Source organism: Nocardiopsis codii, assembly GCF_036327455.1.
GTDB classification, from domain to species: domain Bacteria; phylum Actinomycetota; class Actinomycetes; order Streptosporangiales; family Streptosporangiaceae; genus Nocardiopsis; species Nocardiopsis codii.
Genome location: NZ_JAUZMY010000002.1, coordinates 288,358 through 345,202 on the forward strand (window position 1 = coordinate 288,358; position 56,845 = coordinate 345,202).

Here is a 56,845-nt window from a genome sequence, read left to right on the forward strand (position 1 = left end):
TGGTCAGGGCTCCGTCGAGGGCGTCGCCGCTGCCGTCCCCGATCTTCCCCAGCACTTCGTTGAGCACCGTCCCGACGGAGGGGGCGTCGATGTCCCACGCGCTCACCTGCCATCACCTCCCCCGGCGGCGAAGCGGTCGCCCCGGAAGTTCGCGGGCGGCTCCGCGGTCGCGTCATGGCCGGTATCGGCCAAGTCGCGCTCGGTGCGGACGATGCTCGCCTCCATGCGATTCAGGGCGGGGCGCACCGACTCGATGATCCTGCTCAGACGCGTTCGGAGTTCCCCGGTGCGCTCGCGCATGCGCACGGCCGTTTCCTCGTGCACTGCGGGCGTGCACGGCGGAACCCCAGCGCCCCGCGGCAGGGCGTCCGCGGTCTCCCCCGACCGTTCCGGAGCCTCTACCAGCTCGAACTTCATGCGGCGGCCACCCTGTCTGTCTTCGTGAACACCAGCACCCCCTGTGGTGCTTTGTGCGTATTATGCCGATGCACGACGACAGTGGGTGACCTTCTCCTGGCGGAGGAGGTTGGTGCTGGCACGGAGTTCCCGCTTCCCCTTGACCACAGCCCTCCTCGTCCGGGGACCCATGCCGGAAGGCCGGCCCCGAGACACCGGCGTCCTCCGTGTCACAGCCCCGACCCGCAGCCCGAGTCCACCGAACCGAGCCACCGACCCCCAGGACACCGGGGTACGGGAGCGCCGTTCGAGCCCCCGCGCCGAACACCCCTCCCCTCCCCGGCCCGCACGTTCCTGCCGCACCCCCTCCCGCCGGATCCCACCCCGGCGGTATCGCTAAGGAGAACCGTTGAGCTACGACGTGGTCGCACTGCTGGCGGCGGAACCCGGCATGATCGCGGTCTCCCACTCGCTCCGTGACGCGGGGGCCGACCTCTCGGTGCGCCCCCTGGACGGCGGCGTCATACAGCTGCGGGACGCCGACCGCCGCGTCCTGGCCACTCTCGAACCCGCCCAGCTGGTCGAGTCACGGGACGAGGTCGCCCGGCTCCTCGGCGCGGAAGCAGCCGTCAACCTGCCCGAGACGTGCTGGTGGTCCGAGGTGCGGGCGCGGCCCGACGCGGAGGGCCGCGAGGCCGCGCACCGCATCGCCGACGGCCTCGCCCTCCGTCTGGGCGGCAGCGTGTGGACCTCCGGCCCGGGCGACTTCTCCCTGTGGGAGGAGACCGGGCACCCCGCCGTCGAGGTCGAGGCCGAGGAGGCGTTCATCGTCGCGCAGGACCGCGAGGTCGTGCCCCTGTCCTCGTGGATCACCGACGCGGTGTCGGCCAACGCCCTCCGGGGCACGGTCCTCCAGGTGGTGACCCCGAGGACGTCGCGGCTCACCTACGCGCTGCGCACCCTGCTCACGCAGCCGATGGCCCGGTGGGTGGTGCGCGACGGTGAGGGCGGCCAGTTCGACGGCGTCAGCGGCCTCCCGCTCCGCTGGGACCGGGTGCACGGGTACGTTCCCGCGTCGCACGGGGGGAATACACCCGAACCCGCGCACGGGTTCCTCGACATCTCCCCGCTCGGCGCGCACCTGGTGGTGGACCTGTCGGTCCGGCACGGCGCCTCCTACGCGCCGCCCCTGGGCAGGGCGGTCGAACTGGCCGCCGAGCACCTGGCCGGCCGCCTCCCCGCCGGGTGGGGGCCGCACGAGCCCGCACTCGCCCCCTGGGAGCGCGAACGCCTGGTGCGGCTGGTGCGCCACCGCGCCCCGCGCTCGGCCGTCCTCCAGTTCTCCGGCCCCCGTGACGCGGGCCATCCCTTCACCGGCGGTGTCCGCGTCTCCTGGGCTCCGGACGGGGAGAGGGCCTCCGAGCGGGTCTCCCTGGCGGTCGGCTACGAGGACGAGGGGGCGCTGCCCTTGGAGGCGCTCCCCCGCCTGGTGGAGGCCCTGGCCGCGGAGGGGCTTCTGGACGTGCTCCACGTACGCCGGGCGCGGGGGCGCCGCGACGTCACCTTCGAGCCGCGCTGGCACGGGCTCGCCGCCCCGGTGGGCATGGCCCTCGGGCCGGACGGCGTGCGGCGGGCAGGGGAGGAGCACGCCCTGACCGGTCCCCTGGAGGGCGAGCTCCTGGGCGAGGTCGGAGCCCGTGCGATCTGGTACCCGGCTCCCGGGGACGCGACGCGGCGGCGGAGCTCCGAGGCCATGGCGGCCCAGCTGCGGCACATCGCCGCGGCGCCCCGGGCCTGACCGCCCGGCCTTCCGCCTCCCCCGCGCCCTTGGCACGGCAGCACACGCGGCGCAGGAGCCGAGCCCCGCCCGCCCCACCCCGCGGATGCCCCTGAGCACCCTGAGCACGACAGCACGACGGCGCGGCCACACCACGGGCTCACGGGCCCACTCCACGACAGCGCATCGGACCCCGACCAGCGGGCCCCGGGCAAATTCCCGATCAGGTACAGGCAAAACAAAGAAGGTCACTCTTCGTGACTTCCTCGTTACTATTTGCAAGAATGCGAGCAACCCAGCGACAGCACGGCCCGTCTTGTTCCTGAGAGCACGTCCGCACCACCAAGGAGAATCCTCCGTGAAACCCATCCGTTCGTTCGTCGCGCTGACGATGAGCACGATGCTCCTGGTCCCCGTCGGCATCGCGGTGACGGCGCAGGCCGCGTATGCCGCGCACAAGGGCGTGGTCGACGAGCAACCCGTCCAATGGACGCCGCACGTCCTGGACGGGACGGTCAAGGACATCCTGAGGGTCGGGAACACCGTCGTCGTCGGGGGCGAGTTCACCAAGGTCGCCGGGGTGGGCGGCGACGAGCACGCCCGCACGAACCTCTTCGCCTTCGAGCACGGGACCGGGCGGATCATCCGCGACTTCGCGCCGGACGTCGACGCGGTCGTCACCTCGCTCGCCCCGGGCCCGGACAGGAGCGTGCTCGTCGGCGGACGGTTCACCACCGTCAACGGCAAGGACTCCCGAGGGCTCGCACGGCTGTCTCTGGCCAACGGCAGCGCGGTGCCGGGGTTCACCGCCGTCCTCGACGACGGCGCGACCAACCGCATCGCCACCGACGGCGCCCACCTCTACGTGGGCGGCAACTTCACCGGGGTGAGCAAGACCGCGCGCACGGGCCTGGCCCGCCTCAACACGCGGACCGGCAAGGTCGACGGCAACTTCGCACCGCGCATCTCCGAGCCCCGCCGCGGCACCCTTCGCGTGCAGGAGCTGGCGCTGAGCCCTGACGGCCGACGGCTCGCCATCAACGGCACGTTCACGAAGGTGGACGGCAAGAACCGCTACCAGATCGCCATGATCGACACCGCGGGCGGGTTCGTCACCCCCTGGTCCACGTCCGCCTACGAGGCCCCGTGCGACTACGAGCGGATCCACACGTACATGCGGCAGATGTCGTTCTCGCCCGACGGGTCGTACTTCGCCGTGGTGACGGGGGGCGGACCGGAGGTCAAGCCCGGGTTGTGCAAGTCGACCACCCGGTTCGAGAACACCGACAGGGCGAACTCCCAGCCCACCTGGTCCAACCTGACCGGGGGCGACTCCCTGTACTCGGTGGAGGTCACCGAGTCCGCCGTGTACGTGGGCGGACACCAGCGCTGGATGGACAACGAGCAGGGCGCCCTGAACCCGGGACCGGGGTCGGTGGCGCGCGAGGGCATCGCCGCCGTGGACCCGCGGACCGGCCGCGCGCTGCCGTGGAACCCGGGCCGTGCCCGCGGGCACGGCGCCGAGGCCCTGCACGCCACGTCGGACGGGCTGTACGTGGGCAGCGACACCGATCGCCTCGCCGGCGAGTACCACGCCCGCCTCGGGATGTTCCCGCTGGCCTGAGGTCCGGCGCCCGGGGACGCGGAGCTCGGGGCTCAGGGCTCAGGGCTCAGGGCTCAGGGCTTCGAGGTTCGTCCACCGCCGGCACGAGGCCCCGCCTAACGGCGGGGCCTCTCCCGCGCCGACCACCGCGCGCCTCGGACCGAGGACGGCGGGGAGGCGGGCACGGGATACCCGGTCCGTCTGCGCTCCGGTGGGGCGACCGTCCGGAGCGAGGCCCCGCCGCGCGGTCCGGGCGGGCAGCGCCCTGTCAGGCGTCCTTGGCCGCGGTGGCCGCGTCCTCGTCCCGCTTCGCTTCCCCGTCGCCGCTCCCGGCGGCCTCCGCGGCCTCGGAGCCGGCGGGGGCCGCGGTGTCGGTGCCGGCCGCGGGGGCCTCGTCGGCGGGCCTCTCGTCGCCCGCGGGGTCGGCCGCCTCCTGGAGGTCGTCCTCGCGGGACGCGCCGCCCGTCAGGCGGTCGCCCACGTTGGCGCCCCGGCGGCGCTCCAACCGCTCCACGGTCTGGGTGGACAGCTGGTCGCGCAGTCGGGACAGCAGAACGTACGACGCGAGGCCGCTGACCAGCCAGGCCAGGATGAGCGCGACCCACGCTCGGGCGCCGAATAGGTAGACCACTCCGAAGGCCGCCAGGAAGAGTCCCACCCGGGCGGCCGTATAGGTCAGCCAGCTACGCATCAAAAAGCCTCACAACAGACGATTACCTGGACTAGATTGGTCGCTACGCCCATCAGCACACGAGACAACCGGGTCCACGCATGTGGCCCGGCTGGTACCGGGTCCCTGAACAGGATCGAACGGGTGGCGCCCGCATGTCCTCACCACCAGGTTAAGGGCGTGCCGGGCGCAGCGGGCACCGGGGCGGGGTGTCCCCTGTGGCAAAGGCGACAGGGCCACACAAGCCACTGGATTCACATAGTCATGGGATGTTTCCAATCCCGACAGCAGTGCCCGAACATCACGTTCCGGTCACATATCCGGTACTCCTCCCCCCAACTCCGCAATTTCTCCGAAAACTAGGGAGGAAACGGACCAACTCGTGCACACTAGGGGATCAAACGCCCGCCGCCCCCGCAGTCCGAGGCGGGCACGATTGGGGGAATGTGAAGGTGGAACGAGCAAGCGAACGCCTGTTGACCCCCGGGGAAGTGGCCTCACTCTTCCGGGTTGATCCCAAGACCGTCACGCGCTGGGCCGCCTCCGGGCGGATCAGCAGTATTCGCACCCCCGGCGGGCACCGCCGGTTCCGCGAGTCCGAGGTGCGTGCCCTCCTCCTCGGGGAGCCGAGCGAGAGCACCCCCTGAGAGCGAGGTAACACCCCTCACCCCTTCGGCCCCGGACATCAGACTCCGCGGGGTGCCCCTCGCCCCTGGGTCGGTGTCCCGACCGTGAGGAGTCGACAGCAAGAGTAGGCTGGAACCATGGTGTGGCTTGGTGGCCTGATCACGCTCGTATCGATCGTTCTCTGGGTGTACGCGTTCTTCGACGCGCTGACCACCCCTGCCCAAGAGGTCCGGAACCTGCCCAAGGTCCTCTGGATGGTCGTCATCGCGCTGTTCATGCCCGTCGGTTCGATCCTGTGGCTCTTCCTCGGCCGCCCGCGCCAGGCGGCCTCCGCTGATGGAAGCGCGCCCTCCCCGGCCCAGCCCGCGTCGGCCGACGACCTTGACCCGTCCGACTTCGCCAAGCCCTCCGACAGCCCGCACCCGCTCGGACCCGATGACGACCCCGAGTTCCTGCGACGCCTCAAACGGCGCATCGACCCGGAAGAATAGGTTCTCCTCGCCGGCCCGGCCGGAGACGGGGCCCGCCGGCCCCCTCGCCGCCGGACCGCCCGGGTGAACCTCGCCGCCGGACCGTGCGGAACACGGCCGCCCCGCGATCCGGGGCACGACAGGCGTGAAGACGACAGTGGGGCCGTGCTTTCTCACACGGCCCCACCGTCATGTCGGTCCCACATCACCGCGGCGGACGCTCAGGCCCGCGGCCCCGGCCCTGTGCCCCGGTTCAGAGCAGCCCGGCGCCGACCTCCCTCGGAAGCCCGCGCACCGCGTGCACCGGCTCCACCCCGACGGCGAACTCCGGGTCCCAGGTCGCCCCGGTGCCCAGCTCCAGCCCGGGGTTGGCCGTGTTGTACGCCTCCACCAGGTCGACCGTGGTCAGGCGTCCGCGCCCGTCGCGCATCACCGCGTTGCCGTGCTCCACGATGTCGTCGCCGCCCCAGTTGTACAGGATCTCCTCCGCACCGATCCCGTCGTGCAGGTCGAACACGTTGTTCTCCGCGTACACGTGGGACTCGACCCCGACGCCCAGGCTGTACTGGAAGAGGTCGCCGCGCACCGTGTAGTGGTTGTTGTACACGTGGACCTGGCCGTAGCGGACGCGCGGCGCCCTCTGCCCGAGCCCGTCGAAGTGGTTGTGGTGGTAGGTGACCCTGAGGGTGCCCCGGTCCGTGGTCCGGCCGTCGCTGTTGCCGAGCAGCATCGCCTTGTCCCGCTCCACGAAGTCGTTCCAGGAGACGGTCACCAGGTCGGCGGCGCGGACGATGTCCAGCAGCCCGTCGTGCACCTCGTACTTGCGCCCGAAGTACTCGGGCAGTGCCGAACCGGGGTTGTCGCCGTCGTCGAACGTGTTGTGGTCCACCCACACGTTGGTGGCCCCGGAGACCTCCACGTGGTCGTACTCCGAGTTCCAGTTGCCGGACCCGCCGTCGCCCGGGTCCCACCCGGGGAAGCAGTCGTACGTGTCGGAGAGGGTGAGGTTGCGGAGGATGACGTTGTCCACGTCGTGGACGAGGAGGTTCATCCCGGCGAGGCCGGCGTCGTCGTCCGCGCCCAGCACCGTGGTGTTGGAGCCGACCCGGACCCGGATCTGCTCGGCCTGGACGTCCTGCGAGGCGGCACGGGCGTCCTCCAGCGGGCCCGTCGGGTCCTCCCAGCCCCACACCTCGGGGTCGTAGGCGGCCAGGTAGCCCTCCAGGGTGTAGCCGCCGACGGCGTAGTCCTCGCACGCGATGGGGGTGCCGTCCGGCGCCGTGTTGGCGTCGACGGTGCCCTCCACGAGGACGATCTTGGGGGTGTCCCCGGCGACCGCGTCGCGGAACTCCTCCAGGGTGGAGACCCTGAAGACGTTCTCCGGGGCGGCGGTCGAGCCGCCCGTGGTCCCGGCCCCCGCGGAACCCCAGCCGTCGCCGTCGGCCAGGACCGCCCGGCCGAGGTCGGGTGCTGCCGGGCCCGCGTGCGCGGTGGTGGCCGGGGCCGCGGTCAGCGCCACCGCCACGGTCAGGGGGAGTATGAGCCTGCGCATGGTCGTGCTCCTGGTGGGGGGATACCGGGTGCTGGTCCGCACCCGGGTGCAAACGTTTGCATGAACATCTCCCGACTCCCCCGTCCACGTCAACCCTCCCGTCACATGTTCGCCGCGGAAAACCCGGAAAACCCTTCACAGCGCTCCCCGCGATAACGAAAGAGTCAGCATCCCTTTCGCCCTGCCGTGTCACAACCGGTTGCCGTAATCTCAGGACTCAGCAGAGCACAGCGGAACATCCACGAACGGAGGCCCCGGTGGCCGTCACCATCAGGGACGTCGCGCGGGAGAGCGGGGTCCACGTCTCCACCGTGTCGCGGGCCTTCTCCGCCGCCCACATGGTCAACGCGGTCACGCGGACCCGGGTCATGGCGGCTGCGGAACGGCTCGGCTACCGGCCCAACCGCGCCGCACGGGCCCTCTCCACGCAGCGGACCGCGAACCTCGGCGTGATCGTCGCCGACATCGCCAACCCGTTCTTCCCGCCGCTGATCAAGGCGGCGCAGGCCCAGGCCCGCGAACGCGACTACCACGTGTTCGTCGCCGACACCGACGAGCGGGCGCGGGTGGAGGAGGAGCTGATCCGCTCCATGGCCAAGCAGGTGGACGGCGCCCTGCTCGTCGCCTCGCGGCTGAGCGGGCGCGTGATCGCCGAACTCGGCCGGGACGTGCCGTTCGTCGTCGTCAACCGCAGGGTGAAGGGCCTGCCCTGCGTCCTGATGGACGTGGCCTCGGGCACCAGGCAGGCCGTGGACCACCTGGTGGCGCTGGGGCACCGGGACATCGCCGTGCTCACCGGGCCGAGTGCGTCCTGGACCGCCCAGGAGATACGGGGCGCCGCCGAGGAGTCGGCCGCCCGCCACGGTGCGGCCCTGCACCCCGTCGGCCCGAACCCGCCCACCGAGGAGGGCGGGTTCTCCGCCGCCGCCGAGGTGGCGTCCGGCCCGGCGACCGCCGTGCTCGCCTACAACGACCTGGTGGCGCTCGGCCTGATCCGGGGGGCTGAGGCCCTGGGGCTGTCCGTCCCCGGGGACCTCAGCGTGGTCGGCGTGGACAACACCCACATCGCCCGGCACTGCCGCCCGACCCTCACCACCGTGGACATGCCGGTCGTGGCCGCCGGACGCGGGGGCATCGACCTGCTGCTCCACCGGGTCACCACGGGCGAGGACCCCGGGACCGTCACCCTGGACACCCGGCTCGTCGTCCGCGAGTCGACGGCGCCCCCCTCCTCGGGGGCGTCCGCCCGGACCTGACCGCCGCGTCCGGCCGGGCGCCCCTCCGCGCCCCCACGGCCGCGTCCCCGGCCCCCGGGAGCCCGCCCGGGGCTCCGGCCCGGCCCGGCCGCACCACCGCTCCCCGAGGGGCTGCCGGGCGCTGCGGGCGGCCCCGGCGCCGAGCCGGGGGCCGGGGGCCCGACAACGACCGACGGTGAGGTCCCCGCTGTCGCGGGGACCTCACCGTCGGCTCTGTGGAAGGCGGGGGTCAGGCGTAGGAGTGCAGGCCGCTGAACATGTAGTTCACGGCGAAGAAGTTGAACATGACCGTCAGGAAGCCCAGCACGTTGATCCAGGTCGCCTTGGGGCCGCGCCAGCCGCCCGTGGCGCGGGCGTGCAGGTAGGCGGCGTAGATCACCCAGGAGATGAACGACCACACCTCCTTCGGGTCCCAGCCCCAGAAGCGGCCCCAGGCCTCGTCCGCCCAGATCGACCCGGCGATGACGCCGAAGGTCCACAGCGGGAACGCGAACAGGATGAACCGGTGAGAGATGCGGTCCAGCAGCTCCGGGCTGGGCAGGCGGCCCGCGATCCCCGCGACCTGCTGGCCCAGAGCGCGCCTGGCCTCCGCCCGGTGCGACACCAGGTAGGTGATGCCCGCGACACCGGACACCATGAACGCGCCGCCCGCGATGATGGTCGCGGTCACGTGGATGGGCACCCAGTAGGAGTGCAGGGCCGGGATCAGCGGGCCCGGGTCCACGTACAGCCACTTGACGCCGACGCCCAGCAGGATCAGGACCGGGACCAGGACGAAGGCGCCGAGGAACCGGGCCTGGTAGCGGAACGAGGCGTACAGCAGACCGGCCACCGCGACCAGGCACAGCGCCACGATGAACTCGAACATGTTGCCCCACGGCCACCGGCCGGCGGCGAGGCCGCGGGTGACGATCTGGGCGACGCCCATCACGAACCCGAGCGTGGTCACACCCAGGGCCACCCGCCCGAGGTTGCTCTGGGAGGCGTGCGCCTCGCCCTCCGTGGTGCGGACGTTGACGTTGATGTCGAGGTCGTCGACGCCGCCCTCAGCGGCACCGGCGTCCTTCGAGGCGCCCGCCCCGACCGGCATGAGCCTGCCGGCCTTCAGCTTGGTGCGCTCTCCGTAGGCGGCTTCGATGGCGAAGAGGAACAGGGCCGCCGCGTACGTGACGATCATCGCGATGATCAACATGTCGCTGGTCGACGCCATCGTCTCGTCCACCGTTCCGGCGAGTGTGTACGTCACCGGTCACTCCCTCGTTGTCGTCGACTCTGGCGGGTCGGATGGTGTGCTGCTTCGGGGATTTCGGGGGTTGTCGTCCGACTCGTCCTTCCGGAGCCGTCCGGCAAGCTCTGTGGTGAGTTCGTGGAACTCCGCGTTGTTGCCCGCCACCTCGGTCTTGCCGAGGCCGGACAGCTCGACCCGCGTGCGGCCGTCGTCGCCCTTCGTCGCACGCACCCACACGCGGCGGGGGCGGACGAACAGGGTCGTGACCAGTCCCAGGACGGCGAGGCCGGCCGCGACCAGCGCCGGGATCCGGGCGCCGTCGCGGTTGACCTGGAGGCTGATGTACTCGCTGTACCCGCTGAACGTGATCGAACCGGCGCCGTCGGGGAGGTCCCAGCTGTCGCCGATGTCGAGCACCGGGGAGCTTCCGAGCTCCTCCATGCCGCTGGTCTGGAGCTGGTAGACCGACTGGGGGTCCAGCATGCCCAGGTCGCCGCGGTAGCCCTCCAGGGTCACCTGGGGGTTCTCGGCGCCGGGGAAGTCGGAGACGAGGTCTCCCTCGGCGGTCTCCACCGCGCTCGGCAGGAACACCCCGACGAAGCCCAGCTCCTCCGCGCCCGTGTCGGGGACCTTGACGACGCCGTCGGAGGTGAAGGTCGCGGTCTCCCGGTACAGGAACGGGACCGCCTGGTCGAAGACGACGTCGCCGTCGGCGTTGCGGACCTCGAACTCCGGCGCGTACCCGTGGCCCAGCAGGTAGACCTGCACGCCGTCCACGGTGAGCGGGTGGTTGACCTCCAGCGTGTGCCGGGCCTCCTCCGCCTCCGGGGACTCCTTGTACGTCAGCTCCGCGACGTAGGACTCGGCCTGCCCCCGCAGGTCGCCGTCCCCGATGAACGACGCCTCGAAGTCGTCCAGCCGCAGGGTGAAGGGCTCCAGGGCGTCGGTGTCGGTCCAGTGCCCGGGGTAGATGGCGTCGTAGGAGGGCAGGGTGTTCGCGAATCCGTCGCCCTCGACCATGAGCATGTTGCCCCGGTAGCCGAAGAACGATCCGGCGGCCAGCGCCAGCAGCAGCCCCAGCAGCGCGAAGTGGAACAGCACGTTGCCGACCTCGCGCAGGTAGCCGGTCTCGCTGGAGACGGAGTCGCCGTACCGTTCGATCCGGTAGCCCTTGAGGACCTTGCGGGCCTGCTCCAGGACCGTCTCGGTGTCGGCGTCGGTCGTGAACGTCGCCGCGTACGGCATCCGCCCCAGGTTCCGGGGGGTGTGCACGGGCCGGGCGCGCACGGCGCGGGCGTGGATGAGGGCGCGCGGGATGACGCAGCCCGCGAGGGAGACGAAGAGCAGCAGGTAGATCGCCGCGTACCAGGGCGACGAGAACACGTCGAACAGGTAGAACCGGTCCAGCCAGGGGGCCAGGTCGGGGTTCTCCCGGAAGTAGGTGTTGACCTCGTCCACGCTCACGACGTTCTGCGGCAGGATCGAGCCGGGGATGGCGCCGACGGCCAGCAGGAACAGCAGGATCAGGGCGGTGCGCATCGAGGTGAGGATGCGCCACGCCCAGCGCAGCCAGCCGAGCGGTCCCAGGCCCTTGGGCCGGCCGCCCCCGGTGTCCTCGGCCCCGGCGCCGTCGCCCGAGCCGGTTCCGCCGCCGGTGTCGTTGTCGGTCGTGGTCGTCGTACTCATCAGATCACCGTTTGGAAGTCGGCGGCCCAGCCCTGCATGGCGATGGTCAGCTGCGTCCACAGCCCGGTCACCATGGCCAGGCCGACGAGGACGAGCATGGCCCCGCCCACGACGGTGACGGTGCGGGTGCGGCGCTTGAGCCAGCCGAAGGCGCCCAGGGCACGCCGGTAGAGGAGGGAGGCCAGGACGAAGGGCAGTCCCAGGCCCACACAGTAGACCAGGGACAGGAGCATGCCCCGCCCCGCGCCGCCCTCGACGAACGCGAGGGTCTGCACGGCGGCCAGGGTCGGCCCGATGCACGGGGTCCAGCCGAGGCCGAAGAGGACCCCCAGCAGGGGCGCCCCTGCCAGTCCGGCCCGGGGCAGGCGGTGGAAGCGGAACTCGCGTCCGAACCCCGGCATGACGCCCATGAAGGCGAGGCCGAGCACGACGGTGAGGACCCCGAGGGCCCGGGTGATGGGGTCGGTGTAGTCCACGAGGAGGTCGCCGAGCCAGCCGATGAAGCCGCCGACGGCGACGAACACGAGGCTGAACCCGGCGATGAACAGGATGCTGCCGGTGACCATGGTCCACCGGCGCGAGGCGAGTTCGGCGTCGACGTCGGCGAGGGCCGTCGTCGTGGAGCCCCCCTCCGGCCCGGCCGCCCCCGCGGCGGCGCGCTCGCGCACGTCGGCGCCGCTCATCCCGGTCACGTAGGACAGGTAGCCGGGCACGAGCGGCAGCACGCAGGGGGACAGGAAGGACAGGAGCCCGGCGGCGAGTGCCAGCGGGACGGCGGCGAGGAGGGAGCCCGTGAGGACGGTGGTGCCGATCGGGTCCATCAGCGGTCGTCCTCGGCGGAGGGCGCGTCCGAGGGCTGCTCCTCGTCCTCTCCGGAGGGCGCGTCCTCGGCGCCGTCGGAGGCCTCCGCGTCCTCCTGGTCGGCCACCCGGGGGCGTTCCTCCGGGTCACCGAGGTCGAACTCCACCACCACCGGGTTCAGCAGCTCCGTGAGCTGGCCGTAGGTGGTGGGCCCGATGACGCGGGCCGCGATGCGGCCGTCGGGGTCGATGACGAGGGTGCTGGGGATGGCACGCGGGGGGACGGTGTCGCGGAAGGCCTGCGGTACCTCGCCGGGCTGGTCGTACAGGCTCGGGTAGGCGACGCCCTTGTTGGAGAGGTAGGCCTGGGCGGCGGTCTCGTCGTCCTTGATGTTGACGCCGAGGAAGTCCACCCCGAGGTCGCCGTACTCGGCGTGGACCTCGTCCAGCACGGGCTGCTCGGCGCGGCAGGGGCCGCACCAGCTCGCCCAGACGTTGAGGACCACGATGCCGCCCTCGTAGTCGCTGAGGGACACGTCGTCGCCGTCGAGGGTGGTGCCGTCCACCTCCGGGGCGTCCACGCGCTCGGCGGTGTCGAAGGCGGTGGCGCTGCCGTCGCCGGAGATGAACCGGTCGTCCTCACCGCCGGCCTCGATCTCGTTGCCCCCGGCACAGCCGGTGAGGGCGATGGCGGCGGCCAGGGCGGTCGCCGCAAAGCGCGGCACGCTGCGGCGCGACCGCGTACCGGGGCTGGTACTGGGCATCGAGGGGACCTCGCGAACCGGGTGTGAACAGGGCGGACTCCAACAACGACAGATTGTAGTAGATGCCCTGGAACCCGTTCGGCCGCCCCGGCACAAGGGGCCTTCGGTCCGGTGTGCGGGACGGCGCCCGGCGAGGTGGGGGAAGCCCGGTGGGGGCGACGGCCATCAGTCATCGCCCCCGGGGGTTGCCGGTCGACCGGGGACGGCGTTTCACCGCCCCGGTCGGCCTCGGCCCTGGATCAACCAGCCTCGACGAATGCCTCGCGGAGGTAGTCGTGCACGGCCCGTTCGGGAACCCGGTAGGAACGCCCCACGCGGATCGCGGGGAGAACTCCCGAGTGCACCATTCGGTAAACGGTCATCTTGGACACACGCATGATCGTGGCGACTTCCGCCACGGTCAAGAACCTGACCTCTTCGAGAGGCGGTTTGCTACCGTTCATCTTCCGACGCCCTCATTCCCGGACGTGAGCATTGTCTACTCTTCAGCCCGGCGTGATGTACGGCGGTAGGGGCGACCCCGGTATGTGCCCGTCCCAACGCCACGCCAGCGTGTCACGCTGTCACTACTGACACGTCCGTTTTCAGGGTAGAGCCGAGTCCCCCGTCTGCGAAAGGTCGATTGTCCTGTCTTCGGGGATACACGTTGACGGCGGGACGGATGAGGTTTAACGGTGGGTATAAATGGTCGACCCCGGTCAGATCAGACCGGCTCTGGCGAGAACGTACTCGCGCAGAGGGGCATAGTCCTCGGTCAGATATCCGTCGTCCAGAGGCACGGTGACCAGTAGCTTTCCCTCGTGCTCGGCGAGGAAGAGGGCGGGGTCGTTGCAGTCCGCGAACCCCATCGTCGGCACCCCCGCCTCCCCAGCCGCACCCGCGAACCCGTGATCCGCGATGACCAACTGCGGCCATGCCTCACCCCGGTCCTCAAGGTCCCCGAGAATGGCACGCATGGCGAAGGGGTGATGGCTGTGACGCGCGAGGTGCCCGTCCGTAACGATCGCGACCTCGTCCTTCCAGACCACGGTTCGACGGTTGGGCGGCCGTTCCGTGGTCACTTCATACGAATATCCGCCCGCTGCGGTGACGACGGGGCAGCCGCGTGAGGCCAGCGCGTCCTTCCAGACCCGGTACGTCTCCCTGAGCTTGCTGGGGTGCCCGGTGGCGAACATGACCCGCTCCCGCCGCTCGGCGGCCAGCGCCATCCGGTCGCCCAGCGCCTCCAGGGCGTCCACGGTCAGGTCGGGGTCGATGGTGTCGATCCCCCACACGTACTCCTCGTCGCCCACGACCCCGCACCGCTTGCTCATCAGGGAGAGGACCTCGGAGAACGTCCAGTCGTTGGAGAACGTGAGGCCGAACTGGTGGTAGGGGTCCTTCTGTACGAGCCGCCGATAGTGCCGGAGATTGTTCTGACGGGGGGTGTCGACATGCCCGGCGATCCCCGTGCGAACCAGATAGGTGATGAGTTCAGCGCGTGTCGGCGGCGTCACCTGGCGTTCCCCTTCCTCGTCTGCGCAGCGAGCGTGCGCCGCGCCGCGATGCCACCACGACGCCGGCCCCTGTTCGCCCGGTATTCAACCTCTGTCCTACCCGTCTGAGGCGTACAACGCGCAATCCCCATGAATTCACCTCCGTACGCCCGGGCAACTCCGCCGCCCGGGGAACGGACCGGAATCGCGGCGCGCGGCCGGTCACGGGAAGGTCGTGGAAAGGGCGAGGGCGTACCGGAACCGTTCCGCGGGCCCGGAGCCGACCGGCGGGGGAACCGGTCGGAGCGTCTACAGGCTCGGGTCGATGCCGTGGCTGGGGAAGACGGCGGTACGGGTGGCGTGGATCGCGCGGTCCACCGGGTCACCGGGGTCGTACCCGTCCACGAAGGGCGCGAACGCCACCTCGCGCCCGTCGGTCATGTAGAGGGGGGCGAGCTCGCCGGTGCGCTCCCGCACGAAGTCGCGCCAGCCCTGCGGGGTCTCGGTGTCCGGGTCGATCGGGTGTCCGGCGGCCTCGGCCAGCAGGTGGGTCCAGGCGCGCGGGACCACGTGCACCAGCCCGTAGCCCCCGCCGCCGAAGAGCACCCACCGGCCGCCCGCCGTCTTCTGCGCGAGCTTGTGCAGCTCGGCGTAGGCGCGCCGCTGCCCGTCCACGCTGAGGGTGAGGTTGGCGAGCGGGTCCAGGGCGTGGGTGTCGCAGCCCTGCTGGGTCACGAGGATCTCCGGCTGGAACTCGTGCAGCAGGGGCGGGACGACGGCGTCGAAGGCACGGTGCCACCCGGTGTCCCCGGTCCCCGCGGGGAGGGCGACGTTGACCGCGTACCCCTCGGCGGCCGGTCCCCCGGTCTCGGACGCCTGCCCGGTGCCGGGGAACAGGGTCACCGGCGACTCGTGCAGGCTGATGGTGAGCACGCGCGGGTCGTTGTAGAAGGCGTTCTGGACACCGTCCCCGTGGTGGACGTCGACGTCCACGTAGGCGATGCGCTTGGCGCCCTGCTCCAGCAGCCAGGCGATGGCGATCGCGGGGTCGTTGTAGACGCAGAAGCCCCACGCGTTGTTGCGCATGGCGTGGTGCAGCCCGCCCGCGATGTTCGCGGCGTGCGCGGACTCCCCCGTCCACACGGCCTTCGCCGCGGCCACGGAAGCGCCCGTGATGAGGGCGGCGGCGTCGTGCATGTCGGGGAAGACGGGGTTGTCCGAGGTGCCGAGCAGGTGTTCCTCGTCGGGCTCCAGGGTGCGGCCGGCGCGCTTGACCGCCTCGATGTAGGCGGGGTCGTGCACCAGGGACAGGAGTTCGTCCGACGCCGGCTCGACGTCCAGGAGGCCGACCCCCGGCGTGTCCAGCACGCCGAGTTCACGGCTGAGGGCCATGGTCAGCTCGACCCGGATCGGCGCCATCGGGTGCTGCGGCCCGAAGTCGTAGGCGGTCAGTCCGTCATCCCATGCCACCCGAAGCGAGCAGGACGTGCGCCCTCCCATGTGGTGACCCCCGTTTCAGGTGTACGTGCTCCGAAGCACACAGTACGCAAAACCGGGTCCCGAACCGAACCCCGGGGCCCTGGTGACCGGCGGCGGACGGCCGGGCGGACCGCAGGGCCGGTGCCGGGACCCGCAGCCCGAGGAGGGGGCCGGGGGGCGCGGTCCGCGTCCCCGGCCCCCTCCCCTCCCGCCTACTCGGTGATGAAGTAGCAGGACTCGTGCAGGTCACCGGAGTCCAGGTCGATGTTGCCGTGCAGGGGCGCGGCGCTGAAGAGCCCTCCGTTGGAGGTGAGCAGGATCCGGTACTCGCCGGGGTCGAGTTCGACGCGCATGACGTCGCCGTTGTCGAAGCACGAGTTGCCGGTCGGGGGCGAACTGTAGGTCTCGCAGTCGTCGCACGCCTCGGTGATGATCTCGTCGTGCACCCTGTCCGGGCCGACGTAGAGGAACCGCATCTCGTACGGCGTGTTGTTGGTGATCTCCAGGACGGTCTTGTCGCTTCCCGAGCCGCCCGTGGCCTCCGGGGCGAACTCGACCTCGCCGATGCTGGTCAGGGTGTCCATCTCGGCCTCGATGCGACCGGCGCCGATGTGGACGACCATCGTCTCGACCTCGTCCGCCTCGTGCTCGGGGTACTCGTCGCCGAGCAGGGCGACCATGGCCTCGGCGGGCTCGAACCGGCCCGAGTCCACGTGTTCCCAGCCGCAGTTGAACGCCGCGTCCGGGCGCTCCGCGGCCAGGCGCTCGGTGATCTCCGGTGCGCCGTCCCAGGACAGGTCGTGGAACATGTCGATCTGGTCGAAGGCCGCGCACCAGTTCTCGGCGCCGTACTCGCTGGTGCCGGTCTCGTACAGTCCGGCGAGCGCGGCGGGCACGTCGCCCGCGGCCTCGGTGCCCTCGTAGTCCACCGGGATCACGCTGTAGACCCCGTGGGCCTGCCGCATGCTCTCGCTGTAGTCCTCGGTGACCTCGCCGTCGAACCCCTCCTCCGCGGTCGAGGCGAGGTCGGCCGCGTAGGAGAAGTGGATGTCCGCGATCTCACCGTCGGTGTCCTCCCAGCGGGAGGAGGCGTGGCCGAAGTAGGCGGAGTAGGAGTCGAGGGCCTGCTCGAAGTCGCCGGCGGCGACGTCTCCCTGGGCCCGCTCCAGCAGCGCGCACGCCTCGGCCCCCGCGCGGGCGCGGGACATGAGCGACGGGGAGAACGAGAGCTGGAAGAGGTTCTCGACGCTCCCGTAGGCGGCGACGGCCTCCGAGGGGCCGCACTCGCCCCGGGCGTGGGCGGCGTCGGCGACGCGCAGCCGCCACTCCCCCGCCTGCCACACGCCGACGAGGGAGACGACCAGGGCGAGTACGAGGCCGCCCGCGGCGAGGAGTGCCGTCGCGCTCCGGCCGGGCTGCTCGCCCCGGGTGAGCGCGCGCTCGTCGCGGGAGCGCCCGGCGAAGAGGCCGTGCACGGCGGCCGCCGCGAACCAGACGAGGAGGATCGGCGCCCAGAGCAGGAGGTTGTCGGCCGCGCCCAGGACGGCGGCGGTGATCAGGAGGCCGACGGTGATGCCGGCCGCGGCAGCGAAGAACGACCACTGGCGCAGGTAGGCGTACCCGGCACCGAATCCGGAGGCGTTGAGCAGGGAGGTGCGGACCGCGGACGGCGAGGACAGGAGCGGCATCCGGCTCGGCTTGGGGGGCGGCGGGCCGCCGAACCCGCCGGGGGGCATCCCACCGGGCGGCGGGCCTCCGGGAGGCATTCCACCGGGGGGCACCCCGCCCGGGGGCATCCCGCCGGGCGGCGGACCTCCGGGGTACGGCCCGCCCTGGGGAGGCCCGGAAGGCATGCCTCCCGTGTACGGGCCTCCGGCGGGGAAGCCGCCCGACGGGTGTCCGCCGGTGGGGAACCCCTGTCCGCCCGGTGCCTGTCCCTGCGCCGGCAGGAAGGAGGGGGCTCCGGACGGTCCGCCACCGGTGGGGTGTCCGCCCGGGTTCTGACCGCCGGTCGGGTGGTGCGGAGGTCCGCCGGGGGGCGGGCCTTCCGGGGGAGGTCCCCCGCCCGGCGGCTGGGAGGGGTCGAACGGGGGCGGGGGAGATGTCATGGAAGACCCTGGAGGCAGGAGAAAGGGGGATGACTCGCTCAGGCGAGACAGAAAAGGACGTGTGCGACCTCTCCTATGCACAGTACCCACGGACTATGACGTCCGCTTCGTACGGGAAGACCGTTTCCGGCCAACTCCCCGCCCCACGCGGCGGGCCTCCGCCCGAACCGCCCCCCACCGATCCCTCACGGTCCACGGCGGCTCGCGTGGCCCGCGGGCCACGGGAGCGCTCCGCCGCCCCGACCGCACCACCCTCCCCGGAGCCCACCCGACGTGCCGCACACGTCGGGTCTCACGCGCCGGGGCGGACACAGCGGGTCTCACGCCCTGGGCCTCACACGCCCGGCCTCACGCTCCGGGTCTCGCACATCAGGCCTCACACGCCGGGGGACAGGCCCCGCCGGCGGCACTGTCCGTCGCGACGGACGCCCCCGCCCGCGGCGGCCCCCCGCCGCTCCGGAGCGGAGTCGGCGACACCCCGCGCGGCACCCCGCGGGCTGACCGCCACCGCTGCCGGCGTGACCGGCTCCCTGCCCCTGACGGTCGTGTACCTGTGGCCGGTCTCGACACCCGACCCCGCTCCACGTCCACGGTCGCGGGGGGCGCCCGGTCGGCGCGCTAGCTTCCGGAGAGCGCGCTGCTCCGGTCGCGTGCCGCCTCGATGGCTTCCGTGAAGGCGGTCCGGACACCGTGCCGCTCCAGTTCGCGCAGCGCGGCGGCCGTGGTGCCGCCCGGCGAGGTCACCGCCTCGCGCAGTACCACCGGGTGCTCCCCCGAATCGTTGAGCATGGCTGCGGCGCCGGTGATGGTCTGTCCGACGAGCCGCTGCGCCGTGGCGCGCGGCATGCCCATGGCGACTCCGGCCTCGATCATCGTCTCCGCGATGAAGTAGAAGTACGCGGGGCCGCTGCCGGAGATGGCGGTGACGGTGTCCATGTGCTGCTCGCCGACCCGGATCACCTCGCCGACCGTGGCCAGGAGCGCCTCCGCGCGGTCCAGGTGGGCCCCCTCGGTGTGGGCTCCGCCCGCGACGGCGGTCATGCCCTGGCCCATCAGGGCGGGCGTGTTGGGCATCGCCCGGACGACGGGCGTCCCGGGGGGCAGGTGGTCCTCCAGCACGGCGGTGGTGATCCCGGCCGCGACCGAGATGATCAGCCGGTCCGAGTCCAGGTGGGGGGAGAGCGTGTCCAGCAGGGCCACCATGTCCTGGGGCTTGAGCGCGATCAGGAGAGTGTCGGCGCGCTTGGCGGCGTCCGTCGCGGGGACGACCTCGACCCGGTAGCGGCGGCGCAGCTCCTCCGCGTGCTCCTCGCGCGGCTCGGTGACGAGGACGTCCTCCGGCGCGTGGCCCCTGGCCAGCATCCCGGCGAGCAGCGCCTCGCCCATCTTCCCGGCACCGATGATCGCGATCATGAAGAGTCCTCTCTGCGGTTCGCCTCCACGCTAGCCGCCCCCGTGACCCCGGACGGACCGGCCGTCTCAGCCCGTGGACGGCGGCGCGACGGCGGGAGGACCGGCACGGTCCGGCCGCCCGGCCGGACCGTGCCGGTCCTCGACCGGGTCAGCTCTCGCCCGGGTCGACCGTCCCCTTGTCGTCGACCGTCCCGCCGCCGTCCACCGCGAAGCGGCGGGGCGGCGCCGAGGGCCTGCGGCGCAGCAGCGCGAGGCGTTCGCGGCGGTCGCGCGGGCGGCCGGACGCCGAGGACGTCTGGGCGAAGTGCAGGCGCGTGAAGGCCAGGGCCTCCGCCAGCTCGCGCATGCGCGCCTGGCGGTCGGCGGCCTTGCGCGTGCTGACCTCCAGGACCAGCTGCCCCCCGAAGCCGCCCTCGGCGAGGTACTCCAGGAGTTCACCGACCGGCTGGGTGCCGCGCCCGGGGATGAGGTGCTCGTCGAGGTTCTGGCCGCCGAAGCCGTCCGTCACGTGGACGTGCGAGAGGCGGCCGCCCAGCTGCTTGGCCATCTCCATGGCGTCGGAGCCGGACATGGCGGTGTGCGACAGGTCGAGCGTGACGTCGGGGTAGTCGCGGTCGAGCGGGTTCCAGCTCGGCGCGTAGGGCACGACCTCGCGGTCGCGGACCCGGACCGGGTACATGTTCTCCACCGCGAAGACGACGTCGGTCTCGTCCTGCATGCGGGCGATGCCGCTCTCGAACTCGCGGGCGTACTCGCGCTGCCAGCGGAAGGCGGGGTGGACGACGATGGTCCTGGCGCCCAGGGCCTCGGCCATCTCCTTGGAGCGGACGAGTTTGCCCCAGGGCTCCCTGCCCCACACACGCTGGGTGAGGACCAGGCAGGGCGAGTGGACGGCGGTGACGGGTATCTGGTGGTAGTCCGAGAGGCGCCGAAGGAGATCGATGTCCTGGCTGGCCGGATCGGAGGAGACGAGGACCTCGACCCCGTCGTACCCCAGCTTCGCCGCGATCTCGAAGGCGGCCGGGGTCTTCTCCGGGTAGACCGACGCCGACGACAGGACGACGGGTGCGTCTGGGACCTGGATAGGACTCACAGCACCCAGACTATGCGCTATCGCCCCCTTCGTGCGTTCCGCCCGGGTGAACGCGGCGTGCCGTGTCCCCCCGGCCTCCCGAGCACCTCCCGCCGCGGTCCGGTGCGCGCCCTCCCTCGCCGGGGCCCGGCGCAAGGGGACCTCCTGGTCGGGGCCGCCCCCGGACGGTGGCTAGTGTGCGGTGCATGATCCCCAGGGACGCGATCCCCAGCCCCAACATCTGGCGGAACCCGCAGACGTACGAGGTGGAGAACCGGGCGGTGGACCCGGACGGCGTGATCGGCGCGGCCATGGACCGCGTCCGCCCGGTGGACGACGCCCACGTGCTGGACGTCGGCTGCGGCACCGGCTTCCACCTGCCGGGGTTCGCGGCGCGGGCGCGCCGGGTCACCGGCGTGGAACCGCACCCGGGCCTGGCGGAGGCGGCCCGGGCCCGGGTACGGGACCTGGACCACGTCCGGGTCCTGGACGGAACGGCCCAGCGGCTGCCCGTCCCCGACTCCGTCGTCGAGGTGGCGCACGCCCGCTGGGCCTACTTCTTCGGTCCCGGGTGCGAGCCCGGCCTGGCGGAGCTCGACCGCGTGATGCGGCGGGGCGGGGTCGCGTTCGTGATCGACAACGACGCCACGCGCTCCACCTTCGGTTCCTGGTTCCGGCGTTCGCTGCCGTCGTACGACCCGTCCGCCGTGGAACGGTTCTGGTCGGCCCGCGGGTTCACCCGCGAGCCCCTGACGATGCGCTGGTCTTTCACCGACCGCCGCGACTTCGAGGCGGTGGTGCGGATCGAGTTCCCCGCCGCGCTGGCCGCGGAGATCGTGGGGTCCCATCCCGGACTGTCGGTGGACTACGCGGTCAACCTGTGGTGGCGGCGGTACTGAGCACCCGGTGCACGGGCGCGTTCGTGGCTCCGGGTCCGTCGCCCGGGGCTCGCGGGGCGGCCGTCAGCGTCTCTGGCGAGGCCCGACCCTGTGGTCACAGCCGTACCGCACCGGCGAGGTTGTAGTGGTTGACGTCCCGTTCGCGGACGTGGTCCCCGGAGTGCGGGGCGTCGATCATCCGGTCGCCGCCGAGGTAGATCGCGACGTGGTAGGCGTATCCACCATCGCTCCAGTAGAGGATGTCGCCCCGCTTCGCGTCCTCGTAGGAGACCTTGGTCCCCTCCTGGACCTGGTCCTCCGCGATGCGGGGAAGGCTGACCCCCGCCTGCCCGAACGACCACTGGACGAGGCCGGAGCAGTCGAACGCGTCGGGCCCGGTGCCGCCCCAGCCGTAGGGAGTGCCCCTCTGGGACTTGGCGGCGCGGATGGCCTTCTCGATGGTCGACGAGGACAGGGCCTGGTGGATCCGTTCCGGCCCTCCGGGGCTGGCGGCGACCTCCGCGCCTCCGGCCGACTGCGGGGACTGGGCGAGCGCGGGTGCGGCGCCGGACGCCAGGATCGCTGCGGCGACCGCCGCGACGGTGAGCGAGCGAGGTCCGCCACCCCGTGTGGAGTGGGCGGGCGAGGCCTGTCGCCCCGGGTCCGTAGGACGACAGGCCTGGCTTTGCTCGTGCTGTCGGGGTAGTCGCATGACGGTGGCACTCCACTCGTGTGAGTCGACTCGTCGAGGCGCCCACGCCGCTATGACGCGGAACTCTTCGCCTCGTCGCATCACCATTCGTCACACAGTCACCCGAAAATGTCACTCTCCGTAGCTCGATCGATTCCCAAGGACGGCAAAGCCTGCTTTACCTGAGGGGATATACCGGTCATCCGACCAGAATCCGGGCACCCCTCCCGTGGGCCTGCGACCCTCCGCTACAGAGCCGGCGAGGGCACCCCGACCGCGGCCTGGACGAAGTCCGCCGTGGCCTCCATGCCGAGCCGGTTCGGGTGCACCGGAGCCCCGTTCTCCGGGATCAGACCCTCGACCCAGCGGGTGCCGGAGGCCTTGCACACGTCCCGGCCGCGCTCCAGGACGTCCACGAACACCGCGCCGTGCGCCTCCGCCTCCTCCTTGATCACCGTGTTGAGCCTGGTCTGCGCCGCGTCGAGGAACGCGACGTCGCCACGGGCGATGGGCGTGCTCGGCCAGCAGCCCCCGCTCTCGGGCAGGATCTGGAGGTAGCCGACGCTGAGGACCGTCGCGTTGGGGCTGCGGTCCGCGATGTCGGCGTAGACCTGGGAGATCTCGCCCCGGAGCCCGTCGATCCGGACGTCGAGCTCGTCCCCGTAGTGGTTGGAGCAGGGGCTGCCCAGGGGGTTGCCGAGACTCTGCTTCGCGCACTCGATGAAGACCTCGGAGAATCCGAAGTCGTTGCCCGCGATACCGACCGTGACCAGGTCGGTCTCGGGACGCAGCGCGTCGAACTGCGGGAGCGTGTCGTTGAACTGCTGCTCGTAGAAGTGCTCCATCCGCGCGCCGGAACAGCTGGCGTCGGTGAGCTCGGCGACGCCGATCCTCTCGGCGAGCATCTTCGGGTAGTTGTTGGCCGACTGCATACAGCCGAGCAGGGGCACCCGGACGCCGGCCTGCTGCTCGCGGACCAGGGGGCCGGCGACGAACGAGTCGCCGAGCGCCACGTAGTGCTGGAAGGCGGCCGCCTCGACCGCCTCGGCCTCCTCCGCGGCGGCGGACGGCGGCGAGACCAGGGTCATGCCCAGGATGGCGGCGGCCGCGGGGACCAGGGCTCGCCGGAGCCACCGGAATCGGGGGATGGTGGGGTTTGCGTCGTTACGGGGCACGCGGGTGTTCCTCTCCATGGAGCGGGGGGCAGGGAGTAGTCGGACCCTTACAGATTCTTTAACACGACCTACCGGAAGTTACCCATAACTCGTAGGTAACTTTCGTGTGTCGCGAGAAATCCGTTCCGCCCCCGCCGGAGCTGTCCCCGGCAGCCGCTAGCGTGGCGACCATGGCAAAGGCAGCAAAAACCACGTTCCGGTGCGCCGAGTGCGGATGGAGCACCCTCAAGTGGGTGGGCCGCTGCGGCGAGTGCCAGGCCTGGGGCACGGTCGAGGAGGCCGGGGCCCCCGCCGCGGGCTTCGTGGCCGCCGCGCCCGTCACCTCCCGGGCCCGCCCCATCACCGAGATCAGCGTGGAGAGCGCCGAGGCCGTCCCCACCGGCGTCGGTGAACTCGACCGGGTCCTGGGCGGCGGCGCCGTCCCCGGCGGCGTGGTCCTGCTCGCCGGCGAGCCCGGTGTCGGCAAGTCCACCCTGCTCCTGGAGGTCGCGGCGATGCGGGCCGCGGACGGCCCGGTGCTGTACGTCACCGGCGAGGAGTCGGCCGGGCAGGTGCGGTTGCGCGCCGAACGGCTGGGAGCGCTGTCCGACAAGCTCTACCTCGCCGCCGAGACCTCCATCGCGTCCCTCGTCAGCCACGTGGAACAGGTCGGGCCGCGCCTGCTGATCGTGGACTCGGTGCAGACTATGGTCTCCCCCGACGCCTCCGGCGTCCCGGGCGGTGTCACGCAGATCCGCCAGGTGACCGGCGCCCTGATCCAGATCGCCAAGGAGCGCGGGATCGCCACCATCCTGGTCGGCCACGTCACCAAGGACGGGTCCATCGCGGGCCCCCGCATGCTGGAGCACCTGGTCGACGTGGTGCTGCACTTCGAGGGCGAGCGCCACTCCCAGCTGAGGCTGCTGCGCGCGATCAAGAACCGGTACGGCCCCACCGACGAGATCGGCTGCTTCGAGCTGACCGAGAGCGGGATCGTCGGCCTGCCCGACCCCAGCGGGCTGTTCCTCACCGAACGCACCGACCCGGTGCCGGGCACCTGTGTCACGGTCGCCATGGAGGGCAGGCGTCCGCTGATCACGGAGGTCCAGGCACTGGTCGCGCCCACCCCCCTGCCCGCCCCGCGCCGCGCCACGTCGGGCCTGGACACCTCCCGGGTCAACATGATCCTGGCGGTGCTGGAGAAGCGCACGGGTATGCGACTGGCCAACATGGACGTGTACGCGTCGACGGTCGGCGGCGTCAAGCTCACCGAGCCCGCCGTGGACCTGGCGCTGGCCATGGCCGCGGCCAGCTCCAGCAACGACGTCGCCCTGCCCGTCGATTTCATCGCGATCGGCGAGGTCGGTCTGGCCGGTGACGTGCGCACCGTCTCCGGTGTGCGGCGCAGGGTGGCGGAGGCGCAACGGCTCGGATTCACCGAGGCGATCGTGCCCAAGCACTTCGGCGACCCGATCCCGGGCATCCGCGTCCAGGAGGTGGAGGAGCTGAGCGAAGCCCTCCTGCGCGTCTCCAAGCGGTCGCGCCGGCCCCGGCAGGCACGCCTAGAAGTCGTAGACCGGGCCCTTGCCGCCCAGGAGGGCGCAGGAGTTCGCGAACTCCTCCTCGTAGGACTCGGAGCCCTCGGCGACGGCCACGACCGGGTCGTAGATCATCGGGCACGGGCCGTCCTCGCCCTTGGTCTGCGCGATCGACCCGGCCCCGGTGATGGCGGCGCAGGCCCTCTCGGCCTCGGGGTGGTTCCCGCCCGTGGGCCGGCACTCCAGGGTGACCTGCCGGGTCTCCCCCGAGGACAGGCTCCGGATGCTCAGGGTGTGGCTGGTCGCCACGGTGCGCTCCGTCTGGACGGCGTGCGCGGGCGCGGCGAACGCGAGGGACAGGGCGGCGGTGGCCACGAGGGCCAGGGCGGTGCGGTGCACGACTGCTCCCGGTGTGCGAATGATCAGAACACCACGCATCGTAACCATTCGATCACCAGAAGCGGCCGTGTTTGCCAAAACACGAGAGCCTTCTTACCCGACACTCCCAGTTCGCCCCGAAATCGCCGCATCCGGATGCGGGGCGGTCTCCCCGCCCCGCATCCGGGGGTCGAGAGGAGCGTGTCAGGCGAGCAGCGGGAGCAGGGACTCGAGCCAGCGGTCGGCGATCCTGCGGTCGCCGCTGCCGGACGGGTGCACCCCGTCGTAGGTGTCGGCGTCCGCGTCGAACCCCGTCCACTGGTCGACCACGAGGACCGGTGACTCCGCCGTGTCCTGCGCCTCGGCCCACGCGGGGATGGCGGCGTTGAGGTCCTCCACGCCCTGGCCGCACGTGGCGCAGCTGCGGTCGGAGTCCATCGGGATGATCTGGGCGACCAGGATGCGCATGCCGGGGTTCTGCGCCCGCATCTGGCCGACGAGCACGCCGTAGGCGTCCAGGACCGTCTCCGTGGGGACGCCGCTCCACACGTCGTTGGTGCCGAAGTGCATCAGCACCACGTCCGGCTCCGTCCGCGCGAGCCAGTCCACGAGAAGGCCGCGGGCAGCCACGTCGGTGACGAGGAAGCCGCCGTGGCCCTCGTTGTCGCCGTCGTACTCGAAGCCGCAGCCGTCGCCGGGCCGGGTCCCGACGAAGTCGGCGTCCGTGTGGCCCGCCTCCACCAGGTCGGCCCACAGCAGGGCCCTCCAGCATCCGGGCGAGCCCGTGATCGAGTCGCCCAGCGGCATGATCCGCACCGCGTCCCCCTCCGTCCGTGCCGTGTCCGCCGGGGCCGCCCCGGCGTCCGCCGAGGCCGGGGCGAGCGCGCCCGCGACCAGTGCCAGTGTGAGGCCGAGGCCTGCGCAGACGCGCCGGGCGGCCCGGGAGAGTCGTCGGTCCATACGGAAAACTCCTTGCTCTGTGCGGGACCCCGGGGAGAGCACTATGGGAGCGCTCCCAACCGCTCGCAGGGTACCTCCGCCCCGCTCGCACGGGAAGAGGGGTTCGCGGATCCGCCGGCGCGGGCCCCTCCGCCGGTGGACGCGCGCACACCGCCCGACGGCGGGACGCGCGCCCGTGGAACGCCCACGGACCCCTGGCACGGCTCGGGGGCCGGGAGCCGCGTGCTCCCGGCCCCCGAGGGCCCCTGCGTCCTTCTCCCGCGGCGTCGGCCGGGTCAGGCCTTGAGCTGGAACGGCAGCTGGGACTGGTTGCCGGCGTAGTCTCCGTGCAGGTTGGCCCGGTACCAGCCGGCCTGGGCCGTGGAACTGGTCTCGCGGCAGTCCGTGAAGGAGCGGTTCCGCTCCCAGTCGACCGTGAACTCGTGCGGGACGCCGCGGCTGAGCTGGCGCTCCTCGGTCCCGCCGTCCTCCAGGCAGTCCGCGGTGGAGTAGATGCGGTCGTCCCCGGAGTGGATCCGCACCTCCAGGGCGGCGCCGCCCACGTCCACGGTGCAGGTCTGCTCCGCGGTGTTGACCACGGTGATCTTGAACCCCGGGTTGGATCCGGCGCCGTAGACCTCCTGGTCCTTCTCCGCGAAATCGAACGTCACCACGACGTCCTGCGGGCGGCAGAGGTCCTCGGCCCGCTCGGGCGCGGCCACACCGCCGCCCTCGCCGCCGCCCTCACCGCCACCGGAGCCCTCGGACTCCTCGTCGCCGGGAGAGGGCGAGGCGCTCTCCTCCGCCCCCTCGGACTCCTCGGCCGTGGGTTCGCCGCTTTCGGCCGCGGAGGGGTCCTCGGGTGGGACACTGGGAGAAGCCGAGGCGTCGACCCCGGCTTCGGACCGGGTCGGTTCGCCGCTCTCCTCGCCCGAGGGACGGCAGGCGAACGCGATCACCGCGAACACCATCATGAACCCGATCAGGACGAAGGCACGCCGCTTCCAGTAGGTCTCGCGGCTGACGGCTCCTGGATGTCCGGTACTTGACGCCATGGGCCGTAGTATTGCGGTTTTGCGTGCCACCCACCTACTCAACCCGCCGATTCCCTGTTAAAGATGAGCGATAACCCTTACAGCACCGCCGTTCTGGCGTGGTACGAGTCGCACGCGCGCGACCTCCCCTGGCGTGCGCCGGACGCGACCCCCTGGTCCATCCTGGTCAGCGAGATCATGCTCCAGCAGACGCCCGTCGTGCGGGTCCTGCCCGCCTGGCGCGCCTGGATGGAACGCTGGCCCACCCCCGCCCACCTGGCAGGCGAGGCCTCGGGGGAGGCGGTACGCATGTGGAACCGGCTCGGTTACCCGCGCCGCGCGCTGCGCCTGCACGCCTGCGCCGTGGCCATCACCGAGGAGCACGGCGGCCGGGTCCCGGACGACCACGCCACGCTGCTCTCCCTCCCGGGGGTCGGCGCCTACACCGCCGCGGCGGTGGCGAGCTTCGCCTACGGACAGCGGCACGCCATTCTGGACACCAATGTCCGCCGTGTCCTGGCAAGGGCCGAAACCGGAGTCGAGTACCCACCGAAAACCCAGACCAAGGCGGAGACGGCGCTCGCCGAGTCCCTGCTGCCGCCCACCGCCTCGGTCGCGGCGCGCTGGGGAGTGGCCGTGATGGAGCTCGGCGCCCTGGTGTGCACGGCGCGCACGCCCACGTGCGCGTCCTGCCCGATCGCCGGGCAGTGCGCCTGGAAGCTCGCGGGCAAGCCCGCCTACGACGGGCCGCCCCGGCGGGGTCAGACCTACGAGGGCACCGACCGCCAGGTGCGCGGCCGTCTGCTCGCCGTGCTCCGCGACTCCGCGCACCCGGTGGCCAAGGGGTCCCTGGACGCCGTCTGGGACGATCACGTCCAGCGCGAGCGAGCGCTGGACGCCCTCGTGTCCGACGGCCTGGTGGACCCCCTCGACGACGGCCGGTACGCCCTCCCCGCCTGAGTCCGCCCCGCTCCCGGGGACGGTGTCAGTCGGCCATGCGGGCGCTCGTACCGGTGCCCGCGTCGAACTCCGCCTCGGTCCCGTCGAAACCGCCGCTGCACGGGGCGCCGGGCTCCGGGGTGTTCTCGCCCTGGACGTACTCGACCAGGTACTCGACGAGGCGCGGGTCCTCGGCTCCCTCGAGGAGGATCTGGGAACCCCAGGCCGACGCCACCACGGGAGCGGGCAGGCCCTCGACCGGGCTGATCACCAGGTAGTCGCCCGGCGAGTAGAGGCCCGCGAGCGTCTCCACCTGGTCGGCGGGCAGGCCGGGTTCGTAGGCGATCCACACCGCCCCGTGCTCCAGGGAGTGCACGGCGTACTCGGTGCGCAGGGGCTCCGCGTAGACGCCGCAGTTCTGCCAGACCGGGTAGTGCTCCCCGCCCACGGGCGGGAACACGTCGTACTCGACGGTCTCGCCCTCCTCGACGTGGTCGGCGGACAGGTCCGTGTAGTGCTCGACCGCCTCCAGACCGCCTCCGGCGGAGGCGCCGGCCCCTCCGGACGCGCCGCCTCCCGGGGACGCCACCACGTAGAGGACACCGCCGCCGACGACGAGCAGCACGGCCAGCACGACCGCTCCGATGATCAGCGCGAGCCCGGCGCCGCGCTTCGTGCCCGCCTGCTGCGGGGGGTACGGGCCCTGTGGGCCGTACGGTCCGGGCGGGCCGTGGTGCCCCTGCGGACCGTAGGGTCCCGGCGGACCCGGCGGGGGGTATCCGCCACCCGGAGGTACTCCGCCCGGGGGCATCCCCGCGGGGGGAACCGCACCGTACTGGGCAGGCGGCGGACCTGCGGGAGCCCCCTGCGGCGGACCGCCGAAGGAGCCCGGCTGCGGGTGCTGGGGGTGCTGCGCGGACGGGGGCTGCTGCGGCTGCGGGCCGTGGGGCGGCCACGGACCGTGCTGCTGGGGATCTGGATGAGTCACGCTCGCACACTAACGGCCGAACGCCGACGGGGGCACCCCGAAGGGTGCCCCCGTGACGGACGTCGTCCGGCTCAGCGGTGTCAGTCGCTCTTGCCCGCGGCCGACTCCTCGACCTCGGGGGTGTCCGGAACCGCGGCCGGCTTCGGCACACCCTTGAACGTGAACTTGGCGTCCGTGCCCTCGCCCTCGGCGTCGATCACGACGATCTGGCCGGCCTTGAGGTCACCGAACAGGATCTTCTCGGACAGCTGGTCCTCGATCTCCCGCTGGATCGTCCTGCGCAGCGGGCGGGCGCCCAGCACGGGGTCGAAGCCGCGCTCGGACAGGATCTGCTTCGCCTTCGGGCGCAGCTCGATCCCCATGTCCCGCTCCTTGAGGCGACCGTCCAGGCTCGTGATCATGAGGTCCACGATCTGGAAGATCTCCCCCTCCGTCAGCTGGTGGAAGACGATGATGTCGTCCACACGGTTGAGGAACTCGGGGCGGAAGTTGGTCTTGAGCTCCTCGCTGACCTTCGCCTTCATCCGCTCGTAGTTCGTCTGGGCGTTGTCCTCCTTGGCGAAGCCCATGGCCTGGCCCTTGGAGATGTCCCGCGTGCCCAGGTTGGTCGTCATGATGATGACCGTGTTCTTGAAGTCGACGTTGCGACCCTGGGCGTCGGTGAGACGACCCTCCTCCAACACCTGGAGCAGGGAGTTGAAGATGTCGTTGTGGGCCTTCTCGATCTCGTCGAAGAGGACCACGGAGAACGGCTTGCGGCGCACCTTCTCGGTGAGCTGGCCGCCCTCCTCGTAGCCGACGTAGCCGGGAGGCGAGCCGAACAGCCGGGAGACCGTGTGCTTCTCCATGAACTCGGACATGTCCAGCTGGATCAGCGCGTCCTCGTCCCCGAACAGGAACTCGGCCAGGGTCTTGGACAGCTCGGTCTTACCGACACCGGACGGGCCGGCGAAGATGAACGAGCCACCGGGGCGCTTGGGATCCTTCAGACCGGCGCGGGTGCGTCGGATCGCCTGGGAGAGCGCCTTGATGGCGTCCTCCTGGCCGATGACCCGGCGGTGCAGCTCGTCCTCCATGCGCAGCAGCCGGGAGCTCTCCTCCTCGGTGAGCTTGAAGACCGGGATGCCGGTGGACGCGGCCAGGACCTCGGCGATGAGCTCCTCGTCGACCTCGGCCACGACGTCCATGTCGCCGGCCTTCCACTCCTTCTCCCGCTGCGCCTTCTTGTTGAGGAGCTGCTTCTCGTCGTCACGCAGCGACGCGGCCTTCTCGAAGTCCTGCGCGTCGATCGCGGACTCCTTGTCCCGGCGCACGCCCGCGATCTTCTCGTCGAACTCGCGCAGGTCCGGCGGAGCGGTCATCCGGCGGATGCGCATCCGCGAACCGGCCTCGTCGATGAGGTCGATCGCCTTGTCCGGCAGGAACCGGTCGCTGATGTAGCGGTCGGCCAGCTGCGCCGCCGCCACGAGGGCGCTGTCGGTGATGGAGACCCGGTGGTGCGCCTCGTACCGGTCGCGCAGGCCCTTGAGGATCTCGATGGCGTGCGTGATGGTCGGCTCGTCCACCTGGATGGGCTGGAAGCGCCGCTCCAGGGCGGCGTCCTTCTCCAGGTACTTGCGGTACTCGTCCAGGGTGGTGGCGCCGATGGTCTGGAGCTCACCCCGGGCCAGCATGGGCTTGAGGATGGAGGCGGCGTCTATGGCGCCCTCGGCGGCACCCGCTCCGACGAGCGTGTGCAGCTCGTCGATGAAGAGGATGATGTCGCCGCGGGTCCGGATCTCCTTGAGCACCTTCTTGAGGCGCTCCTCGAAGTCACCGCGGTAGCGGCTGCCCGCGACCAGCGCGCCCAGGTCCAGCGTGTACAGCTGCTTGTCCTTGAGCGTCTCGGGGATCTCCCCCTTGACGATCTTCTGCGCCAGCCCCTCGACCACGGCGGTCTTGCCGACGCCGGGCTCACCGATGAGGACCGGGTTGTTCTTGGTCCGCCTCGAGAGCACCTGCATGACGCGCTCGATCTCCTTGTCCCGGCCGATGACCGGGTCGAGCTTGCTCTCCCGGGCGGCCTGGGTCAGGTTGCGACCGAACTGGTCCAGGACCAGCGAGGTGGAGGGGGTGGACTCGGAGGACCCGGCGGTGGCCTGCGGCTCCTTGCCCTGGTAGCCGTGCAGCAGCTGGATGACCTGCTGGCGGACGCGGTTGAGGTCCGCGCCGAGCTTGACCAGGACCTGGGCGGCAACGCCCTCGCCCTCACGGATCAGACCCAGCAGTATGTGCTCGGTACCGATGTAGTTGTGGCCGAGCTGGAGCGCCTCGCGCAGCGACAGCTCAAGGACCTTCTTGGCGCGCGGGGTGAAGGGAATGTGCCCCGACGGCGCCTGCTGGCCCTGGCCGATGATCTCCTCAACCTGCTGCCGAACCGCTTCGAGGCTGATACCGAGGCTCTCCAGAGCCTTGGCGGCGACGCCCTCACCCTCGTGGATGAGGCCGAGCAGGATGTGCTCCGTACCGATGTAGTTGTGGTTGAGCATCCTGGCCTCTTCCTGGGCCAGAACCACCACTCGCCGTGCGCGGTCGGTAAACCTCTCGAACATGTCTCGTCGCTCCTCTACAGAGCGGTCAGGCAGGGACGGTCTCGCCGACCCAACTCTTCCGCATATCGGCCCCACAGGGATAACCGCCCAGGGGAGCACTGTCGCACCCGCCGGTCGACAGGCTGCCGACCGGGCGAACCTCTCCGCATGGCCGACCTCTCAGCCGTCCGTGCCAGAGACTTTCCCCGACGATAGGGCGTTCACCCAACATCCAACTACCAATTGACGCGTCAGATTTCCCTGTACGCCGAAGGCGAACGGCCCGAACACTCCCATCCATCACGAGAGTGCCCGGACCGCACGTGTGTAAGCCGGATAATCGGCTCTCAGCGAACAAGCCGATCCGCGTGTTGTTCTTCCGACCGGATCAGGCGGCCTGGAAAGCGGGAAATGCGCGTCACTCCCGGTCGACCGGGGCGCGGTCGGCGCCCGGTCGGCGGAACGGCCTCGGCCCCGCGGTCGTACGGCCGCGGGGCCGGAAGTCGAGAACCTCTGCGGGGGCGGGCGTGTCGCACCCCTGGCGTCGGAGCGCCCGACGTGTCGCGCGGCGGCGCAGCGGGCCGCACGGTCCGCGCCTCGCGTCCCGGAGTCGACGTGACCCGGGGCGGCGGTGCGCCCGCGTTCCGGTCCGGCGCCGTCGGCGAGGGTTCCGGCGCCCGTCGTATCCCCTTGTCCCCTGCATCCCCGTGGAGCGGGATCCGTGTCACAGGACCCCCCGTGCGCCGGGTCCGCCGGTGTCAGGCGGTGCTGGATGAGGGAGTCGGGTGCGCCTGGTGGGCGCCGGACGTAATTCGATCAAGCCCTGACAACATTTCGGCGAACCGGAGACGGTCGTCCGGCCTAGCCCTTGATGGCCTCATATTCGGCGACGATGGCGGCGGGGATCCGGCCGCGCTCATTGACGGGCTTCCCGGCGGCCTTCGCCCACGCCCGAATCTCGGCGCTGCGCTCACGGCTGGGCGCATTCCGGCTGCCGCGGCGAGCGGTGGCGCGGTTCGCCTTGGACGGAGCCTTGCGGGAGGCGTCGACGAACGGGTTAAGGGCCTCGCGAAGCTTGGCGGCATTACCCGCACTGAGGTCGATTTCGTACGTCGAGCCGTCCAGACCGAACGTCACCGTCTCCTCGGCCTCGCCGCCGTCGAGGTCGTCGACCAGGAAAACCTGGACCTTCTGTGCCATGGAATCAAACCTTTCAGAAGAGCGGTGTCTGCACACCTGAATATAAAGCTATCTCGCGCGAACGCGGAAGACAATTCCCGGCGTGCCAGAAATCATCCGGACCCGACCGTGGTTTCGGGGGTCACCGAAGCAGCGCGGGTGCGGCGAGTTGCCCCACGCACGCGGGGGACGGAGACCCGTCCCCCGGGGTTCGCGCAAGCGGTCAAGTACCGTATCAACGACCGTCGGATTCGGCGCGTTCCCCACCCTGGACAATCGGCGTCTCGTTCGTCGCCTCGGTCTCGCGAACCTCGGCCGCGCCCTTGTCGTCGCTCGCACCCTGAGCCGCCTTGTCATTGCTGACCAGGCTTCCGTCCATCCGCCGCGGCGCCATCTCCTTGCGCAGCAGGTTGATGACGAAGGCACAGAAGACGGTACCGACAACCACCGGGGGGATGAGCGCCGACAATACGTCGATGAGTCCAGGGGGAACCACCGACGACAAAAAGTCACCCATCGAAGCGGTCCACCCTTCCTGGTTGTTACTTATTGCAGCAAATACCCGACTCAGTGTCGGGCCACTCCGGGGGGATGGCGCGCCGGGCAACCTGGCAAACGCATACCCGACATCATAGACATCGTTTGCCCCCGGTTTGACACCGGACGTACCCGAGCAGCCCCCCGCAAACCCCATGGGTGCCAATGTCCGGTCGTAGGTTCGGTGCCCTCGTGTGGCTGCGACCGGAACACGGGGTCTTGCGGGGTCAAATCACGACCCTTCGTCACCGCCCCGCCGAACTCGATGAGGAGGGCGGTCGGCCGGACGCAAGTACACATTACCTGCCCCGTTCCACCTCCATACCACCCGGTGCACATAAGCGCCCCCCACTGTGACCTCCGCAGCCGCCCCTCCGTGGCGCCGTAAGGGGAACTCCGTACCATGCCCACCGAAAATCCTTTAGGCGCGGGCGGTGCGGGCCGCGTCGTCGAGGCGCACAAGCATCCTTGTGTTCCCGAGGGTGTTGGGCTTAACCCGCTCCAAGTCGAGGAATTCGGCAACTCCCTCGTCATAGGAACGCAGTAGTTCCTCGTACACACGCGACGAGACAGGAGTCCCCTGGATCGGGGCAAAGCCGTGTTTGGAGAAGAAACCGGTCTCGAATGTCAGACAGAACACACGGCGCACACCCAACTCACGGGCGGTGTCGAGGAGCTCGGTCACGATTCGGTGTCCCACGCCGAAACCGCGCAGGGAGGGATCGACCGCGACGGTCCGCACTTCCGCCAGGTCCTCCCAGAGCACGTGGAGGGCTCCGCAGCCCACCAGCCGGCGCTCGACCTCCGTCTCGGAGGGGGCGTCACGGGCGGGTTCCGGGCCGGATGGCGGCATGTCCGGAACCACCTCCGCCTCGGCGACCCAGAACTCCTGGACGTCCTCGTAGAGGTTGACGGTGCTCTTGGACAGCACCCGCCGGTCGACGGTGTAGGTGTCGACGAGGCGGCGGATGTCGGCGACGTCGCGCGTTCGGGCGCGGCGCACGTGAACATGGCGAACGGGCATAGCGGGACCAGACTATGCCCACGCGAGTGATGACTCCTACCGCAGGACCACCCCTACCGGAACGCGACGCGCGGGCCGGGACGAGTGACGACCCCTACCGCAGGACACCCCTACCGGAACGCGACGCGCGGGCCGGGACGGGAGACGACCCCTACCGCAGGACACCCCTACCGGAACGCGACGCGCGGGCCGGGACGGGAGACGACTCCCAGCGGGGGATTCGGTGTCCCGACCTACGGCCGGGGCGGTCGCCGCCCCCACCGGGGCGGCACGCCTGCGGGAACGACGAGGTCGGGGGCACTACGGCACCGCCGACCGGAGAGTCGCCCCTCCGGTTCCTGCGGTGCGCGTGCGCCCCCGGGGTCGGTATGACCGTTGCTGCCCCGGCCTCCGCCGGGGGTCGGCTCAGATGAGCTGCCGCCGTGCGGCCCAGACGACCGCCTCTATGGGTGTGTTCACGCCGAGTACGTCGCAGATGTTGCGGATACGCCGGCGCAGGGTCCTCGCGCTGAGTTCCAGATGCCGGGCGGCCACCTCGGTGGTCACGCCGGTGGCGATCTCGGCGAGCAGTTCGAGTTCCTCGTGGCTCAGTTCCACCGGCGCGTACGGGCTGCTGACAGCAGTGTCGCGCGGGCGGGCCTGAAGGGGTACCACGTTCTCCCGGTGCTCCCTCGGCTGGAGAGCGCCATGGTCCTCAACGGTGCGTCGTACGAGTGTGGCCTGTTCCACTCCGTCCTCCCTCATCATCTGAGTGCGGAACATCAACTCGTCACCTGATGGAAGCGAGTGCACCGGACGGGGTTCGATCCCCGTCGGAGCGGACGGAAACGCCGCGGGCCCCGGAATCCCCGACGGACCCCTCTGGCACAGGGGTCGGGGGCGTTCTGGGCGCACGGGTCGCAGCGTGCCTGGTTCGCTGGGGTCTGGGACGGACAGACCACACCGAGGGCGCACATGCGCGCGCGAATTCGGACCGCTCTCGCAGCCCTGTTCCGCGCTCACCGTCGTTCTCGATCCACTTCGGCAAACTCGCGGGCCTGGGCCCGCCCACAGCACGCTAGGCGGCAGAGATGATACCGTCAAGACCCGATAAATCACCATGTGTAGTTAGTCAAGTCCCTTCCGTGACAGAGAAAGGGAAAAGAAAAACCCCCAACTGCATTGACCTGCGTAAACAACCTTCACCAGAGAGTGGCTACAGGGAGCACTCTGCCCCCGGGAAAAACTCTGGCCTATCTCCGCGGACATCACGGTCTGACTGGAGGTTTGCGTTCTATGTCCGAACGGTGAGCCGTGTCCCATGGTCCGCGCCGTGCGGGGTGTAGAGAAAGAGGGCCGACGCACGCTGTGTGCGCCGACCCCCGTCCTGTCTTTCGGACATCCGGTGCGACCCTTATCGGCCATCCCTCTATGGATACGGCGGGAATCCGCGCCCTCCGGCGCCCTGTCACGGGCGCGTCCGGGCGGCCTCCCCCGCGCCGGGCCGGAGGGTCCCGGTCAGTCCCCCGAGGGCTTCACGATCGGGAAGAGCACCGTTTCGCGGATGTTCTTGCCCGTGAAGGCCATGAGCAGGCGGTCGATACCGACTCCCACACCACCGGTCGGCGGCATCCCGTACTCCAGCGCACGCAGGAAGTCCTCGTCCAGCTGCATCGCCTCAAGGTCTCCCTCGGCCGCCATCAGCGACTGCCGGGTGAGCCTCTCGCGCTGCTCGACCGGGTCCACCAGCTCCGAGTAGCCCGTGCCCAGCTCCATGCCGAACCCGATCAGGTCCCACTTCTCTGTGAGCAGCGGGTCCTCCCTGTGCTGGCGGGTGAGCGGGCTGGTCTCCACCGGGAAGTCGCGCACGAACGTCGGCTGGAGGAGCGTGTGCTCGACCAGTTCCTCGAAGACGTGCTCGACGAGCTTGCCCTGGCCCCAGTCCTGGCTGAACTCGACGCCCTTGGCCTCGGCCAGTCGGCGGACCTCCTCCAGGGGGGTGCGCGGGTCGACCTCGGCGCCGAGCGCCTCGGACACGGCCCCGTACAGGGTGATCTGCGGCCACTCCCCGCCGAGGTCGTACGCCTCGCCGTCCCGCTCGACCACGGTCGTGCCGAACACGGCGCGCGCCGCGTCCTGGACGAGTTCGCGGGTGACGTCCGCCATGACGTTGTAGTCGGCGTACGCCTGGTAGAACTCCAGCATCGTGAACTCGGGGTTGTGCGTGGAGTCCGCGCCCTCGTTCCGGAAGTTGCGGTTGACCTCGAAGACCTTCTCCAGGCCGCCCACGACCAGCCGCTTCAGCGACAGCTCGGGCGCGATGCGCAGGTACAGGTCCATGTCGTAGGCGTTGATGTGCGTGGTGAACGGCCGCGCGGTGGCACCGCCGTGCACACGCATCAGCATCGGGGTCTCGACCTCGATGAAGTCGCGCCGGCTCAGGCCCTCCCGGATCGCCCGGATGGCGGCCGAACGGCGGCGCACCATCTGCTGGGACTCGGGGTTGACGATGAGGTCGACGTACCGCTGCCGCACCCGGGCCTCGGGGTCGGTCAGGCCCTTGTGCTTCTCCGGGAGCGGGCGCAGGCACTTGGCGGTCAGCGTCCAGGAGTGCACCAGGATCGAGAGCTCGCCGCGGCGGGAGGTGATGACCTCGCCCTCCACGCCGACATGGTCGCCCAGGTCGACGTCGGCCTTCCAGGCGTCCAGCCGCTCCTGGCCGACCTTGTCCAGGGACAGCATGATCTGGACGTCGCCGGTCTCGTCGCGCAGCGTCGCGAAGCAGAGCTTGCCACCGGTGCGGTAGAGCATCACGCGACCGGCGATGGAGACGTCGACACCCGTGTGGGCGTCGGGCTCCAACCCCTGGTGTTTGTCGCGCACGGCACCGATCGACGTGGAGCGCGGGAAAGTCACGGGGAAGGGGTCGATTCCCTCCTCCCGGAGACGGTCCAGCTTCTGGCGCCGGACCCGCATCTGTTCGGGCAGGTCGTCGTAGGTGTCGTCGTGCGTGTCAGTCACGCGCACGATCCTACCGGCGGTCCGCGCCCCGGCCGACCGTCCGGGCGCCGGCCGGAACGCGGATCCCCGGGCCGGGCCGCGCGGCCGCAGTGGTGGGACCGGGGGGTCCGGATCACTAGGATTGCGCTGCCTTGACCCGCGCACCCCACCCCTGGATCAGGACCTACTGAGAGACCGGACAATGAGCGTTGAGGGAAGCACGAAGGCCGTCGTCACGGCGCTGTGTGCGAATCTGGGAATCGCCGTCACGAAGTTCGTGGCCTACGTACTGACGGGATCGTCCTCCATGCTGGCGGAGTCCATCCACTCCGTGGCCGACTCCAGCAACCAGGCCCTGCTGCTCATCGGCGGCAAGCGGGCACGGCGCGGGGCCACGGAGGAGCACCCCTTCGGGTACGGGCGCGAGCGCTACATCTACGCGTTCGTGGTCGCGATCGTGCTGTTCAGCGTGGGCGGCCTGTTCGCGCTCTACGAGGCCTGGCACAAGATCTCCCACCCGGAGCCCATCACCGAGTGGCAGTGGGTGCCCGTCGCGGTGCTGCTGGTCGCGATCGGGCTGGAGTCGATGGCCATGAGGACCGCCATCAAGGAGTCCAACGCGGTGCGCGGCAAGGCGAGCTGGGTCGAGTTCGTGCGCAGGGCGAAGGCCCCCGAACTGCCCGTGATCCTGCTGGAGGACGCCGGAGCCCTCCTCGGCCTGGTGTTCGCCCTGCTCGGCGTCAGCCTGACCCTGATCACCGGCAACGGCCTCTGGGACGGCCTGGGCACCGCCGCCATCGGCATCCTGCTCGTGGTCATCGCGATCGTGCTCGCCGCCGAGGTGAAGAGCCTGCTGGTCGGGGAGTCCGCCACGCGCGAGAACGTGCTGGCGATCCGGAAGGCCATCGAGTCGGTCGAGGACGTCGACCGACTCATCCACATGCGCACCCTGCACGTGGGCCCCGAGGAGCTGCTGGTGGCCGCCAAGGTCGCGGTGGACGCCGAGGACGACGCGGGCCGGGTGACCCGGGCGATCAACGACGCCGAGGAGCGCATCCGCGCGTCCGTGCCCATCGCCACCCTGATCTACATCGAACCCGACCTGTTCCGCACCGCGCCCGCGTCCCCGGCCTCCCCCGGAGCCGAGTCCTCCGGGTGAGCCGACGGCGGTGCGGCCCCCTGGCCGCACCGCCCGTCCCCGGTCGCACGCGTCCCCGGGCACGGGGCCCGGGGCGCGTCCGGCCGCCCGCGCGCCGCCCCGGATCAGCCCGCGTTGCGCTCGAAGACCAGGCGCAGCCCGATGAGGGTGAGCCACGGCTCGTGGAGGTCCACGGTCTCGCACTCGCCGATGACGGTGGACGCGAGTCCCCCGGTGGCCACGACGGTCACGTCGTCCGGGGAGTCGGTGAGCTCGGAGACCATCCGGTCGACGATCCCGTCCACCTGGCCGGCGAACCCGAACACGATGCCAGAGCGCAGCGCCTCCGTGGTGTTCTTGGCGATGGCGGAGCGCGGCTTGACGATCTCCACCATGTGCAGCTGGGCGCCGCGCCTGGACAGGGCGTCCACGGAGATGTCGATGCCCGGGGCGATCGCGCCGCCCACGTACTCGCCCTTGACGCTCACCGCGTCGAAGGTCGTCGCGGTGCCGAAGTCCACGACCACGGCCGGCCCGCCGTAGAGGTGGTTGGCGGCCAGGGCGTTGATGATCCGGTCGCTGCCCACCTCCTTGGGGTTGTCCATCCGGATCGGCACCCCGGTCTTGACCCCGGGCTCGACGATGACGGCGGCGACGTCGCCGAAGTGGCGCCGGAACATGTCCCGCATCTCGTGTTGGACGGATGGCACCGAGCAGCACAGGGCGATGCCGTCGATGTCCTCCGGCCCGCCGAGGGTGGTCCCGTCGAGGAGCCCGCGCAGCACCACCGACCACTCGTCGGCGGTGCGCCGGGTGTCGGTCCCCACTCTCCAGTGTTCGAGAAGCTCGTCGGATTCGAAGAGACCGAAGACCGTCTCGGAGTTGCCGACGTCGATCGCGAGCAGCATTCTGAGGGCCTCATCCATGGTCGAAGTGGTGTGTTCTCAGAGAATCTTCCACCACACGGGCACCCTCACAACAGGTCGAGAGCGATATCGAGCGCGGGACTGGAATGGGTGAGGGCTCCGACGGCGAGGTAGTCGACCCCGGTGCGGGCCACGTCCCCGGCGACGTCGAGGGTCAGACCGCCGGACGACTCCAGGCGCGCACGGCCTCCCACCTGGGCGACGGCCGCGCGGAGCTGGTCGACGGTGAAGTTGTCGAGGAGGATCTCCTCCGCTCCGGCGGCGATGGCGTCCTCGATCTGGTCGATCCGGTCGACCTCGACCTCCAGGGGCAGGTCGGGGAAGCGGGCGCGGATGGCGCGCACCGCCTCGCCGACGCTTCCGGCGGCGACCACGTGGTTGTCCTTGACCAGGCCGGCGTCGCTGAGGCCGTACCGGTGGTTGACGCCGCCGCCGCAGCGCACCGCGTACTTCTCCAGGGCGCGCATCCCGGGGCGGGTCTTGCGGCTGTCGCGGACGCGGGCCCGCGTACCGGCGAGGGCGTCCACCCATGTGCGCGTCGCGGTCGCGATTCCGGACATGTGCGTGAGGAGGTTGAGCGCGGTCCGTTCCGCCGTGAGCAGGTCGCGCGTGCGGGCGGTGACGGTCATCAGCACGTCTCCCCGCTTGACCGCGTCGCCGTCCCGCGCGGTGCGCGTGACCTCCAGGGCGCCGTCGGCGACGAGCCAGAACACGAGTTCGGCGAGCGGGAGTCCGCTGACGGTGCCGTCGGCGCGGGCCACCACGTGGGCGGTGCGGACCTGGTCGGCGGGGATCGTGGCGACGCTGGTGACGTCGATGCCGGGGCCGGCGGTGAGGTCCTCGGAGAGGGCCCGGCGGACCAGTTCCACGTGGGACTGGTGGGGGGCGGTGTGGGGGAGGGAGAACTCGGCCCTGGACTCCGGGCTGCGAGCGGTGTGCGCGGACCCGGGGGCGTCGCCCCGGTCCGCGGGGAGGACCGCGAGGGGGAAGGCGATGGCGTCGAGCTCGGCCACGAGCGCGGGCGGCAGGGAGGGCTGCCATTCCTCGGTGGTGGTCACGGCGGTGTCCCCTTCCAGTCGGACGACGAGGGGCCGGATCCTGAGCCCGGGTCTGGACTCGGGATGGTCGGCGCGCTGGTGAGAGCCTCTGCTCTCGGTTCTGTAGAGGGCTGCGGCGGCCACGAGGCGGGCCGTGGTGAGCAGGTTCGTGGCCTCCCAGGCGGCCACGCCGGGGGTGACGGGGGCGTCCGGGCGGGCGAGGGCGTCGAGTTCGGCGACCAGGTCGGTGAGGCCCGCACCGGTGCGGAGCACCCCGGCGTACCGCGACATGAGCGTGCGGACCCGGGCCGCGGTGGAGGGGTCGACGAGCGGGGTCGCGGCGCCGACGGTCACACCCTCGGCGGGTGCGGGCGCGGGCTCCTGCGCCAGGCGGGCGGCGATCCGGTCGGCGTAGACCAGGCCCTCCAGCAGGGAGTTGGACGCGAGCCGGTTGGCGCCGTGGACGCCGGTGCGGGCGACCTCGCCGACCGCCCAGAGGCCGGGGACGCCGGTACGGCCGTCGGTGTCGACCTCCGCGCCTCCGGACGCGTAGTGGGCGGCCGGGGCGACGGGGACGGGCCGGGTCAGCGGGTCGATGCCGTTCTCGCGGCAGGAGGCCAGGATGGTGGGGAACCGCTTCTCCCAGGTGGCCGCACCGAAGTGGCGGGTCTCCAGGTACACGTGGTCCACGCCCTGCTCGGCCATCGTGCGGGCGATGGTGCGGGCGACCACGTCGCGGGGGGCGAGGTCGGCGAGCTCGTGCACGCCCTCCATGATGCGTGCGCCGTCGGCGTCCACCAGGTAGGCGCCCTCGCCGCGCAGGGCCTCGGACACGAGGGGCTGGCGACCGCGCGACTCGGCCCCGAGCCAGAGCACGGTGGGGTGGAACTGGATGAACTCCAGGTCGCGCATCCGGGCCCCGGCCCTGGCGGCGAGGGCGAGGCCGTCCCCGGTGGAGACGGGCGGGTTGGTGGTGGCAGCGAAGATCTGCCCGATCCCGCCGGTGGCCAGGACCACCGCCGGGGCGACGACCGCGCCGACCCCGTCGCGCGCGCCCTCGCCCATGACGTGCAGGGTCGCGCCGCTGACCGCACCGGTGACGGGGTCGTGGAGGGTGTCGAGGGCGAGGGCGTGCTCGACGACCTCGATCCGCTCCTCGGCGAGGACGGCGGCGACGAGCGCGCGCTGGATCTCGGCGCCCGTGGCGTCGCCGCCCGCATGCGCGATCCGGTCCGCGCGGTGACCGCCCTCGCGGGTGAGGGCGAGGGCTCCGTCCTCGGAGCGGTCGAACTCGGCGCCGAGGCCGATGAGCCAGCGGAGGGCGTCGGGGCCCTCGGTGGCCAGGACGTGGACGGCGTGGGGGTCGGACAGGCCGCCCCCCGCCAGGTGGGTGTCGACCATGTGCGCGACGGGGTCGTCGCCGGGCGCGACGGCCGCGGCGATCCCGCCCTGGGCGTAGGCGGTGGAGCCGGTGGACAGCCGGTCCTTGGTGACGAGCACGACCCGGCCGCGCTCGCTCCTCTGGACGTAGCGCAGCGCGGTGCTCAGCCCCGCGATGCCCGAACCGACGACCGCGACGTCCGCCGCGACGGTCCACCCGGGCTCCGGTGCGTCGATCCTGGTCTGTGCGGGTCTACTCATCTGGGGTCTCTTTCGCGAGGGGCCGCCCCCGCGGGGCGGTGGTGAACCGGCACGCGGGCCGGTGACGCGGTCACAGGGGGACCGACACGTTGTCGATGAGCCGGGTGGCGCCCACGCGGGCGGCGACGGCCAGGACCGCGTCCCCCCGGTGGCCGGACGCGACCTCGTCGAAGGTGCGGGCGTCGACCAGGGCCAGGTAGTCGAGGTCGACGGGGGGTGTCGCGCCGGCCGCCTCGTCCAGGACGGCGCGGGCGGCGGCGCGGACGGCGTCCGGCCCGCCGGAGGCGGCGGCCCGGCCGGCGCGCAGGGCGCGCGACAGCGCCAGCGCGCTGCGCCGCTCGGCGTCGGACAGGTAGACGTTGCGGCTGGAGGAGGCGAGCCCGTCGGGGTCGCGGAGGATGGGGGCCCCGACGATCTCCACGGGCATGTCGAGGTCGGCGACCATGCGCCGGACCAGGGCGATCTGCTGGGCGTCCTTTTCCCCGAAGACCGCCGTGCCGGGGCGGACGAGGTTGAGGAGCTTGGCGACGACGGTGAGCACCCCGGTGAAGTGCCCGGGGCGGGAGGCGCCCTCCAGGCGTTCGCCCATGGGGCCGGCGTCGACCGTGACCATCTGCGCTGTCGGGTACATGGTCTCGACGGCGGGGGCGAAGACGACGTCCACACCCTCCTCGGCGCAGACCGCGGTGTCGGCGGCCAGGTCGCGCGGGTAGCGGTCGAAGTCCTCGTCGGGCCCGAACTGGAGGGGGTTCACGAAGACGCTGACGACGACCGTGTCGGCGCGCTCCCCCGCCAACCGCATGAGGGTGCGGTGACCGCCGTGGAGGGCGCCCATGGTGGGGACGAGGGCGACGCGCCCGGCACCGGTGAGGGCGCGGCGCAACTCCTCGGGCGTGCGCGCGACGAGGGGGCCGCCGGTGGTCGCGGACTGCGGTGTGGGTTCGGTCATCGGTTGTTTCCCGTGGTGGAGTTCTGCGGCACGCGCGACGCGGCGGCCGGACGCGCACCGGGCGCGGCGTGGGGGCGGGTCGTCAGCGGCGGAGGACGTCGAGCAGGCGCACGGCGTCCTCGGGCTTGAGCATCCCGGCGTTGATGGCGCGGTCGGCGGTCAGCCTGGCCAGTTCGACGTAGCTGGCGACGCTCTCGGGGGCGTTCTCGCGCAGCTGCTCGATGTGCCCGGCGACGGTTCCGGCGTCGCCGCGCAGGACGGGGCCGCTGAGGCCGTGGATGCCCAGCCGGAGGGCGTTGTCGAGGGCGGCGCTGAGCATGGGGGCGAGCATGCGGCCGGGCTCGGGGACCCCGGCGGCGGAGAGCAGGGAGGCGCTGTCCGCGACGAGGGTGACGAGGTGGTTCGCGCCCCCGGCGAGGGCCGCGTGGTAGAGGGTGCGCTTCTCCTCCTCGATCCACACGGGTTCGGCGCCCATCTCGACGACGAGCGCCTCGGCGATGGGGCGCAGCTGCTCCGGTGCGGTGACGCCGAACGCGCAGTTGGCGAGGCGGTCGATGTCCTCGTCGCGGCCGGTGAAGGTCATCGCCGGGTGGATGGCGAGCGGGAGGGCGCCGACCAGGGTGGCCGGGGCGAGGACGCCGTAGCCGTGCGCTCCGCTGGCGTGGACGAGGAGCTTTCCGCGCAGGTCGGCGCCGGTGGAGGCGAGCCCCTCGGTGATGTCGGGCAGTGCGTCGTCGGGGACGGTCAGCAGGAGGAGGTCGCTGGCCTCGGCGACCTGTGCCGGTTCGAGGACGCGTGCGGTGGGCAGGCGTTCGGCGACGCGCTCCCGGGAGGCCTCGGAGACCGCGGAGGCCGCGACGACCTTGTGCCCGGCGCGGCCGAGGGCCTGGCCGAGGACGGAGCCGACCCGGCCGGGACCGATGACGCCGACCCGCAGTCGGGCGGGGCGCCCCTGCGTCGTCTCCATGTGCGTGCCCCCTCGTGGTGCGGTGCGTCCGGCTCTCGCGCACCGTGACGCCTGTGCACACGATAGCCCTCCCGCACCGGTGACCTGCCGCCCCGCCCCCGGACACGGGCGTGGGGACGGCCACGTCGTGTCCGTCCCCACGCGTCACGTTCCCCGTCTGCCGCCCGGGGCCGGATCAGTTCTGGATGATCACCCCGGAGTTGTAGCAGGAGCCGACGGACTTGCCGAAAACGGCGTTGGAGTTGCCGCAGCCGGTGTTCTCGTTCTCCAGCTCGTGGATGTGGGAGATGTTGCCGCTGAACTCGGAGCCGAAGTTGGAGGTCCAGGTACCACCGTGCGCCGCAGCCGGTCCGGCGGAGAGGAGGATTCCGGCGGAGGCGAGGACCACGGCACTGGTGGCAAGCGTCTTCTTCAGCACTACGTGTCTCCTTCTGTGCCCGGCCGGGGGACCGACCGGATCGCGGTTGTGCGTGGCACCCGGGGGTGCTGGAGACGAAGCTACCGATGCGGGAACCCGGATCACCCGCATTGAGCAGGAGTGATCACGAAAAACACGAACACTCCGACTCTGCGTAGCCGAGCGTCTCGGGGTCGATCGGGGCAAAGGCTCCGGACCCGGGAGAGGGGCGTGCGCGCAGCGTCACCGCCGCCCGGGTTTCCAGGCGCACACCAACGGGGGTTGCGGCCGACCCCTTCCGGGGCGGGGAGGCGCGGGGGAGGGGAGCCCGGCGGAGAGGTGAGGAGGCGCGAAGGCACGGAGGCCCTCCGCTGAGACCCGGGAGCGGACACCGGGCGTCTCGGAGAGCGGTCTCGGGCGGCGCGGAGGGGGACCGCGGACACGAGGAAGGCGCCATCCCGTCGTCACGGGATGGCGCCTCGCGCGGAAAGCTCGCGGGCCCTGGCCGGGTCGGTGCAGTCGGGACGTCTCCGACTGGACACCCCCGCCCGGTCGGGCCGGGTCGATCCGTCCTGCCGGTACCGCGTGTGTCGCGGTACTAGTTCTTGACCGTCGCGCCGGAGTCGGTGCAGTTGGCGCCGGCCACGCCCAGGATGGAGATCGCGTTGCCGCAGACGTTGATCGGCACGTCGAGGTCCGCGACGAGCTGGTTACCGCCCAGGATCGAGCCGTTGCCAGAGGTGAAGACGTTGCTGTTCGCCATGGCCGGGGCACCGGTGAACAGGACGCCGGCAGCAGCGGCGACGATGGCACTGGCGGCGAAAGCCTTCTTCAGCATGTATTTCTCCCGTCGGATCGGTCAGCGGGGGCGCCAACCGGTCGATAACGTTGACTATGTGTATGACACTGAACACTCGCCGTGTTCAGTCACTATTTAGCCATACTCAACCACTCCGCGTGGCCGGAATTCGAAAGTGTTTCATGACCCCGAGCTGGAGATATCACCTTTAGTGATCATCCATGTCCGACATGTAGCCCACAAGTGGAACCACTTGGGGCTCATTTTGTGACGCACGACACATCAACGTTCGGGGGTGTCACGAGCCTCCTCGGCCCCGCCCCCATCCGAAACCCCTGACACCGCGGACGTCTCCGATGCCGAGCCCTCCGCTCCGGGATTCCCGAACTCCGGTCGGGCGGCGGGGTGCTCCTCCCCCGCTCCGTCCCCGGGCTCCCCGTGGTCCTCGGCATCCTGTCGTCGGGGAAGGGTCGAACGGGTCGCCCAGCGCTCCGTCCCCGCCGACGGCACCCGTGCCCGGCGGCTGTACGCGGCCAGCGCGTCCACGAGACCGCGCCCCTCCCCCGCCTCCCGGGCGGACGCGTGCGCCCGGACCGGTCCCGGGGGCGTCTCGACGTCCACCGAGACGAGTCCGGTGAACCGGGCCAGCGGACCCGCCGCCAGGCGCAGCGCCTGGACCCTTTCCACCGGGACGATCTCCGTCACCAGGCAGAACAGGCCCTTGGTGCTGACGAACAGGCGCTGGTCCACGCCGACCATCCCCGGTGTCCAGCTCCGGTTCGGCACCAACGGCACGTGCGCGGCCTCGCTCTCCGGGAACAGCTCGTTGACCAGCGCGTAGGCCCTCCGGCGCGGAGCCACCGGGAGCAGGGTGGCCGAGTCGCCCTGACGCGTGCCCGCGTAGCCCGCGACGTTCGCCTCCACCCGCGCCACGCCCAGCGCGCGCCAGAGCAGCGGCTCCACGACGCGCACCGCCTGCACCCGACCCGGCGGAACCGTCTGCATGCGCCGCTGGAACATGCCGTAGCGCAGCCGCAGCCCGTCGGAGGACAGCGAGGCGTAGTAGTCCGTGTAGCGGGCCAGGGGTCCCCAGAAGTAGCGGAGCAGCCCCAGGGTGAGCGGGACGAGCGCGCCCGCCACCCCGGGCTCCGCGAAGACCGCGCCGGCGGTGGCCAGCATGAGCAGCAGGACGAACGACAGCAGGATCGGCACCCGGAAGGTCAGTGCGCCGAGCAGCAGCAGGAACGGCAGGCGGTAGAACGGCCACTCGGGCGCCTCGGGCGAACGGCCCGGCAGCCCGGCCGCGTGGGCGAGGACCGCCGCGCGCATCCGGTCGGCCAGGCTCCTGCGCAGGCAGCGCAGCCGGATGGCGCTCCTGTCGCCGCCCGCGAGTTCGATGCGCAGCTCGGCCATGCCGAACACCTGCATGAGCAGGGGCTGGACGACGTCCACCGCCTGGAGTCGGCTGAGCGGGATCTCGCGGGAGGTGCGCATCACGAGACCGCTGTGGACCACCAGGTGGTCGTCGCGCAGGCCGAAGGTGCCGTACCACCAGGAGGGCAGGGCGTAGGCGAGGGAGCCGAACACGACGGCCACCGTCATCATCACCACCCAGCCGAAGCCGAACGTGGTGAGGATCGGCCCGACCAGTGCCACGAACACCAGGGCGACGGCGATGACCTGGAGCGGGATGACCATCCAGTGCGAACGGAACACACCCGTGGTGACGTCGTCGTCGGGACCGCGTCGCGGGACCGGCTGCGGTCGCCACGCGACGGAGGGGGGCAGCATGGTCGGCGCCTGCGGGTGGGGGCCGGGCGGCGGGTACCCGGGGGCGGACCAGGCCCCGTGGGACGGCGGCGCGCCGTACGGCCCCGGCTGCCCGGGTACCGCGTGTCCGCCGGGCCCGTACTGCCCCGGTGGACCGCCCTGGCCGGGCCGGGGGGCCGCCCAAGGGCCCTGCGCGGTTCCGGGGCCCTGCGGTCCGGGGCGGGGGACCGGGCCGCCGCCGGGCCACTGCGGGGCCGGGCCGGTGTTCCCGGCGGGGCCGTAGGCGGGCTGTGGGGCCCGCGGGTCCTGCGGGCCGGGGCCGGTTCGGCCACGGGGATCCTGGTGTCCCTGCGGCGACTGCGGGGCGTGCGGGGGCGTGGCGGGGTCGCGGCCGGCGGGCTCCTGCGGGCCGGGCCACGGCGCGGCGGACGGACCGGGGGGCCGTGGCGCCGGGCCCTCCGGGCCGTGGCGCGGCCCCCCGCCGGGCGGAGCCCATCCGGGTTCCGGCTGTCCGTCCTCCGAAGGCGGTGGGTCGTTCCGCGCGGTGGCGTCCCCGGAGGGCGGTTCCCCCTGCGGACGCTGCGGCTCCTGGGGCGGCTGAGATGATCCGTGCACTTACAACCCCGTCGAGAAGCTCTCGCTGCGCGCCGCCAGGCGGTCGCGCAACTGGACGGCCTCGGCCAGTGGGAGTCCGACCACGCGGGTGTCGGCGGTGCTCGCCGCGGTGCGCACCCGCACGGTCGCGATCCCCAGGGCCTGTTCCAGCAGGTCGGCGGTGACGTCGACGACCTGCATCCGGCCGTAGGGGACGACCACCAGCTGGCGGACGAACACCCCGTAGGTCAGGTACAGCTCCTCCTCGGCCTCCGCGTACCCCCACGATCCGCGGAACCGCCCCGCCAGGAGCCAGCCCCCGCCGAAGGCCGCCAGGGCCGCCGCCAGCCAGGCCGCGGCCCACGGCCAGGGCGCCCACAGGAACAGCAGGGCGGCGCCCGCGACCCCCGCGACCAGGCACACCGCGCCCACCACGATCCTGCGGTACCAGCCCAGGGCGGGTGCCACACGGCTCCAGGAGGTGTTCGCGGGCGGGGCGAACGCCGCGTCGATCGGCCGGACGGGCCGGGCTGTCCCGGCCTGCCCGGTCGGGTTCGGCGGCGTCGGCTGCGGTGTCGGGTCACTGGTCTCCACGGAGCCAGTCAACCATCAGCGGGCAAGCCCCCGCCGGAGCGGCTCGGCGCGGCATCCGGCCGGTCGGGGCGGATCCCGGAGCGTGCGTGTGCCCGCTCCCGGGATCCGGCCCCGGCGCTCCTGCCGTTACCGAGCGGTCGGGGGCTCGTCGCGGTCGTCGTCCTCCGGGACCCGGCAGGCGTACTCCAGGTAGAGGGCGGCGGCCAGCAGCAGCCCCGCGGCCAGTGCCGTGACCAGCGCGGTCAGGAACACCTCCCGCTGGGTGGGCAGCACCAGCATGTCCGACACCGCGAGCGCCATGCCCGCGAAGAAGCCCAGCGCCAGGGACGCGAACAGGGCGCTCGCCTTGGCCAGGGCGACCAGGCGGGCCGCGCTGAGCGGCTGGATCGGCTCGGTACCGGGCGCGTGCCGGATGCGCCTGCGCGTCCGCCCCGCCGTGAACCCCTCCGCCAGCGCGAGCAGCAGAAGGGTCGGGATCGCCGACCACGGCAGGATGGGCAGGGCCGGCAGGGCGTTGGTGAGCAGGATGCCCAGGAGGGCCCCGAGCACCACCAGCAGAGCCGGGACCCGCCACCCGGTGGGTCGGATCCGCCCCTCCTCGTCCTCGGACATCAGGGGACCGCCCCCTCGCCCGGCAGCCGCAGTCGCAGGTCCTCCCGCAGGTGGAGTTCCTGCTCGCCGCCGGTGTCCTCCGCCACGACCGCCGCCAGGAGATCGGCGACAGGGCCGCGTCCCGGCAGTTCCGCGGCGGGGTCGGCGTCCAGCCACGGCCTCAGGACGAAGGCCCTCAGGTGCGCGCGCGGGTGCGGCAGGGTCAGGACAGGGTCGTCGTCACGCACGTCGCCGTACGAGACGACGTCCACGTCCAGGGTGCGCGGACCCCACCGGACCTCGCGGACCCGGTCGAAGGCCCGTTCGGCGCCCTGGGCGCGGTCCAACAGCTCCCCGGGCGTGTCGGCGGTGTCCACGACGACGACCGCGTTGAGGAACGCCCCCTGCTCGGGGCCGCCCACCGGCGCGGTCTCGTAGACGGCGGAGACCGCGACCGGTACCGGTGCGCCCTCCCCGCCCAGCAGCGTGTCCACCGCGCCCTGGAGGGTCGCCATCCGGTCCCCGAGGTTGGACCCCAGGGAGAGCACGGCACGGGTCACGTCGGCGTCCCCCGTCCGTCGGGGGCGTCCGGGGACCCGGGGGTCCCGGCGCCCGCACGGTCCCTGACCACGGTGACCGCCACGTCCGCGAACTCGTGCTCGATGGGCGCGGACGGCTTGTGCACCGTCACCTCGGCCCGGCCCACCAGCGGCTCGGACAGGCACTCGCGGACCAGGCGCTCCGCGAGCGTCTCGATCAGGTTGACCGGCTCGCCGGTCACGACCGCGACCAGGCGGTCGGCGAGCAGCCCGTAGTGGACGGTGTCGCCGACGTCGTCCGAGGCCGCCGCCGCCGCGGTGTCCAGGTGGAGCACGGCGTCGACCACGAAGTCCTGCCCCTCGCGGCGCTCGAACTCGAACACCCCGTGGTGGCCGCGGGCGCGGAGGCCGCGGAGGGCGATGCGGTCCCGCGTCACTCCTCGGCCTCCTCGTCGTCGTCCTCCATGAGCACGGGGGAGGCGTGGTGCGACCACAGCCGCCACCCCTGCTCCGTGTCCACGAACAGGTTGGTGGTCACCACCTGGCCCCCGGCGACGAACCCCGGGCTGCCGTCCTCGGCGGTGAGCACGTTCTCCTCGCACGTCACCATGGCGATGTCGCCGCCCACCCCGATGTGGGTCTCGGTGAGCACGTACTGGATGTACGTCACGTTGGCCATGATCAGGGACCAGGCCCTCATGATCTCGGTCCGCCCTCGCAGCAGCGGCCAGCCGGGGTTGACGCACACCAGGTCGGGCGCCTCGTGCTCCTCCGCCCAGACGCTGCGCATCAGGTCGATGTCGCCGTTCTCGATGGCACTGTAGAACTGCGCGTTGGCCTCGGCCACGCGCTCCATGACCTCCTGGCGGGACTTCACCGGCCGCCCCGGTCCACCGACTCCGCACGTCCCTCGTCCAGGCGGGCGCCCCCGTCGGCCCAGGCGGCGGCGACGCGCACGGCGTCGGCGTTGGGACGCACGTCGTGCACCCGCACGGCCCACGCGCCCCGGTCCGCGGACAGGGTGGTGACGGCGGCGGTGGCGGCGTCGCACTCGGCGAACGGGCGGTCCTCGCCCTTGGCGTCGCCGAGCAGCCGGCTCAGGAAGCGTTTGCGCGAACCGGCCACCAGGACCGGCCGCCCCAACTCGTGGAAGCGTTCGAGGTTGTGGAGAAGCGCCCAGTTGTGCGCCTGCTCGGGGCGTTTGGAGAATCCCAAACCCGGGTCCAGAACGATCTGACCTGGATCGACACCTGCACTGATCATGGCCTCCATACGGTCGCGGAGCTCATCGAGGACCTCCTGGACAACATCCGTGTACACGGCACGGCTCTGCATGTCATGACTATGCCCACGCCAGTGCATCAACACATAGGCAACGCCGGAAGAGGCCACAAGTCGGGCCATCGCCGGGTCGGCCAGGCCCCCGCTGACGTCGTTGACGAGCACCGCGCCGGCCTCGACGGACCGCTCCGCGACCTCCGCGCGCATGGTGTCCACGCTGACGGCGACACCGCGCGAGGCGAGTTCGCGCACGACCGGCTCGACCCTGAGCAGCTCCTCCTCGGCGGAGACGCGCTGCGCCCCGGGGCGGGTGGACTCGCCGCCCACGTCGATGATGTCCGCGCCCTCCTCGACCAGGCGCAGTCCGTGCTCGATCGCCCTGTCGGGATCGAACCACGCGCCACCGTCGGAGAAGGAGTCGGGGGTGACGTTCACGACCCCCATGACCAGGCACCGCCCTCGGTCGGGCAGGCCCGGAAGTGTGTGTTTCGGCCCCATAAGGATCACCCTACGCGTACGCCGAGGGGCCGGGGGCGTGTGCCCCCGGCCCCTCGGCAGGGTGTCTGCGACGTCGCTTCCGGCCGCTCCCGCGGCGGCACCGCCCTCAGCGGCGGTCGAGGATCAGGCTCATCGCCTCGGAGCGCGTGCGGTCGCTGCTCCGGAAGATCCCCCGCACCGCGGAGGTGACGGTCTTGGCCCCGGGCTTGCGCACCCCGCGCATGGTCATGCACAGGTGCTCGGCCTCGACCACGACGATCACGCCGCGGGGCTGGAGGTGGTCCATGATCGCGTCCGCGACCTGGCCGGTGAGCCTCTCCTGGACCTGCGGGCGGCGCGCGTACACGTCCACCAGGCGGGCGAGCTTGCTCAGGCCCGTGATGCGGCCGTCGGCGCCCGGGATGTACCCCACGTGCGCGACCCCGTAGAACGGCACCAGGTGGTGCTCGCACGTGGAGTAGAGCTCGATGTCCTTGACCAGGACCAGCTCCTCGTGGTCGGCCTCGAACACCGTGGTGAGCACGTCACCCGGCTTCTGTCCGAGACCGGCGTACTGCTCCTCGTAGGCGCGTGCCACCCGCTCGGGGGTCTTGACCAGGCCGTCGCGGTCCGGGTCCTCCCCGATCGCGATGAGGATCTCGCGCACCGCGCGCTCGATGCGCGGACGGTCCACGGATCTGGGGGGCAGGTCGTCGGCGCCGCTCACGCGTCGTCCCCCTCTGCGCCGGCGGACGGGGTTCCGGGCAGCCGTCCGTTGTTGGACGGGGTCTGCACCTCCGCCCCGTTGAGGACCGCCAGCTCCTTCTTGGAGCGCACCGGAGGCCGCTCGGAGGGCTGGCGCTTGCCGTACCCGGTGTAGGAACCGCGCGACGGGCGCTCGGTCACCGGGGCGAAGATCTCCAGCACCTGGGTCTTGGTGAGGGTCTCCTTCTCCAGCAGCGCCACCACCAGGTCGTCCAGGACGTCCCGGTACTCGACGAGGACGTCGTAGGCCTCGTCGTGCGCGGACTCGATGAGGCGGCGGACCTCCTCGTCGATGATGGAGGCGATCTCCTCGGAGTACTCGCGGGCGTGCGACATCTCCCTGCCGAGGAAGGGCTCGGAGTTGCCGGAGCCGAACTTGCGCGCGCCGAGGCGCTCGCTCATGCCGTACTCGGTGACCATGTTGCGGGCCAGGTTGGTGGCCTTGTCGATGTCGTTGCCCGCACCGGTGGTGGGCTCGTGGAAGACGAGCTCCTCGGCGGCGCGACCGCCGAGCATCATGGCGAGCTGGTCCATCATCTGCGAGCGCGACGTCAGGAACTTGTCCTCGGTCGGCACCGACATCGTGTACCCGAGGGCACGGCCGCGCGGCAGGATGGTGATCTTGTGCACCGGGTCCGAGTTGGGCAGCGCGTGGCCCACCAGGGCGTGGCCGCCCTCGTGGTAGGCGATGATCTTCTTCTCCTGGTCGGACATGACCCGGGTCTTGCGCTCCGGACCGGCCATGACCCGCTCGATGGCCTCCTCCAGGACGGCGTGGGTGATGACCGTGCTGTCGGCGCGGGCGGACAGCAGCGCGCCCTCGTTGATGACGTTGGCCAGGTCGGCGCCGGTCATGCCCGCGGTCTGGCGGGCGATGACGGTGAAGTCGACGTCGTCGGCCAGCGGCTTGCCCTTGGAGTGGACCTTGAGGATGTCGCGGCGGCCGTCCATGTCGGGGCGGTCGACGACGATCTGCCGGTCGAAGCGGCCCGGGCGGAGCAGGGCCGGGTCGAGGATGTCGGGGCGGTTGGTGGCGGCGATCAGGATGACGCCGCCCTTGACGTCGAAGCCGTCCATCTCGACCAGCATCTGGTTGAGGGTCTGCTCGCGCTCGTCGTGGCCGCCGCCCATGCCCGCGCCGCGGTGGCGGCCGACGGCGTCGATCTCGTCGATGAAGATGATGGCGGGCGCGTTGGCCTTGGCCTGCTCGAACAGGTCGCGCACACGGGACGCGCCGACACCGACGAACATCTCCACGAAGTCCGAACCGGAGATGGAGTAGAACGGGACCCCGGCCTCGCCGGCGACGGCGCGGGCCAGCAGGGTCTTACCGGTTCCGGGCGGGCCGAACAGCAGCACGCCCTTGGGGATCTTGGCGCCCATCGCCTGGAACTTGGCCGGGTTCTGGAGGAACTCCTTGATCTCGTGGAGCTCCTCGATGGCCTCGTCCGCGCCGGCGACGTCCTCGAAGGTGTTCTTGGGCGTGTCCTTGGTGATGAGCTTGGCCTTGGACTTGCCGAAGTTCATGACCCGGGAGCCGCCGCCCTGCATCTGGCTGAAGATGAACCAGAAGATGACGATGATGATGATCAGCGGCAGCAGGCTGAACAGCGCGGTGGTCCACACGGAGGTGGTGGCGACCGTGACCTCGTAGGATTCGAGGTTGCTGCCCTCGGTCTCCAGGGACTCCTGGAGCATGTCCGCCAGTTGGAGGCCCTGCCCCTCGACCCAGTACGCCTCGTAGATCTCGTCGTCGGTCGTGGTCAGCACGATGCGCTGGTCGCGGTCGACGATCTCGGCGTTGTCGACCTCGTCACGCTCGATGAGCTGGTAGACGGTCGAGGTGTCGGTCTCCGTGGGCTGTGGTCCGCCACCGACGTCGAAGACGCGGAAACCGATGATGAGCATGAGGCCGACGGCCAGGACCCAGATCCACGGGCCTCGGAAAAAACGCTTCAGATTCATGTGAGCGGAACCCTGTCGGGTCCGTCCCTCCTGACCAGGCCGCCCGCCCCAGAGGACTATCCGAAGCAGGACCAAACGGACACATGGCTCCCCGCGAAATCGCCGGGACTTTCGACGGTACACCGCACCCCACCGGGCGGGTGCACCGCTCGGGAAGAGGACACGGGGTCGTCATGAACGCAACGACGGCACCCTGCTCGGTTGTTCCCGTGAGCGTTCCCACCACCGCCGCGCGGAGCCCGCGCGGCGGCGCCCCCGGGACTATCCCTCGTAGACGTGCGGGGCGAGAGTGCCGATGAACGGCAGGTTCCGGTACTTCTCGGCGTAGTCGAGGCCGTAGCCGACGATGAACTCGTTGGGCAGGTCGAAACCGATGTACTTGACGTCGAGGTCGACGTCGAAGGCCAGCGGCTTGCGGACCATCGTGCAGACCTCCACCGAGCTGGGCCCGCGCGACTTGAGGTTCCCCACCAGCCAGGAGAGCGTCAGGCCCGAGTCGATGACGTCCTCGACGATCAGGACGTCGCGGTCCTTGATGTCGGTCTCCAGGTCCTTGAGGATGCGCACGACCCCGGACGAGGTCGTCCCCGCACCGTAGGAGGACACCGCCATCCAGTCCATGGAGACGGGGCTGTGCAGCACCCGGGCCAGGTCGGCCATCACCATGACCGCACCCTTGAGCACACCGACGATCAGCAGGTCCCTGCCCGCGTAGTCCGCGTCGATCCGCGCACCGAGCTCCACCAGGCGCGCGTTGATCTCTTCCTCGGTGACCAGGACCTTCTCCAGGTCCTGGCCCATGTCCTTAGCGTCCACGCTCACTGTCCTCGCTGCTGGGTTCCCCGTTTGCGGCAACCAGGATAAACGTGCCGAACAGGGGTACGGCCATCCAGCGCCGGTCCGCAGACCCCGGAGGCGTCCGCGCAGGTCGGACATGCCGGACAGGCGCAGGGCCCGGAGCTCAGCGTTCGAACCGGATTCGGTCCGCGGCGCGTCGGCCCCGGACACCGCCGGGAAGGTCGATGTGGGCCTGCCCGTGCCACTCGACGACCAGCCGGTCCAGTTCGCGCACGTGACGGGCGGTCAGCGCGCTCGGGGAGCAGCCCGCCGCCAGGGCGGCCCGGCGCAGCACCCGGGTGCGCAGGGCGTCGGGGGCCGTCTCCAGGGGCGCCACCGCGAGCTCAGGACCGGCGGTCGCGGCGGCAGCCTCCAGGGGCGGCAGGCCCGGCGGGGACGCCCCGGCCGCCTGCGCGTACAGCGCGTCGGCGAAGGAGTCCAGGGTGTCGGCGTCGGACCTCAGCATGGTCGCCGTGCGGGCGAGTGCCGCGGCGATCCCCGGACCCAGCGTCCTCTCCAGGGCGGGCAGCGCGTCGTGGCGCACCCGTGCCCGGGCGAAGCGGGGGTCCAGGTTGTGGGGGTCCTCCCAGGGGTCCAGGCCCATCAGGTGGCAGGCCCCGCGGACGGTGGCGCGGTCCAGGTCGAGCAGGGGCCGCAGGTAGCCGCCGTTGCGCGGCGCCATGCCCGCCAGGGACCTGGCGCCCGAGCCCCGTGCCAGCCCCAGCAGGACCGTCTCCGCCTGGTCGTCGAGGGTGTGGCCGAGCAGCACCACCGCCGGGGCGTGCGCCGCGGCCGCGCCGTCCAGGGCCTCGTAGCGGGCGCGGCGGGCAGCGGCCTCGGGGCCTCCGGACCCGCCCACCTCCACCGCCCTGACCATGACCGGGGAGAGCCCGAGTCCGCGCAGGGCCTTGGCGACGGCGTCGGCCCGCGTGACCGACCCCTCCTGGAGCCCGTGGTCGACGGTGACCGCCCCCGCGGACCGGCCGACCCTCGGCGCCTCGAAGGCCACCGCCCCGGCCAGCGCCAGGGAGTCGGCGCCGCCGCTGCACGCCACCAGCGCCGTGGTGTCGGCGGGCAGGGCGGACAGCACCCGCCGGACCGCCGAGCGGACGGCGGCCACGGCGGGGGGCGGCCCGCTCACTCGGTGATGGCGGCGGGGCGGACGACCCGGTTGACCCACGTGTGCGGGTTGCGGATCTCCTCCAGGCTGGGGAGCGTCTCGGGCGAGGTCCACACCTTGTTGAACTCGGCCATGCCGACCTCGGCCACGACGGCGCGGACGAAGGAGGCGCCCTCCTCGTACTGGCGCATCTTCATGTCCATGCCCAGCAGCTGGCGCATGATCCGGTCGATCGGGTTGGAGGTCTCTCGCCGCTTCTGGAAGCGGGCGCGGATGGTGGCGACGGTCGGCACCACCTCGGGCCCGACGGCGTCCATCACGTAGTCGCCGTGCCCCTCGGCGAGGCTCATCACCGCGGTGACGCGGTCCATGATCTCGCTCTGCTCCGGCGACTGGATCGCGGTGATGAGGCTGCTCTCCCCGCCCCCGCGAACGGCGTCGGCGACGGCCTCGCCCGCGGCGCGCAGCCGGGCGATGAGGTCGCCGGCGTTCATGTCGGACGACAGGAGGAGTTCCTGCATGAGGTCCTGGACGTACCCGCGCAGCCACGGCGTGGACGTGAACTGCATGCGGTGGGTCTCCTCGTGGAGGCACACCCACAGCCGGAAGTCCCGGGGGTCGACGCCCATCTCCCGTTCGGTGTTGACGATGTTGGGCGCCACCAGGGTCAGACGGCCGGTCGACATGGTGCCGTCGGGGCCCGGTGGCAGGAAGAGCTCGTACTGGCCGAGGACCTTCCCCGCCAGGTAGGAGAGCAGCGCGCCCAGCTGCATCCCGGTGATCCGGGAACCGACCGCGCTGGTCAGGTTGCCCGCCGGGCTGTTGTTGAGCCGGTCGGCGCCCATTTGTTCGAGTACGGGTTCGATGACCACTCGAAACCCGTCGACGTTGGCTCGGATCCAACCGGGGCGGTCCACGATGGCCGCGGGTCCCGTTGGTTCGAGGGGGTTCATTCCGGTGAAGTCGCGCACGTGCCCGGCCGCCACGGCGGAGAGCTCGCGCAACTGCGCCACGGCCTGCCGTGCGTCGGACAGGTCCACCTGAGGCCCGGGGCGCACGAGGCGAACACCGGTGTTGACGGCTACGTCCCAGTCGATCACAGTCACACCGCCAGCCTACCCACGCAGCGGCGGAGGGCACGGGGATCAGGGTCGGAATTCCGGGTGGCTCCAGGGATGCCCCTGAGACCGGCCGAATCGCCCGCCGCTTCCCGGATGTCCGGAACGGCGGGCGACGGCGGTCAGGAACAGCCGC

At 71.6% G+C, this 56,845-nt stretch carries 53 protein-coding genes and 1 pseudogene (2 of these 54 running past the window's edge); 9 read left to right on the forward strand and 45 right to left on the reverse strand.

Translation table 11 applies throughout. From position 1 onward, the window contains the following. A protein-coding gene (locus Q8791_RS03145) for a DUF6507 family protein (RefSeq protein WP_330090014.1) crosses the window boundary here: on the reverse strand, window positions 1-106 show its beginning. It extends 242 nt beyond the left edge of the window; the window shows 106 of its 348 coding nt (coding positions 1-106); its start codon is at window positions 104-106; the stop codon falls past the left edge of the window. Next, window positions 103-306, reverse strand: coding sequence for a hypothetical protein (locus tag Q8791_RS03150; RefSeq protein ID WP_330090015.1), 204 nt, complete (start codon window positions 304-306; stop codon window positions 103-105). Before Q8791_RS03150 ends, Q8791_RS03145 begins: the two co-directional genes overlap by 4 nt. Before the next feature lie 499 nt (window positions 307-805). On the opposite strand from Q8791_RS03150, the gene Q8791_RS03155 reads away from it, so the two are divergent. Together Q8791_RS03155 and Q8791_RS03160 are read left to right on the forward strand one after the other, a co-directional pair. Next, window positions 806-2,194 (forward strand): DUF6177 family protein, encoded by a 1,389-nt coding sequence (locus Q8791_RS03155; RefSeq protein WP_330090016.1) that lies wholly within the window; start codon window positions 806-808, stop codon window positions 2,192-2,194. Window positions 2,195-2,531: 337 nt separating this feature from the next. Next, a complete protein-coding gene (locus Q8791_RS03160; RefSeq protein ID WP_330090017.1) occupies window positions 2,532-3,797 on the forward strand; it encodes a TolB-like translocation protein in 1,266 nt (421 codons plus the stop codon). Window positions 3,798-4,044: 247 nt separating this feature from the next. Here the strand turns inward: Q8791_RS03160 and Q8791_RS03165 are convergent, their stop codons facing one another. Continuing rightward, on the reverse strand, window positions 4,045-4,467 hold the full coding sequence (locus Q8791_RS03165; RefSeq protein ID WP_330090018.1) for a DUF4229 domain-containing protein: 423 nt from the start codon (window positions 4,465-4,467) through the stop codon (window positions 4,045-4,047). A gap of 425 nt (window positions 4,468-4,892) precedes the next feature. Here Q8791_RS03165 and Q8791_RS03170 point away from each other — a divergent pair, with 425 nt between their 5' ends. Continuing rightward, complete coding sequence (locus Q8791_RS03170; RefSeq protein WP_017535950.1) at window positions 4,893-5,093, forward strand: BldC family transcriptional regulator; 201 nt, start codon at window positions 4,893-4,895, stop codon at window positions 5,091-5,093. 117 nt (window positions 5,094-5,210) lie between these two features. Then, window positions 5,211-5,564 carry a PLD nuclease N-terminal domain-containing protein gene (locus tag Q8791_RS03175; protein ID WP_330090019.1) on the forward strand — a complete coding sequence of 118 codons (354 nt, stop codon included), beginning with the start codon at window positions 5,211-5,213 and terminating at the stop codon, window positions 5,562-5,564. 232 nt (window positions 5,565-5,796) lie between these two features. On the opposite strand, the gene Q8791_RS03180 is transcribed toward Q8791_RS03175, so the two are convergent. Next, the gene (locus Q8791_RS03180) at window positions 5,797-7,095 is read right to left on the reverse strand and encodes a pectate lyase family protein (RefSeq protein WP_330090020.1); all 1,299 of its coding nucleotides are present in this window, start codon (window positions 7,093-7,095) and stop codon (window positions 5,797-5,799) included. 257 nt (window positions 7,096-7,352) lie between these two features. On the opposite strand from Q8791_RS03180, the gene Q8791_RS03185 reads away from it, so the two are divergent. Then, window positions 7,353-8,351, forward strand: a complete 999-nt coding sequence (locus tag Q8791_RS03185) for a LacI family DNA-binding transcriptional regulator (RefSeq protein ID WP_330090021.1) — start codon at window positions 7,353-7,355, stop codon at window positions 8,349-8,351. Between the two features lie 229 nt (window positions 8,352-8,580). On the opposite strand, the gene ccsB is transcribed toward Q8791_RS03185, so the two are convergent. From ccsB to Q8791_RS03235, 10 genes are all read right to left on the reverse strand, one after another. After that, window positions 8,581-9,597, reverse strand: coding sequence for a c-type cytochrome biogenesis protein CcsB (ccsB, locus tag Q8791_RS03190; protein WP_330090022.1), 1,017 nt, complete (start codon window positions 9,595-9,597; stop codon window positions 8,581-8,583). Window positions 9,598-9,600: 3 nt separating this feature from the next. After that, window positions 9,601-11,265, reverse strand: coding sequence for a cytochrome c biogenesis protein ResB (gene resB, locus Q8791_RS03195; RefSeq protein WP_330090023.1), 1,665 nt, complete (start codon window positions 11,263-11,265; stop codon window positions 9,601-9,603). Further along, a complete protein-coding gene (locus Q8791_RS03200; protein WP_330090024.1) occupies window positions 11,265-12,086 on the reverse strand; it encodes a cytochrome c biogenesis CcdA family protein in 822 nt (273 codons plus the stop codon). Before Q8791_RS03200 ends, resB begins: the two co-directional genes overlap by 1 nt. Continuing rightward, window positions 12,086-12,829 (reverse strand): TlpA family protein disulfide reductase, encoded by a 744-nt coding sequence (locus Q8791_RS03205; RefSeq protein ID WP_407941943.1) that lies wholly within the window; start codon window positions 12,827-12,829, stop codon window positions 12,086-12,088. Before Q8791_RS03205 ends, Q8791_RS03200 begins: the two co-directional genes overlap by 1 nt. A 239-nt stretch (window positions 12,830-13,068) precedes the next feature. Next, window positions 13,069-13,272, reverse strand: coding sequence for a helix-turn-helix domain-containing protein (locus Q8791_RS03210; protein WP_013155995.1), 204 nt, complete (start codon window positions 13,270-13,272; stop codon window positions 13,069-13,071). A 255-nt stretch (window positions 13,273-13,527) separates the two neighbouring features. Next, a complete protein-coding gene (locus Q8791_RS03215; RefSeq protein ID WP_330090025.1) occupies window positions 13,528-14,325 on the reverse strand; it encodes a phosphatase in 798 nt (265 codons plus the stop codon). Window positions 14,326-14,613: 288 nt separating this feature from the next. After that, a complete protein-coding gene (locus Q8791_RS03220) occupies window positions 14,614-15,774 on the reverse strand; it encodes an acetoin utilization protein AcuC (RefSeq protein ID WP_330090026.1) in 1,161 nt (386 codons plus the stop codon). Window positions 15,775-15,995: 221 nt separating this feature from the next. Next, window positions 15,996-17,519, reverse strand: coding sequence for a DUF1109 domain-containing protein (locus Q8791_RS03225; RefSeq protein ID WP_407941945.1), 1,524 nt, complete (start codon window positions 17,517-17,519; stop codon window positions 15,996-15,998). A gap of 990 nt (window positions 17,520-18,509) precedes the next feature. Next, window positions 18,510-19,304 carry a pyrroline-5-carboxylate reductase gene (proC, locus tag Q8791_RS03230; protein WP_330090028.1) on the reverse strand — a complete coding sequence of 265 codons (795 nt, stop codon included), beginning with the start codon at window positions 19,302-19,304 and terminating at the stop codon, window positions 18,510-18,512. 148 nt (window positions 19,305-19,452) lie between these two features. Next, a complete protein-coding gene (locus Q8791_RS03235; RefSeq protein ID WP_330090029.1) occupies window positions 19,453-20,397 on the reverse strand; it encodes a sugar phosphate isomerase/epimerase family protein in 945 nt (314 codons plus the stop codon). A gap of 260 nt (window positions 20,398-20,657) precedes the next feature. Here Q8791_RS03235 and Q8791_RS03240 point away from each other — a divergent pair, with 260 nt between their 5' ends. Beyond that, window positions 20,658-21,275 carry a class I SAM-dependent methyltransferase gene (locus Q8791_RS03240; RefSeq protein ID WP_407941950.1) on the forward strand — a complete coding sequence of 206 codons (618 nt, stop codon included), beginning with the start codon at window positions 20,658-20,660 and terminating at the stop codon, window positions 21,273-21,275. Between the two features lie 94 nt (window positions 21,276-21,369). On the opposite strand, the gene Q8791_RS03245 is transcribed toward Q8791_RS03240, so the two are convergent. Next, on the reverse strand, window positions 21,370-21,966 hold the full coding sequence (locus tag Q8791_RS03245) for a C40 family peptidase (protein ID WP_330090031.1): 597 nt from the start codon (window positions 21,964-21,966) through the stop codon (window positions 21,370-21,372). Window positions 21,967-22,193: 227 nt separating this feature from the next. Next, window positions 22,194-23,120, reverse strand: a complete 927-nt coding sequence (locus Q8791_RS03250; RefSeq protein WP_407941946.1) for an SGNH/GDSL hydrolase family protein — start codon at window positions 23,118-23,120, stop codon at window positions 22,194-22,196. Window positions 23,121-23,290: 170 nt separating this feature from the next. Here Q8791_RS03250 and radA point away from each other — a divergent pair. Further along, a pseudogene (radA, locus tag Q8791_RS03255) lies at window positions 23,291-24,658 on the forward strand (DNA repair protein RadA); the annotation flags it as partial. A 3-nt stretch (window positions 24,659-24,661) separates the two neighbouring features. Here the strand turns inward: radA and Q8791_RS03260 are convergent. From Q8791_RS03260 to Q8791_RS03270, 3 genes are all read right to left on the reverse strand, one after another. Continuing rightward, window positions 24,662-25,084 carry an SSI family serine proteinase inhibitor gene (locus tag Q8791_RS03260; protein ID WP_330090145.1) on the reverse strand — a complete coding sequence of 141 codons (423 nt, stop codon included), beginning with the start codon at window positions 25,082-25,084 and terminating at the stop codon, window positions 24,662-24,664. Window positions 25,085-25,219: 135 nt separating this feature from the next. Beyond that, window positions 25,220-25,975 carry an SGNH/GDSL hydrolase family protein gene (locus tag Q8791_RS03265; RefSeq protein WP_330090032.1) on the reverse strand — a complete coding sequence of 252 codons (756 nt, stop codon included), beginning with the start codon at window positions 25,973-25,975 and terminating at the stop codon, window positions 25,220-25,222. Between the two features lie 275 nt (window positions 25,976-26,250). Then, entirely contained in the window at window positions 26,251-26,928 is a 678-nt protein-coding gene (locus tag Q8791_RS03270; protein ID WP_330090146.1) for a hypothetical protein, read from the reverse strand. A gap of 144 nt (window positions 26,929-27,072) precedes the next feature. On the opposite strand from Q8791_RS03270, the gene Q8791_RS03275 reads away from it, so the two are divergent. Next, the gene (locus tag Q8791_RS03275) at window positions 27,073-27,948 is read left to right on the forward strand and encodes an HhH-GPD family protein (protein WP_330090033.1); all 876 of its coding nucleotides are present in this window, start codon (window positions 27,073-27,075) and stop codon (window positions 27,946-27,948) included. 25 nt (window positions 27,949-27,973) lie between these two features. Here Q8791_RS03275 and Q8791_RS03280 read toward each other — a convergent pair whose 3' ends face one another. The 7 genes from Q8791_RS03280 to lysX all read right to left on the reverse strand — a co-directional run bounded on the left by Q8791_RS03280 (window position 27,974) and on the right by lysX (window position 37,225). Then, window positions 27,974-28,561, reverse strand: coding sequence for a DUF3105 domain-containing protein (locus tag Q8791_RS03280; protein WP_330090034.1), 588 nt, complete (start codon window positions 28,559-28,561; stop codon window positions 27,974-27,976). Between the two features lie 434 nt (window positions 28,562-28,995). Continuing rightward, window positions 28,996-31,506 carry an ATP-dependent Clp protease ATP-binding subunit gene (locus Q8791_RS03285; protein ID WP_330090035.1) on the reverse strand — a complete coding sequence of 837 codons (2,511 nt, stop codon included), beginning with the start codon at window positions 31,504-31,506 and terminating at the stop codon, window positions 28,996-28,998. Between the two features lie 840 nt (window positions 31,507-32,346). Further along, window positions 32,347-32,685, reverse strand: coding sequence for a histone-like nucleoid-structuring protein Lsr2 (locus Q8791_RS03290; RefSeq protein ID WP_330090036.1), 339 nt, complete (start codon window positions 32,683-32,685; stop codon window positions 32,347-32,349). 214 nt (window positions 32,686-32,899) lie between these two features. Next, a complete protein-coding gene (locus Q8791_RS03295) occupies window positions 32,900-33,181 on the reverse strand; it encodes a hypothetical protein (RefSeq protein WP_330090037.1) in 282 nt (93 codons plus the stop codon). Between the two features lie 441 nt (window positions 33,182-33,622). Next, complete coding sequence (locus Q8791_RS03300) at window positions 33,623-34,225, reverse strand: amino-acid N-acetyltransferase (protein ID WP_330090038.1); 603 nt, start codon at window positions 34,223-34,225, stop codon at window positions 33,623-33,625. 405 nt (window positions 34,226-34,630) lie between these two features. Then, complete coding sequence (locus Q8791_RS03305) at window positions 34,631-34,954, reverse strand: LuxR C-terminal-related transcriptional regulator (protein ID WP_330090147.1); 324 nt, start codon at window positions 34,952-34,954, stop codon at window positions 34,631-34,633. Between the two features lie 768 nt (window positions 34,955-35,722). After that, complete coding sequence (gene lysX, locus Q8791_RS03310) at window positions 35,723-37,225, reverse strand: bifunctional lysylphosphatidylglycerol synthetase/lysine--tRNA ligase LysX (protein WP_330090039.1); 1,503 nt, start codon at window positions 37,223-37,225, stop codon at window positions 35,723-35,725. A 181-nt stretch (window positions 37,226-37,406) separates the two neighbouring features. On the opposite strand from lysX, the gene Q8791_RS03315 reads away from it, so the two are divergent. After that, on the forward strand, window positions 37,407-38,363 hold the full coding sequence (locus tag Q8791_RS03315) for a cation diffusion facilitator family transporter (protein WP_330090040.1): 957 nt from the start codon (window positions 37,407-37,409) through the stop codon (window positions 38,361-38,363). Window positions 38,364-38,467: 104 nt separating this feature from the next. Here the strand turns inward: Q8791_RS03315 and Q8791_RS03320 are convergent, their stop codons facing one another. From Q8791_RS03320 to dacB, 19 genes are all read right to left on the reverse strand, one after another. After that, window positions 38,468-39,250 (reverse strand): type III pantothenate kinase, encoded by a 783-nt coding sequence (locus Q8791_RS03320; RefSeq protein WP_330090148.1) that lies wholly within the window; start codon window positions 39,248-39,250, stop codon window positions 38,468-38,470. 65 nt (window positions 39,251-39,315) lie between these two features. Then, window positions 39,316-41,946, reverse strand: coding sequence for an L-aspartate oxidase (locus Q8791_RS03325; protein ID WP_330090041.1), 2,631 nt, complete (start codon window positions 41,944-41,946; stop codon window positions 39,316-39,318). 70 nt (window positions 41,947-42,016) lie between these two features. Further along, the gene (gene panC, locus Q8791_RS03330; protein ID WP_330090042.1) at window positions 42,017-42,895 is read right to left on the reverse strand and encodes a pantoate--beta-alanine ligase; all 879 of its coding nucleotides are present in this window, start codon (window positions 42,893-42,895) and stop codon (window positions 42,017-42,019) included. Window positions 42,896-42,977: 82 nt separating this feature from the next. Next, complete coding sequence (locus Q8791_RS03335; protein ID WP_330090043.1) at window positions 42,978-43,862, reverse strand: Rossmann-like and DUF2520 domain-containing protein; 885 nt, start codon at window positions 43,860-43,862, stop codon at window positions 42,978-42,980. Between the two features lie 175 nt (window positions 43,863-44,037). Continuing rightward, a complete protein-coding gene (locus tag Q8791_RS03340; RefSeq protein WP_330090044.1) occupies window positions 44,038-44,280 on the reverse strand; it encodes a hypothetical protein in 243 nt (80 codons plus the stop codon). A 577-nt stretch (window positions 44,281-44,857) separates the two neighbouring features. Continuing rightward, entirely contained in the window at window positions 44,858-45,097 is a 240-nt protein-coding gene (locus Q8791_RS03345) for a chaplin family protein (protein ID WP_330090045.1), read from the reverse strand. Window positions 45,098-45,340: 243 nt separating this feature from the next. Further along, window positions 45,341-46,849 carry a PH domain-containing protein gene (locus Q8791_RS03350; RefSeq protein WP_330090046.1) on the reverse strand — a complete coding sequence of 503 codons (1,509 nt, stop codon included), beginning with the start codon at window positions 46,847-46,849 and terminating at the stop codon, window positions 45,341-45,343. 594 nt (window positions 46,850-47,443) lie between these two features. Next, window positions 47,444-47,890 (reverse strand): PH domain-containing protein, encoded by a 447-nt coding sequence (locus tag Q8791_RS03355; protein WP_330090149.1) that lies wholly within the window; start codon window positions 47,888-47,890, stop codon window positions 47,444-47,446. Between the two features lie 252 nt (window positions 47,891-48,142). After that, the gene (locus tag Q8791_RS03360) at window positions 48,143-48,628 is read right to left on the reverse strand and encodes a DUF3180 domain-containing protein (RefSeq protein ID WP_330090047.1); all 486 of its coding nucleotides are present in this window, start codon (window positions 48,626-48,628) and stop codon (window positions 48,143-48,145) included. After that, complete coding sequence (folK, locus tag Q8791_RS03365) at window positions 48,628-49,167, reverse strand: 2-amino-4-hydroxy-6-hydroxymethyldihydropteridine diphosphokinase (protein WP_330090048.1); 540 nt, start codon at window positions 49,165-49,167, stop codon at window positions 48,628-48,630. Before folK ends, Q8791_RS03360 begins: the two co-directional genes overlap by 1 nt. Continuing rightward, complete coding sequence (gene folB, locus Q8791_RS03370) at window positions 49,164-49,583, reverse strand: dihydroneopterin aldolase (RefSeq protein ID WP_330090049.1); 420 nt, start codon at window positions 49,581-49,583, stop codon at window positions 49,164-49,166. Before folB ends, folK begins: the two co-directional genes overlap by 4 nt. Continuing rightward, a complete protein-coding gene (locus Q8791_RS03375; RefSeq protein WP_330090050.1) occupies window positions 49,580-50,023 on the reverse strand; it encodes a nuclear transport factor 2 family protein in 444 nt (147 codons plus the stop codon). The genes folB and Q8791_RS03375 overlap by 4 nt, the downstream gene beginning before the upstream one ends. Continuing rightward, on the reverse strand, window positions 50,020-50,925 hold the full coding sequence (gene folP / locus Q8791_RS03380; RefSeq protein ID WP_456238143.1) for a dihydropteroate synthase: 906 nt from the start codon (window positions 50,923-50,925) through the stop codon (window positions 50,020-50,022). The genes Q8791_RS03375 and folP overlap by 4 nt, the downstream gene beginning before the upstream one ends. A 106-nt stretch (window positions 50,926-51,031) precedes the next feature. Further along, window positions 51,032-51,631, reverse strand: coding sequence for a GTP cyclohydrolase I FolE (gene folE, locus Q8791_RS03385; RefSeq protein WP_330090052.1), 600 nt, complete (start codon window positions 51,629-51,631; stop codon window positions 51,032-51,034). Next, on the reverse strand, window positions 51,628-53,634 hold the full coding sequence (ftsH, locus tag Q8791_RS03390) for an ATP-dependent zinc metalloprotease FtsH (RefSeq protein ID WP_330090053.1): 2,007 nt from the start codon (window positions 53,632-53,634) through the stop codon (window positions 51,628-51,630). The genes folE and ftsH overlap by 4 nt, the downstream gene beginning before the upstream one ends. 261 nt (window positions 53,635-53,895) lie before the next feature. Further along, complete coding sequence (hpt, locus tag Q8791_RS03395) at window positions 53,896-54,450, reverse strand: hypoxanthine phosphoribosyltransferase (protein ID WP_330090054.1); 555 nt, start codon at window positions 54,448-54,450, stop codon at window positions 53,896-53,898. A gap of 145 nt (window positions 54,451-54,595) precedes the next feature. Beyond that, window positions 54,596-55,612 carry a tRNA lysidine(34) synthetase TilS gene (gene tilS, locus Q8791_RS03400; protein WP_330090055.1) on the reverse strand — a complete coding sequence of 339 codons (1,017 nt, stop codon included), beginning with the start codon at window positions 55,610-55,612 and terminating at the stop codon, window positions 54,596-54,598. Next, window positions 55,609-56,691, reverse strand: a complete 1,083-nt coding sequence (locus tag Q8791_RS03405) for a zinc-dependent metalloprotease (RefSeq protein WP_330090150.1) — start codon at window positions 56,689-56,691, stop codon at window positions 55,609-55,611. Before Q8791_RS03405 ends, tilS begins: the two co-directional genes overlap by 4 nt. Before the next feature lie 140 nt (window positions 56,692-56,831). Beyond that, window positions 56,832-56,845 carry the 3' portion of a D-alanyl-D-alanine carboxypeptidase/D-alanyl-D-alanine endopeptidase gene (gene dacB, locus Q8791_RS03410; protein WP_330090056.1) on the reverse strand. The gene runs 1,357 nt beyond the window's last position, so the window shows 14 of its 1,371 coding nt (coding positions 1,358-1,371); its start codon lies beyond the right edge, outside the window — the gene reads right to left on this strand; it ends in the stop codon at window positions 56,832-56,834.

What these genes read in the sequence shown, in the direction of transcription:
- Q8791_RS03225 (WP_407941945.1), bottom strand. Translation starts at nt 17,519, where the DNA reads ATGCCCCCCGGCGGGTTCGGCGGCCCGCCGCCCCCCAAGCCGAGCCGG.
- Q8791_RS03335 (WP_330090043.1), bottom strand. Translation starts at nt 43,862, where the DNA reads ATGGAGACGACGCAGGGGCGCCCCGCCCGACTGCGGGTCGGCGTCATC.
- Q8791_RS03360 (WP_330090047.1), bottom strand. Translation starts at nt 48,628, where the DNA reads ATGTCCGAGGACGAGGAGGGGCGGATCCGACCCACCGGGTGGCGGGTC.
- Q8791_RS03315 (WP_330090040.1), top strand. Translation starts at nt 37,407, where the DNA reads ATGAGCGTTGAGGGAAGCACGAAGGCCGTCGTCACGGCGCTGTGTGCG.
- resB (WP_330090023.1), bottom strand. Translation starts at nt 11,265, where the DNA reads ATGAGTACGACGACCACGACCGACAACGACACCGGCGGCGGAACCGGC.
- Q8791_RS03260 (WP_330090145.1), bottom strand. Translation starts at nt 25,084, where the DNA reads ATGGTTACGATGCGTGGTGTTCTGATCATTCGCACACCGGGAGCAGTC.
- Q8791_RS03175 (WP_330090019.1), top strand. Translation starts at nt 5,211, where the DNA reads ATGGTGTGGCTTGGTGGCCTGATCACGCTCGTATCGATCGTTCTCTGG.
- folP (WP_456238143.1), bottom strand. Translation starts at nt 50,925, where the DNA reads ATGGGGCCGAAACACACACTTCCGGGCCTGCCCGACCGAGGGCGGTGC.
- Q8791_RS03275 (WP_330090033.1), top strand. Translation starts at nt 27,073, where the DNA reads ATGAGCGATAACCCTTACAGCACCGCCGTTCTGGCGTGGTACGAGTCG.
- Q8791_RS03350 (WP_330090046.1), bottom strand. Translation starts at nt 46,849, where the DNA reads ATGCTGCCCCCCTCCGTCGCGTGGCGACCGCAGCCGGTCCCGCGACGC.
- panC (WP_330090042.1), bottom strand. Translation starts at nt 42,895, where the DNA reads ATGACCGAACCCACACCGCAGTCCGCGACCACCGGCGGCCCCCTCGTC.
- proC (WP_330090028.1), bottom strand. Translation starts at nt 19,304, where the DNA reads ATGATCGCGATCATCGGTGCCGGGAAGATGGGCGAGGCGCTGCTCGCC.
- ftsH (WP_330090053.1), bottom strand. Translation starts at nt 53,634, where the DNA reads ATGAATCTGAAGCGTTTTTTCCGAGGCCCGTGGATCTGGGTCCTGGCC.
- Q8791_RS03285 (WP_330090035.1), bottom strand. Translation starts at nt 31,506, where the DNA reads ATGTTCGAGAGGTTTACCGACCGCGCACGGCGAGTGGTGGTTCTGGCC.
- Q8791_RS03270 (WP_330090146.1), bottom strand. Translation starts at nt 26,928, where the DNA reads ATGATGGTGTTCGCGGTGATCGCGTTCGCCTGCCGTCCCTCGGGCGAG.
- Q8791_RS03205 (WP_407941943.1), bottom strand. Translation starts at nt 12,829, where the DNA reads ATGCCCAGTACCAGCCCCGGTACGCGGTCGCGCCGCAGCGTGCCGCGC.
- Q8791_RS03180 (WP_330090020.1), bottom strand. Translation starts at nt 7,095, where the DNA reads ATGCGCAGGCTCATACTCCCCCTGACCGTGGCGGTGGCGCTGACCGCG.
- Q8791_RS03295 (WP_330090037.1), bottom strand. Translation starts at nt 33,181, where the DNA reads ATGGGTGACTTTTTGTCGTCGGTGGTTCCCCCTGGACTCATCGACGTA.
- Q8791_RS03300 (WP_330090038.1), bottom strand. Translation starts at nt 34,225, where the DNA reads ATGCCCGTTCGCCATGTTCACGTGCGCCGCGCCCGAACGCGCGACGTC.
- Q8791_RS03320 (WP_330090148.1), bottom strand. Translation starts at nt 39,250, where the DNA reads ATGCTGCTCGCGATCGACGTCGGCAACTCCGAGACGGTCTTCGGTCTC.
- Q8791_RS03290 (WP_330090036.1), bottom strand. Translation starts at nt 32,685, where the DNA reads ATGGCACAGAAGGTCCAGGTTTTCCTGGTCGACGACCTCGACGGCGGC.
- Q8791_RS03345 (WP_330090045.1), bottom strand. Translation starts at nt 45,097, where the DNA reads ATGCTGAAGAAGGCTTTCGCCGCCAGTGCCATCGTCGCCGCTGCTGCC.
- Q8791_RS03265 (WP_330090032.1), bottom strand. Translation starts at nt 25,975, where the DNA reads ATGGACCGACGACTCTCCCGGGCCGCCCGGCGCGTCTGCGCAGGCCTC.
- Q8791_RS03200 (WP_330090024.1), bottom strand. Translation starts at nt 12,086, where the DNA reads ATGGACCCGATCGGCACCACCGTCCTCACGGGCTCCCTCCTCGCCGCC.
- Q8791_RS03325 (WP_330090041.1), bottom strand. Translation starts at nt 41,946, where the DNA reads ATGAGTAGACCCGCACAGACCAGGATCGACGCACCGGAGCCCGGGTGG.
- Q8791_RS03210 (WP_013155995.1), bottom strand. Translation starts at nt 13,272, where the DNA reads ATGAACGGTAGCAAACCGCCTCTCGAAGAGGTCAGGTTCTTGACCGTG.
- Q8791_RS03165 (WP_330090018.1), bottom strand. Translation starts at nt 4,467, where the DNA reads ATGCGTAGCTGGCTGACCTATACGGCCGCCCGGGTGGGACTCTTCCTG.
- Q8791_RS03245 (WP_330090031.1), bottom strand. Translation starts at nt 21,966, where the DNA reads ATGCGACTACCCCGACAGCACGAGCAAAGCCAGGCCTGTCGTCCTACG.